Consider the following 57,671-nt stretch of genomic DNA (forward strand, 5'->3'; position numbering starts at 1 on the left):
GTATAAGCTGGATCAGAAGTACCCGCAGATTGTGGAAGACCTCAAGGCTATTGCTTCCGAGAGGGACCGGGAAGCGGGACGAAACTAACCTGTCGTAGTTGCAATATTTTACAATAATTGGAATTTGGTGATAGCATATGAGCAAAAAAGCGGTCATATTCGATCTCGACGGCGTCATCGTCTCGACGGACGAATACCATTATCGGGCATGGAAGCAGCTGTGCGAGGAGGAGGGGATTCCCTTCTCCCGGGAGATCAACGAGCGTCTGCGCGGAGTGAGCCGGATGGAGAGCCTGGACCTCATTCTGAAGGGGGAGGCCCAGGTCTACTCGCCGGAAGCGAAGGAGGAGCTGGCCGCCCGCAAGAACCGGTACTACGTCCAGCTGCTGCAGCTGCTTACCCCTGCGGATATTTTGCCGGGCGTCACCGCGCTGCTTCAGGAGCTGAAGGATCGGGGAGTGGGCTGCGCGATCGGCTCGTCAAGCAAGAATACGCCGTTCATTCTGGAGAAAATCGGGCTTGGCGGTTTCTTCGATGCCGTGGCGGACGGCAATCAGATCCGGCGAAGCAAGCCGGACCCCGAGGTGTTCCTGCTCGCAGCGGAGAAGCTGGGGCTCAGGGCGGAGCAGTGCGTGGTGGTGGAAGACGCGGAGGCTGGGATTGAGGCAGCCCTGGCGGCCGGCATGAAAGCGGCTGCGGTGAGCGCTGCTGCGCATTATCCGGGGGCACACGTCAGGGGGGCGGACCTTCGGGAGATCGGTGTGGGGCAGCTTCTGCAGGACTGACGGTTGAATGAGCCGCATTTCCCATTTTTGACAATGACAGAGAGGGTGCAAAGCGATGAAGGAGCTGCAGACACGGCTGCAGGCGAAGCCGTTTTACTTGAACGAGGAACAGATCCGCTGGGTGGAGGCCACGCTATCGGGCATGACGATGGAGGAGAAGATCGGGCAGCTGTTCTGCCTGATCGGCTATACGAGCAATGAGGGATACCTGAAGAATCTCGCACAGAACGTGAAGATCGGCGGCCTGATGTGCCGGCAGATGCCTGCAGCCGAGGTGATCGACACCGTGCGCATCCTGCAGGAGAACGCGCAGATCCCGCTCTTGATCTCGGCGAACCTGGAGAGCGGGGGCAGCGGCATTGCCAAGGAGGGCACCGTGTTCGGCTCCCCTCTGCAGGTAGCGGCCACGGACGATGACGGGATGGCTTACCGGCTCGGCGTCGTCTGCGGACGGGAAGGGGCGGCCGTCGGTGCGAATTGGGCGTTCTCCCCGATCGTCGACATTGACTACAACTTCCGCAATCCGATTACGAATACGCGCACGTTCGGCTCCGATCCGGAGCGCGTCCGCCGGATGGGCGTGCAGTTCGTGAAGGGACTGCAGGAGAACGGCGTGGCGGCGTCCATCAAGCACTTCCCGGGCGACGGGCTCGACGAACGCGACCAGCACCTTGTGACCACGGTGAACGATATGGACTGCGAAGCGTGGGATGCCACCTACGGCGCCGTCTTCCGCGACTGCATCGAAGCGGGGGCGATGTCGGTGATGATCGGCCACATCATGCAGCCGGCCTATTCCCGAAAGCTCAGCCCGGGTATCCGGGACGAGGATATTCTGCCGGCCTCGCTCTCCTACGAGATTACCACGAAGCTGCTGAAGGAGGAGCTCGGATTTAACGGTCTCGTGATCACAGACTCCACCACGATGGCCGGGATGGTCATTCCGATGCCGCGCTCCCAGTCCGTACCGCGGACCATTGCCGCCGGCTGCGATATGTTCCTGTTCACGCGCAACTTCGAGGAGGACTACGGTTATATGAAGCAGGGCGTTGCGGACGGGATCATCACCGAGGAGCGCCTGAACGACGCCGTGACCAAGATCCTGGCGATGAAGGCGGCGCTGCACCTCCCGCAGAAGAAGGCGGAAGGAACGATCGTGCCGAGTCCGGAGCGCGCCGGAGAAATTCTCGGAGCGGAGGAGCACCGGCAGTGGGCAGACGCATGCGCCGACCGGTCGGTTACGCTGGTGAAGGAAGAGGCGGGGGTTCTGCCGATCTCGCCGGCGAAGTACAGGAAGGTGCTGCTCTACGGCATCGAAACCACGGGAGGCTTCTTCGAAGCGAAGGAGTCAGCAGCCGGTATCATCAAGGCGAAGCTGGAGAAGGAAGGCTTCACGGTCGATCTCTTCAACCCGAACCGGGGCATGGAAGGGATGATGGTTCCTTACAGCGAGGTCAAGGACAACTATGACCTCATCCTGTATATCGTGAACCTGGCCACGAAGAGCAACCAGACCGTGGTCCGGATCGAGTGGGCTTTCCCGATGGGAGCCAACGTGCCGATCTACATGAGCTCCGTGCCGACGGTCTTCGTCTCGGTCGAGAATCCGTACCATCTGCTCGACGTCCCGCGTGTCCGTACTTACATCAATACGTACAACTCGGCGGAGCATACGCTGGATGCCCTGATCGACAAGCTGACCGGCCGTTCCGGCTTCCACGGCAAGAGCCCGGTGGACCCGTTCTGCGGCAAGTGGGATGCCCGGTTGTCGTAAGCCGGTGATAAGAGCCGGTTGTTGGATGTGAATAAGTCAGCCTGTGAAAGGAATGAGGATATGATCAGACAATCGTTTATCATTACCGATCAAGACGGCTTTCATGCACGGTCTGCCAATGATCTGGTATATACGGCGAACCGGTTCCTGGACTGCGCCCTGTTTGCGGAGCATGGCGGGAAGAGAGTCACGCTGCATTCCATCCTCGGCGTACTCTCGTTAAGCGTCCGGCCGGGAGATGAGCTCCTCCTGTCAGCCGATGGCGGTCATGAGGCCGAGGCGATGGAAGCCCTGCAGGGCGTGATGATCCGCGAGCGGATCGGTCGATCGAATGAAGAGTAAGGAGCTGAACCCTGTGCGCCAGTATGATAAGAAGCTGTTGACCCTGTTGAAGGAACGCGTAACCATCCGTACAACGGAGCATCTAACCTATATGGAGAAAAAGATCCCGGACAGCGAAGGCGCCGGGGAGCTGGATCCCCGCGTCCTGCAGCTGATGATGGAGGGAGCGGCGAAGAGCGGAGGGGGCGCTGCGGGATTCCCGGATCTCTCCGAGGTGAGGCCCGAGACGTTCCCGATCGGTGCGATTCGGGCAGGAATGGGATTTCCGAATAAGGACCTCACCGAAACGAAGGTGAGTGTGGAGCTTCTGAAGATCGAAGGAGAGGGGGGCGAGATTCCGATCCGCATCTACAGACCGGCGGTGACCGGCCTACTGCCTGCCGTCGTCTTCTTCCACGGCGGCGGCTTCATCGGCGGCTCGCCGGATGTCGTGGAGAATCCGTGCCGGAGTCTCGCGGAGAAAGCGGGCGCACTCGTCGTGAACGTCGATTACCGGCTGGCTCCCGAGCATCCGTTCCCGGCCGGAGTGCTGGACTGCTATGACGCCGTGCAGTGGGTCTACCGCCATGCGGACGAGCTTGGGGTCGACCCGAGTCGTATCGCTGTAGCCGGGGACAGCGCAGGCGGCAACCTGGCCGCCGGCTGCGCCCAGATGGACCGGGATTCAGGAAGCGGAATGATCCGGATGCAGGCGCTGATCTATCCGGTGCTCCTCATTGGAGAGTCGGCAGCATATCCCTGGAGGCTGGAGGAATACGAAATCCACAGGCATCAGGAGTATATACTCCCTGGCCTGGAAGCGCTGCGGGGCGCGGGGCAGCTGTTCCAGGCCCTGTATCTGCAGGGGCACGATCCGGCGAATCCGCTGGTCTCCCCACTGCTGCAGGAGTCGGTGGAGAAGCTGCCGGAGACCCTGATCGTCACGGCGGAGTACGATATGCTTCGCCTGGAGGGAGAAGCGTATGCCGGGCGTCTGGCAGAAGCCGGCGTGAGAACCAGGCTGATCCGCTACAAGGGAATGGATCATGCCTTCCTGGACAAGTACGGGATTTATCCGCAGGCCGAGGACTGCATCGACGAGATCGCATCGATGATGGGCCGGCTGTCCTCATCCTTATAAGAAAAACGGAGCCCTGAAGATCCCAAGGCTCCGTTTTTTTTGCTGCTTATACGAATGGAGGAATTATTCCACCGTCACGTTATCGACATAGATGGCGCTGGTGCCGCTGCTGCCGGAAGCCGCCGTGAACTGGACGCCGATCTCACGCACATCGGACAGATTGGCGAGTCCGGCCAGCGAGAGGCTGAGCGTTGTGCCCGTCGCGGGGACCGTCACGGCTCCGCCGTCATACCACTGGTAGGTGCTGCCGGTTTTGATGAACAGCTTGGCCGTAAGGGTGCCGGTTCCCCAGGAAGCTCTGCTGACGGATGCCTTCAGCGTCGACTTGGACGACAGGTTCTGTGCTGTGGCACGGCTGAGCGTGTAATTCTTGACCGCTGCGCCGAGATTCACATCCGCTTTGAGGGAAGAGCTGCCGCTCGCTTTCCACTCGGTCGTGGTCCAGGGTCCGCCGGTGACGTTGGTGCCCGTCCAGGACTCGGTCGAGCCTTCGAAGTTGTACAGCGTAGTGGCTGTTCCCGGGGTAGTCGTTCCGCCCTCGGTGATCGAGCTCAGCGTGATCTCTCCACGGTTCACGATCCAGGAGTCATTGAACAGGGCGGAAGCGTTCTGGTTGCGATGCGGCGCCCAATTATCGTTCCAGGCAAAGAAATACACCGTCTTGGGGAACTTGGTCTTGATGGCGTTCAGCCACTTGGTGTAATCGAATGTGCCGAACGTATCCGGCCCGATCTCGGTGAAGGCGAAAGGTTTGCCCAGGGCGACCAATTCATCGTAACCGGTTACAGCAGTTTCCGGATTATCGTCATACGCGTCCAGACCCACAATATCCACGTAGCTGCCGCCAGGATAATACGCGGTGCGGTTGTCTCTGCTGAAGTCCGGCGCATAGATCCAGATCAGATTGTGCAGGCCCTTGGTGTTCGTGAAGTAGTTGTACATATCGATCCACGCCGCCTTAAAGGCCGCCGCGTCCTGGTTGCCCCACCAGAACCAGTCGCCGTTCATCTCATGGAAGGGGCGCCACAGCACCGTTACCCCTGCATCCTGCAGGTCTTTCAGGCCGGCGGCCGTCTTATCCAGGTAGGATCTCCAGCGCTGGCCGGTCACGGTACTCGGGTTGGTGAGATCGCTGAAATTCGTCAGCTTCGTGTTCAGGTTGCCGCCCGTCGAATAGCCGGGACTCGGATAGTGAACGTTGACCGTGATCAGTCCGCCGCTCGTCGAATAGGATTTCAGCGTGGAATTGCAGGTATAGTCAATGAGCGCAGTCGGATCTGAAGCTGAAGCCCAGCCTGCGCCGTAGTCGCAGCCGAAGATGCCGGGATACTGTCCTGCAGCCGTTTTTAATTCTTCGAGCTGGGTAGTCGAGAAGCCGTTGTTGCTGTATCCGCCGAAGAAGCCGGACACCACCTTGTTATCCGTGCGGTTCGGCAGGTGGGTAAGCCAGTTGTAGGTGTCCTTGGTTTTCTGGGAGGCGGAAGTGTCCACCGGAGCAGCCGTGTGGGCATAGGCGGCAGGCATACCGCTGACGAGCAGGGATGCCAGAGTGAAGAGCATCAGTGTTTTTTTCATGAATCGGATCTCCTCTACAAGTGGTTTATAAAGCGCTTGCAAAATGGGTAAAGACGGGTTCGGCCGCACTCCTTTCTCTTGGGAATCGATCGCCAACAGGGACAGGGAGAAAGCATAGTGGTGGTTTAGTTTGGTTTGTTAGCGTGAATTTATCATATAGGGGTTTGAGAAGAAATGTCAACTCATTTTTTGAATGCGTTTTCTATGCCGTAATCCTTTGATATTAAGGGGATTATTGCATGTCGGGTACTTGTCTTCTATTGAAAAAGGGGGTTGCTCAGGACGATTTGTTATATATGTTATTGTTATATGTGCCGTTAGCTCTGTGCCTTGAACAAAACGAATATTGGATAATAGAAGACAAGAAATGCTTACTGAGTGCATTTTATCGGGGGACGAACCGGACTATAATCAATTCATGCAAGCGATATCAAACGGAAGCTGGGAGGTCAACGCAAACAAGTTTTACACACAGATCCCGGGGGAGGCCCTCGCAGAAGCAACAAAGCACCATGCTTTACCGCACCTAAAGTAAGCGCATTCCTGAAACAAGAGAAAGAGTGAAAACCATTCGGATCGGAGGGGGCTGCGGCCTATGAATGTGAGCTACAACACACAAAGAACCATCATCCTGGTCAGTTTTTTAACCGTACCGCTGCTGCTGCTTCTTACGTTTTCGTATTATCCGCTGCTCAGCTTGTTCTATTACAGTTTCCTGGAATGGGACGGGCTGACCGAGAAGGCGTTCGTGGGCTTCCAGAACTATCGCGAGATCTTCGGGAATGCGGAATACTTCGGCGTGCTGAAGAATAATGCCTATTACTTTATCGGCGGTCTGCTGCAGACGGGGCTGGCTCTTTATTTTGCCGTACTGCTCAACAGCAAGCTCAAGGGGCGCAACGGCTTCCGCGTCATCCTGTTCCTGCCTTACATCATGCACAGCGTGGCGATCGTGTTCATGTTCCAGGCGCTGTACAACAACCAGTACGGGACGCTCAATGCTTTCCTGGATCTCGTCGGACTCTCCGGCTGGAAGCAGAATTGGCTCGGTGACCCATCGATTGTCAACTTCTCGCTTGCGTTCGTATCCATGTGGAAGTACATGGGGCTGAGCATGGTCATCTTCCTCGGCACCCTGCAGTCGATACCGCAGGATATCTATGAGGCCGCCCGGATTGACGGCGCTTCCTCGACGCAGCAGTTCCTGCATGTTACGCTGCCGAGCATCCGCAAGGTCATGGAGCTCCTGCTGCTGCTTACGCTTACCGGTGCTTTGGAAGCGTTTGAAATTCCGTATATCATGATGCTCGGTGCCAACAATACCGAAACGTTCATCATCAAGACCGTCGACGTGGCGTTCAAATTCCAGCAGGTCGGCCTCGGCTCCGCACTTGCCGTCGTGATGCTCTTGATCGTTCTGGTGTTCGTCGGGCTGCAGCGCCTGCTGCTGAAAGGGGGAGACGAGTAAATGAGAGAGCAGTCGGTCTTTGTCCGGACGATTCAATATCTGTCTTTGTTCATCGGGGTGTTCGTCGTATTATTCCCGCCCTACACGGTGTTTATCACTTCGCTGAAGACGAAGCAGGAATACCTGCAGAACCGGTTTGCGCTTCCCGCCAACTGGCTGCACTGGGAGAACTATGAGTTCATTTTCACCAAAACCAAAATTCTGACGACGGCGTTCCCGAATACGCTGTACATCATCGGGCTGTCGGTCGCAGGCAATATCATCCTCGGAACCATGGTCGCTTATGCGCTGGGGCGCTTCGATTTCAAGCTCAAGAAAGTCATCATCGGCATGTATCTGCTGGCTTCCGTTACACCTCTGGTGACTACGCAGGTGGCAACCTACGGGCTGATGAACTCACTCGGGCTCATCAACAACATCCATGCGCCGATCCTGCTGTACCTGGGGGCGGACGTCATCTCGATCATCATCTACCTGCAGTTTATCCGCAATATCTCATACTCGCTGGATGAGAGCGCGATGCTCGAAGGGGCTTCCCTCTTCCGGATCTACTGGAACATTATCTTCCCGCTGCTGATGCCGGCGACGGTTACGGTCATGATCCTGCGGACGATCTATATCTATAACGATTTCTACATTCCGTTCCTGTATATGACGAAGACGAACCTGCAGGTGGTGTCCACTTCGATCTTCCAATTCGTCGGGCCCAATGCGGCCAGCTGGAACTACATTGCAGCCATGATTATCGTCATTTTCATTCCGGCGATCATCCTGTTCCTCTTCCTGCAGAAGTTTATTTATGCGGGGGTCACCAGCGGTTCGGTTAAGGAATAAAGGGGCTGGCGCATCTGAATTGTTATTATTGTTATAAATATATTTCTTGATTAGTGTGTATTTCAGGACAATTTTTGATAACAGAATACAATGAAATTTGCGCCTGACCTTTATACAATAAGGTTGTAAGCGATAACAAACATTTTTCATACGAAAAGGGGATACTACACATGAAAAAAATGTTCGGTACGATGCTGGCCGTTGCCCTTGCTTCCTCCGCTCTGGCAGGCTGCGGAGGCGATTCCGAGCCTTCGAAGGATGCGGCTCCTGCAGGAGAACAGGGAGGCAGCACGGAAGTCCAAGGGAAGATCACCTTCGTGACCCAGCGTACGGACCTCGTTAATGACGGCACCTTCGACAAGTATGAAGAAGCCTTCAAGAAGAAATATCCGAAGGTCGAGGACATCGAATTCGAAGGGATTACGAACTACGAATCGGATATGCGCGTCCGGCTGTCCGCTAACAATGTCGGGGACGTCATGCTCATCCCGACGAACATCGCCAACAAGGACCTCGGCAAATTCTTCGCTCCGGTGAACGGGCTGGCCGACAGCCTCGGCGATCTGTACTTCAAGGATTACAAGGCCGATAACGGCCAAATCTACGGGATCGTGTCGGGCGTCTCAACGGAAGGGATCATGTACAACAAGAAGGCGTTCGAGAAAGCGGGCATCACTTCCATCCCGAAGACGCTTGATGAATTCTACGCCGCCTGCGAGAAATTGAAAGCGTCCGGCATGGTGCCGATCTACATCAACAACGGGGCGCAGTGGCCGATGAAGGAGTGGGGCGAGGTGCTCGTCCAGTTCTCGAGCGGCGATGCCAAATACCTCGACAAGATGATCGAGACCGACGAGCCTTTCAAGGTGGACAACGCGTTCGGCAAGGGCTTCACGATCGTCAGAACGCTGAAGGAAAAAGGCTACGTGGAGAAGGATCTGTACTCGAATGTCTGGGAAGCATCCAAGGGCGAAGTCGCAGGCGGCAAGGCCGGCATGTACTTCCTCGGGAACTGGGTCATCAACCAGGTCATCGGCGCAGGCGCGGCCAAGGAAGATATCGGATTCTTCCCGTTCCCTTACGATAACAGCGGCAAGCTGAACGCTCCTCTCAGCGCCGACTACTTCTACGGCATCGACGTCAACACCAAGAACAAGCCGCTCGCCGAGGCTTGGGTGAAGTTCATGGTGGAAGAAGCGGGGTATGTGGAAGCCTCCGGTTTCATTCCGCCGCAGAAATCCAAAACGCCGGCCCTTGAGCAGCTTAAGGAATTCCAGTCCTACAAGCCGAACTTCATCGAGAACGTACCGACTTCCTCGAAGTGGAACGATATCGGCAACAGAGCGAAGATTGACTTCTTCGGCGGCAAGTACATCCAGGACATTCTGGAAGCCAAAGACCTGAAGGAGGAGCTCGACGAGCTGAATGCGAAGTGGAAGGAAGCCAGAGCTTCGGTAAAATAACGTCTGGAATCATTCGACATAACATCAAAGCTGATTCAGGTCCCCCGGATGGCGCTTGCTGCCATCCGGGCGGGCTTATAGAGAAGAGGAGAACTCCGATGAAGAAGCATCAAGCATGGCTTAAGGCGTGTATGGCGGCATCCCTTGTATTCTCGGCCGGATCACCGGCGGCGGGGTACGCTGCAGCGGCCGTCAATGGTATTCCGGCGGATGCCGCGGGTCACTGGGCCAAAGAAAGCGTTAGCAAATGGCTGGATCACGGCGTTATACAAGGTTATGAGGATGGGACGTTCGGACCGGACAAGCGCATTACCCGGGCTGAATTCGCGAAGATCGTCAATGAGCTGTTCGGTTACTATGCACCGGCGGAACGGCCGTTCACGGATATCGCTAAGGACGCGTGGTATGCCGCTGAGCTCTCAGCCGCGAAGCAGGCCGGCTACTACCAAGGCTTTCCCGGCGGATTATCGAAGGCGGAGACGGAGATCTCGAGGCAGGACGCCGTTGTTTTCCTGGCCAGAGTGTTCGAGCTGAAGGCTGCGGGCGTTGTTCAGGAAAGCGGATTCACGGATGCGGATGAGACGGATGCGTATGCCAAAGAAGCGGTACAGGCATTTGCCGGAATTGTAAACGGTTACGAGGATGGAGGCTTTCATCCCAAGGACAGCATCACGCGGGCCGAAGTCCTCGCTTTGCTCGACCGCCTGGTCGCGGGCTATAATCCCGGCGGGACAGGCACGGCGATGGACGGCCATGTCATCTTGAACAAGAAGAACTCGGTTCTCAAGGACGCGGAGGTGGCCGGGAATCTGTACATAGCGGCCGGGGTGGCAGACGGCGATGCAGTTCTGGAGAACGTCCAGGTCAAGGGAACGACGTTCATCTCCGGAGGCGGCGAACATTCCGTAAACCTTAAGGATTCCACGCTCGGCGAAGTGAGGGTGAACCGGCAGGAGGGCCGGGTCCGCACGGTGGTCTCCGGAACGGCGGTAGTCGGACACATCGAATTGGACAGCGATACCGTGCTGGAGCTCGAGAAGGGCGCCCGGGTGGAGAAAGCCGATGTGAACCGGAGCGCCTTGGTGAAGGTGGCGGAAGGTGCCGGGATCGGCGTGCTCCGGATCGCGCCGGATGCGGCGGGAACCAGTCTCAGCGTCAGCGGTAACGTCGCGGAGCTGAAAATCGAGGCGGACCGGGTGAGCATCAACGGGAAAGAGACGGCCAAAGGGAGCTATAAGCTGACCGGCGGCTCAATCACACCTGCCGGGGCACAAACTCCTGCCGGTGGCAGCACTGGCGGTAACAACGACAGCCGCGGCAGCGGCAGCGGTAACAGTGGCGGCGGCGACAACGGCAGCGGTGGCGACAACGGCAGCGGTGGCGACAACGGCGGTGACGACTCCGGCAGCCTTACGGCTGACCTGGTGGATGCCCAGGCAACGGAAGCGACCCGCTCCCTGTTCGCTTATCTGCAGGAGGTGCGGGGACAGGAGATCCTGTTCGGCCACCAGCATGCGACAGACGAAGGTTTCTCCATCCAGGATCCCATGGGCACCGGCTCGGATGTGCGGCAGGCGGTCGGCGACTATCCGGCGATCTTCGGCTGGGATACGCTGAGCCTGCAGGGCGATGAAAAGCCTGGGGTGCCGGGCGATACGGCTCAAAGCCGTGACCGGCTGCTGGTCAAGATGAAACAGGCCCACGAGCTGGGCGGACTGCTTGCGCTGAGCATGCACCCCTCGAACTTCGTGACCGGGGGCAAATACAACGATACGACGGGGAACGTGGCGGAGAACGTGCTGCCCGGCGGCAAGGCCAATGCGGCGTTCACGGCCTACCTTGATCTCATCGCCGACTTTGCGCTGAAGCTCAAGGACGATGAAGGCACGCCGATCCCGCTGATCTTCCGGGTGTTCCATGAACAGAACGGCGGCTGGTTCTGGTGGGGCGCCAAGACGACGCCGACGGAGCAGTACATCGAGCTCTACCGGTATACCGTCGAATATCTGCGGGATACCAAAGGGGTGCATAACCTGCTCTACGCCTGGTCGCCTAACGGCCCTTTCGGCGGCGACTCCGCCAAGTACCTGACAACCTACCCCGGGGATGCCTACGTGGACATCCTGGGGATGGACCAGTACGATAACCAGGCCGCTCCGGGCACGGAAGCGTTCCTGAACGCGCTGGTGGACGATCTTCGGATGATCTCGGAGGTGGCCGACAGCAAAGGCAAGATCGCGGCGCTGACGGAATACGGCTACAGTCCTCAAGGCATGAAGACGACCGGCAACGGAGATCTGGCCTGGTTCAGCAAGGTACTCGGAGCGATCCAGAGCGACCCGGCCGCGAAGCGGATGGCCTACATGCAGACGTGGGCCAACTTCGGACTGAACAGCAACCTGTTCGTCCCGTACAGCGGCCATCCGGAGCTTGGCGACCACGAACTGCTGCTGGATTTCAAGGCGTTCTACAATGACCCTTACTCCAGCTTCCTCGGGGAAGTGGGCGAGGTCACGGGCAGGAAGGTCACGCCGGCGGAAGAGGCGCCTGTTATGCACGCCGTTACGCCTGTCGAGCAGGGGACGGTCACTACTCCGGTGACGAAGGTGCGGGCGAAGGTGCTGCACACGAACCCGGACCGGGTAGTCTTTACCCCAGGCGGATCCCCGGACGAAATCCCCATGACGCTGGACGCGGAAGGGTATTATTCGGCGGATTGGAAGCTGGACCCCGGCTTCAACGGGAAGACCGCCGAGTACACCGTGAAGGTGTATAAGGATGGTGCCGTAACCCACGAAGAAACGAATCTGATTTTTGTCAAAGTGGAAGAGATGCTGATGCACGCCTATACCTTCAATGACGGCATTGAGGGCTTCCAATCGAACGGCGGGTATCAGGCTTCCGTGACATCGATCGGACATGCGGACTTCGCCGGCAGCGGCAGGCTGCAGCTGAACGTAACGGATACCGTATACACGGACACCTGGCAGGAGCTCAAGCTCGAGCTGACTTCGGCTGCCGGAGATGTGAATCTCGCGGATGTGAAGAGGGTGAAGCTGCAGTTCTTGATTCCTGTCGAGGCAGGACAGAAGAGCGCGGATGCTTCGCTGCAGGCCGTAGCCATGCTGCCGCCGGATTGGGACACGAAGTACGGCATGAACACGACGGCAAGGAAGCTGTCCGAGCTGGAGACCGTTACCGTTGGGGATGCCGTGTACGCGGTTTATCCGGCCTCCATCGATCTGACAAGTCCGGAGCTGTCCGCAGCGGCGTCGGGTCTGGCCCTCTCGATCGCAGGCAGCGGGCTCGAGTACAGCGGACCCATGTATCTGGATAATGTGGAATTGTACAGTGTCTATCACGAAGCTCCGCAGAATCCTTCCGTGGTCGACGATTTTGAAGGCTACCAGGGACTGGATGCGGGACTCCAGACCGCCTTTGTCTCCGCCAGCGGAGACGGAGCTTCCATATCTCTGGCACCCGGACAGGCCCGTCAAGGTCTGTATGCTATGAAATATCAGTACAAGTTAGGCAGCGCAGGCTATGCGGGAGTGAACAGGCTGCTGGGCAGCCGGGACTGGTCGGGAGCCAACCAGCTGCAGTTCTGGCTTACGCCGGACGGGCAGAACCAGAAGCTCGTCATTCAGCTGAAGGTGGATGGCACCTACTTTGAATACTATCCGGCAACGGATCAGTCCATACCTCACCTGGAGGAAATTCCGTTCGCAGCCTTTGTTCCGGTCCACGGGGGCACGGGGCAGCTGACGAAGACCAAGCTGAAGAATGTCCAGGAGTTCTCGATTTATACCAACGCTGTGAACGGTGCGAAGCTGGAGTCAGCGATGTACTTCGACGACATCCGTGCGGTGCTGAACCCGGATGCGCCGAGCGTTCCGAACGGAGGATCGGGCCCGGGCAGCTCGGCGGCACAGCCCGGCATTCTCTACGACTTCGAGACGGATACCGAAGGCTGGATTCTGGAGCAGAATCAGGCTTCCGCGACGGCCCCTGCCGTAACGGCGGATGCCGCAGCCTCCGGAAGCTCCGCGCTGAGCTCCTCCTTCTCCCTTGCGGGGGGTGCCGGCTTCGAGCTGGCTAAGGTGGAAGCCCTCGACCTGTCCGCCGTGGATTCCATCAGTGTGCGGGTGAAGCTGTCTGCCGGCCAGGCGAATGCGCGGCTGTATGTGAAGACGGGGTCCGACTGGGTCTGGCACGACAGCGGGGCGTCCCCCGTGGATTCGAGCGGGTTCGTGACGGTTTCGATTCCCGTCGCTTCCCTCTCGAATCCGGATCTCGTGCAGTCGATCGGGGTTAAGATCGAACCGGTCGGCGGCAGCGGACCGTCGGTCGTGTACGTGGACGAAGTCCGGTTGAACGCACCGGAGTAAACGCATCAGCAAAAGCGCTTCAGAGTAAACGTATCAGAGCAAACGCACCAGAGGTTAACGCTTCAGAGTAACCCGTGCGGACAGCCCGAGAGAAGGAGTTCATCTTTCGGGCTGTTTCTGCGTAACTGCAGGCTGCCATTTTAGAATCCATGACGTGACAGCAGCGCTCCTTACCTGACGGAGTAATCTAGGACAACTTTTGATAACAGAGTACAATGCATTTTTCAGCCCAGGCTTATACAATAGGGATGTAAGCGATAACAGACAGGGAAATCCCGGCTTTGGGGCGGCTTCGTCCCAACAGACAGACCATCAGCAGCCTGGAAGAGAGAGTCATTCTTCGGGCTGTTTTTCATTACCAACCTGCAGGAGAAGAACCCTGTGCTACAATAAGAACACGAGCTTGGCAGAAGTGCATCTTGGCAGAAGTTGAGGGTGAGGAGAGCGGGGATGCTGAAACGATTACATTTATGGCCTCTGCGGGGGCGCCTGGTTCAGCTGACACAGCTTCGCATGGAATGGAAGCTGATTATCATATTCGTATGCCTGCTGATTATTCCCATTTCGCTGCTCAGTTATTATTCGGATCAGAATTACGTGAGCTCGGTCCAGGACAATACGTCGGCTTATGTGCAGGAGGTGTCCAAGGAAACCGCCAACCGGCTTGACGAGTACATTCAGGACATGGAGAAGCTCTCGACCATCCCGGCTTATGTGGACGAGATCAAGGAGAATCTGGAGCTCTCCAACCGGTATTACGAGAGCCTGGAGAGCGGGCAGACCGGGGCGCCGTCGGCCTCACAGTCCCTGACCCTGTCTTCCGTGGAGATCCGCCAGCGGATCGAATCGAGCATCAACTTCCTGAACAATATCAAGGAGGATACGACCTCCGTCTATCTGTTCGACCAGTACGGGAATGCCTATTACCGGTACAAAAGCGGGGTCCGCCAGGACATCGACAAGCGGTATGCGGTGTGGAAGCAGGCGGTGGGGCGGGACAAAGGGCTTCCGGCCCTCATTCCTACCGAAGAGGTCGTGAACAATACGAACCGGCGCAACTATTTGTTCTCGGTGGTCCGCGAGGTGTTCAATAACGCCTATGAGCCTATCGGACTGATCGTCGTGGATGCCAATATGGATTCCTTCGAGCGCTTCGTCAAGGATATGGATGAGGTGACCCATGGGAAGACTTTTATTATCAATAAGGAAGACATCGTGATCTACGACAGCGACCGCACGTTCATGACACGGAAGGTGGAGGCGGGCCATTGGCTGCAGCGCGGCCGGGAGCCCCAGGGAAGCTTCATCGAAGACGTGGACGGCCGGGAGTCGCTGGTCGTCTATTCCGTATCGGAACGCTCCGGATGGCGCGTGGTCATTACCGTCCCGCTGGACGAGCTGACCCAGGGGGTGCAGCGGACCCGCGAGTTCACCCTGTTCGCTACCCTGCTGACGATCTCCCTGGCCTTGGTGCTGTCCATCTTCTTGTCCTTCGCCCTCACGAGGTCGCTGCGCAAGCTGCTCCTCCTCATGAAGAGCGTCCAGCAGGGCAACCTCGAGGTCAGCTTCCCGGTAACGACGCAGGATGAGGCCGGCCGGCTCGGCAACCAGTTCAACCGGATGATCGAGCGGATTCGTCAGCTCATCGAGGAGAATACCCGGATCGGGGAGCGCAAGAAGGAGGCTGAGCTGCACGCGCTGCAGTCGCAGATCAATCCGCATTTTATCTACAATACCCTGGAGTCCATCCGCATGACGGCCGAATTCAACGATGATGACGAGGTGGCCGACATGACGGAGATTCTCGGGAAGCTTCTGCGCTACAGCATTACGGACAAGAAGGAGTTCGTGCAGGTGGAAGACGAGCTGGAGCATCTGCGCAATTATATGAAGCTTCAGGAATTCCGGTATCCGGGGCGCTTCCGGCTGGAGATTGAGCCCTACGGGAGGTACGAATCCCTGCGGATGCTGAAGCTGACCGTTCAGCCGATTGTGGAGAACGCGATCCTGCACGGGATGAATCCGTCACAGACGATGGTGGTGTCCGTCTCCCTGGCCCTGAGCGGGGAGGATGCGGTGATGGTCATCAAGGACAACGGGGTGGGCATGAGCGGGGAGACGCTCGAGAAGCTGCGCCGGTCCCTGTCTCTGCCCCAGGCGGAAGGCGACCGGCGGGATAAACGGGGCATCGGGCTGCGCAATGTCAATGAAAGGCTGAAGCTGTATTACGGCGAAGCGTACGGGCTGGAGGTCTACAGTACGGAAGGCGAAGGGACTGAAGTGCATGTCAGACTGCACCGGACTTGGGAACAGGAGTGAGGAAGGCCATGCTGCGAATCATGATTGCGGATGATGAGGAACGCATCCGGCTCGGGCTGGAGAAGATCATTACGAAGGAAAGCGGGGCGTACAGGGTCGTCGGTTCCTATGCAAGCGCCGTGGAGCTTCTGGAGGACCTGCCCGGCAAAGAGGCCGATGTGATCATTACCGATATCCAGATGCCGGGGATGGACGGCCTCGAGCTGATCGAGAGGCTGCGGAGCCTGAGGCCGGAGGTTCAATGCGTCATCTTGAGCGGCTACAGCGAGTTCGAGTATGCGAGGCGGGCCCTGCAGTTCCGGGTGCTGGAGTACCTGCTGAAGCCGGTCAACAAGCAGGAACTCTTCGCCCTGCTCGGACGCCTGCTCGGGGAGACGGAGAAGCGGAGGAGCGAGGGGCAGGCGAGGCGGGAGTCCTGGCTCCGGGAGAAGCTCCAGGGCCGGGAGCCGGGACATACGGACGAAGCAGCGGATCTGGCCGGTAAGGGGGATATAGCCTGCCTCGTGATCCGCGGGGAAGAGCCGGTCGAGATGGAGGCCCTCTGCAGGTGGGCCGCGGGCGTGAGCGGGACGGCCTTCCTGGAGACGGTGCCGATGTCCGGACATATCGCCTGCCTCCTGTTCGGGGCCGATCCGCTCCTGCACCCGCAGGGTACGGCCGATCTCGGCCGGCTGCTGGCGATGTCCTGCGCGGCCGGACAGAAGGGCTGCTTGTCCATTGGACAGGGTCCGGCGGTCCGGGAGCCGCAGCGGTGGAGCGAGGCTTACAAGGAAGCGCTGCGGGCTAGCCACTATGCGATGTACGGGAGCGGACGCGTCTTGACCGCCTCCGTGGAGGAAATTCCTGACGTCTCGGTGCACGGGCTGTTCGCCAAGGCGGAGAAGGAACTGAAGCCGCACCTCGGGGTGCTGGACGTCCCGGCGATCCGGGAGGTGCTGCAGCGGTTCCTGCACCATCTGGCCGAGCTCAAGCCGGAGAAGAAGCAGCTGCACGAAGTGCTGGAGGGGACGGTCTTCCTGCTGAGGCAGGAGATTCCCGAGTTCATCGAGGGGACTGAGCAGCATTACGGCGGCTCGCTCCAGCTCGAGAAGCTCGTCTACGAGTCCATGCGCTTCGATCAGATCGGCTCGCAGTGGCTGCGGATGATGTCCGACCTGCTCGAATGGAGCGGGGAGCGGCGCAGCGGGCAGGGGAACCGGGTGATCGGGCAGGTCAAGAGGATTCTGATGGATGACTACCAGAGGGATATCGATCTGCCTTCCCTGGCGGCGCAGGTCTTCCTGACCCCGAATTACCTCAGCAAGCTGTTCAAGACCGAGACGGGACAGACGCTGACCGAGTTCCTCATCGGCATCCGGATTCAGAAGGCGAAGGAGCTGCTGAAGGAGCATGCCGAGCTCAAGACGTATGAGATCGGGGAGCGGGTCGGGTATCCGGATCCGGCTTATTTTAACAAAATCTTCAAGAAGACCGTGGGATTCACGCCAAAGGAGTACAGGGATACCGTGAGATGACAGGAAGGAGGCGGTTGAACCCCATGCGTAAAGCAATTCTGTTCGTGACGATACTGCTGCTGCTCTCCGCGTGTACGACAGCAGGCGGAGCACAGCATCCGCCGGACAAGCAGGAAGCTGAGGCCGGCAGCGGAGCGGAGGCCAAGGTGTCCGGCCGCCTGACGGTGTCGACCCACCGGGTAGACCTTGTGGAAGACGGGACCTTCGACCGGTATGCCGATGCGTTCCAGAAGCGGTATCCGGAGGTGCAAGAGGTGGTCTTCGAGCCCATTGTCAATTACGAGAGAGATATCCGGGTCCGTCTGACGACCGGGGATGCCGGTGACGTGCTGCTCATTCCGGGCAATATCGCGCAGGTGAACCTGGGTGACTTTTTTGAGAACCTGAATGATACGGCGGAGGGGCTCGGGGAGCTGTATTTCAAGTACTACAAGTCTTATCTCGGCAACGTGTACGGCATCGTCTCCGGCGTATCCACCGAAGGCATCATCTACAATAAAAAAGCGTTCGCCCGGGCCGGGATCACGGCGCCGCCGCGGACGCTCGAAGAATTGTATGCCGCCTGCGAGAAGCTCAAGCGGGCCGGCATTACGCCGTTCTACATCAATTACGGGGCGCAGTGGCCGATGAAGCAGTGGGGAGAGGTGCTCGTCACGATGATGAGCGGCCGGGGCAGCTACCTGGACTCGATGATCACAACCGACGAGCCGTTCCGCACGGACAATGAGTTCGGACGGTCGCTTACCATTCTGCGGACGCTGATGGGCAGGGGGTATGTGGAAGCGGACCTGCAGAGCAACCGGTGGGAGGCATCCAAAGGCGAATTCGCCCAAGGGAACGTGGGCATGTTCTTCATGGGAAACTGGATGATCCGGCAGCTGGAGCAGGCGGGTACCGCCCCGCAGGATATCGGGTACATTCCGTTTCCTTATGACAACAGCGGCACCTACCATGCGCTGATGAATACGGACTGGTTCTATGCCGTGAGCAAGAACAGCAGGAACAAGGAAGCGGCGAAGGCGTGGATCCGCTTCATGATCGAGGAATCGGGCTATGCCGAGCTCTCCGGCTTCATTCCGCCGCAGAAGAAGCGGAGGCCCGAGCTTCCGCAGCTCGAGGAGTTCTTCTCTTACGGGCCTGCCGTATTCGAGAATGCGCCGTCCTCGCCGCTGTGGTATGCGATCGGCAACAAGGCGAAGATCGACTTCTACCGGGGAGAATATCTGCAGCGGGCGGCTGTCGCAGAGAGTCTGCCGGAAGCCTTCGCGAAGCTGAACGCGAGCTGGAAGGCCAACCGGCTCCGGGTGCTGGAAGCCCGATCCGGCGGAAGGTAAGCAGGGCCTGTGTAAATGAGATCCTGAAGCAAGCTGACGTCGAGGGGCGTCGGCTTTTTTAATGTATAAGAATTTATATCCCGCCAAGATCCATTCGGTCCTGTCATCTTATATTTCTTATAACGCGCATCGTCCTTACAGGAAGGCGAAGCCGTTTATCTTGACCTTACAGCATTTATAAAATTATTCTGCCGGCGCGCAAGCCGTCTATGGAAATTAGCGGAAGTACAGTGCGCTATTCCCACTTTTCGAGGGTACCCACCAGGATTAAAGGAACTCCGATGCGCTATTGTAGGGATGGGCGCGGTTTCCGGACACGTTTTCACCCTATAATGCATCTGAGTTCCTCTATGTTCGGGGAAATGCCGGCAAAACCCTCAATAAGATACCTCACTTCCGCTATTTTTAAAATGAACGCTCCGGCGCCGTGCCGAAACGATCGGTCACCGGAGGCGGAGGCTGAACCGCATACCTTCCGGCACGAACTGCAGGTCTCGGATCGCGGCCGCCTGAGGCCAATGGCGGATCAGCTCCGCCTGCGGCGGCTTCAACCTGAGACCATCCGTCCGGCTGGTGTACTCCCCGGACCTCTGTCCCCGTATGGGCTGCGGCGAAAGTGAAATAGGGATCCCGCCAGATAAGGTTGAAAAACAGCCGGCCCGCCGCCACCCAGCGTTCCCGGCAAAGCAGCGGCACATCCTATATCTCTTATAAACGCGCATCGTCCTTACATCAAGGCGAAGCCGTTTATCTTGTTTGCATGGAAATGAAGCGTCTTCGGATGGGAAAGAGGAAAGAACATTTGCTGCATATAGGCATATGCTGGGGGTGTTGTTACTATCCTGCGAAGGGAATGACTCCTGATGTATTACGTTGTTCATCCTCCGGATTCATATTTCGCCTATGTCAGCAGATCCCGTTATCACTTCGAGTGGATGCTAAGACATCCGTTCTATTCCGCGTATCCGACTGTACCCCATGGCTGGCGGCAGGGAAATCACTTAAGCAATGAAAACGCTCCGGCTGCCGGCTCCTTCCGTCAAGAAGTCATCAAAGACTACGGGCCAGGGCCGTTTGTGGTGAATATCGAAATGGTTACGAAGATGAACGCCGCTTACCGAACCGCCTTGTGGACGGGAGAGCATCTGCAGGTGACCTTGATGATGATCCCTGTCGGAGAGGACATCGGGCTGGAAGTTCATCCCCATACGGATCAATTCCTGCGGATTGAAGAAGGGGAAGGTCTTGTTCAAATGGGGGACAGCAAAGAAAAGCTGGATTATGAGGCCCGTGTTTACGATAACTACGCCATCATGGTGCCTGCGGGAAAGTGGCACAATGTCACGAATAAGGGGGACAAACCGCTTCAGCTGTATGCGATCTATGCGCCGCCCCAGCATCCGACGGGTACGGTTCATGCAACCAAAGCGGCGGCCATGGCTTCCGAGGGAGGCCGCTGACGTTCTCACGGGGCCTGCACGGGAGAAACCGCCGCCGCTGCGGCTTGTCCCGTGCTGTTCGCTGAAGCCCCAAAAGCCCCGAGGGGATGCTCACTCTTCGGTGGAGGGAGCTTCCTGCGGGGCAAAAGGTTATTAGGTTAATTCGAAGCCTACACGCTCGTCAGCTGCAGATTCTTATCGATAAGTGCGATCCGCTGCTGCACGCAGGCGTAGGAGCGGAGCGGGTCCTCCGGCGTGTTCAGCACGTAATCGAGCAGCTGGTCCACCGTTGTGGTGGCCACATGGCAGCGGGTATCCGAGGAGGCGTAGTACAGGAACACGTCGCCGTTCTCGCGTGCGATGACCCCGTTGCAGAAGACCACGTTCGACACGTCGCCGACCCGCTCTTCGCCTTCCGGGGCGATCAGGTGGCCGCCCGGCGCGTGCGTGAGCTTCTGCGGCTCGTTCAGGTCGGTCAGGAAGGCGTACAGCACGTAGCGAAGGCCTGCCGCGGTGTTGCGCACGCCGTGGGCGATGTGCAGCCAGCCCTTCGCTGTCTTGATCGGAGCCGGTCCCTGGCCGTTCTTCACTTCCTTGATCGTGTGGTACTGGCGGTGGTCGATGATCACTTCGTTCTCGATGGAGGCATTCTCCATGGAGGCGGACAAGCCCCAGCCGATCCCGCCGCCGGAACCCGTATCGATGAAGCCGTCCTGCGGACGCGTGTAGAACGCGTACTGGCCGTCCACGAATTCGGGGTGAAGCACCACATTGCGCTGCTGGTTGGACTTCGTCTTGAGATCGGCGAGGCGCTCCCACGAACGCAGGTCCTTCGTGCGGACGATCCCGCACTGGGCGACGGCGCTGGAGAGATCTCCCGGAGGCGCAGCCGGGTCTTTGCGCTCCGTGCAGAAGAGGCCGTAGATCCAGCCGTCCTCATGCTTCACGAGACGCATATCGTAGACGTTGACGTCCGGTTCTTCCGTCTCCGGCAGCACGACCGGGTGATCCCAGAAGCGGAAGCCGTCCGTTCCGTTCGCACTCTCGGCAATCGCGAAGAACGACTTGCGGTCGTTGCCTTCTACGCGAGCCACGAGGTAGAAGCGGCCGTTCAGCTCGATCGCGCCCGGGTTGAACGCGGCGTTGATGCCGAGACGTTCCATGAAGAACGGGTTCGTCTCGGGATTGAAGTCGTACTTCCAGACCAGCGGTGCATGCTGGGCGGTCAGAACCGGATACCGGTAGCGGTCATAGATACCGTTGCCGAGCGGCAGCTTCTCGTTCCTGCGGCTGATCAGCGCCTCGTATTCGGCTTCCAGGGCTTGTTTGCGTTGTTCAAAAAGGGAACTCATGGATGGTCTCCTCCGTTATGGTATAAGAATGGGATGGATAGGGATGATGAAGCCGCCCTTAGTGGGCTTGATGAAGACGCTCGATGATCTCGAAGCAGGCTCTGCCATTATGATAAGGGCATTTCCAGGCGCTGACCTTGGACTGCGCCGTGAGCGGCTTGCGGTCCCGGGTGACGCCCCAGTACCATTCGCCGTGTTCACGGTCGACGATATGGTCCTCGATGAACTTCCAGGACGCAAGAGCGGCGTTCAGGTACTTCTCTTCACCTGTCAGCTGGTAGGCGTTGTAGAAGCCGACGACAGACTCGGCCTGCGGCCACCAGTCTTTATCGGGATCGAGCAGATTCCCCTTCGAATCGGCTTCGTTCCACAGGCCGCCGTCCTCGTCGATGCCTTCAAGGTATGTCGCTTCCGCCATGCGCAGCGCCGTGATCTTGACCTGCTCGAGCAGGTCGGAGTCGCCGAGCACCTCGGCGGCTTCGACGAGCAGCCAGCTGCCTTCGATGTCGTGGCCGTAGGACACGTGATCGCTCTTGGAATGCCACGCTTCGTCGAAGAAGAGCAGGAAGTGGGCGCTCTGCCCGTCAACGATATGGTTCAAAGTGACTTCGATGAGCCCCTTCAGCTGACCGTGGAGCTCCTTGGACGGATACACCCGGTAGAGGTTCGTATAAGCCTCCATGACATGGAGGTGGGTGTTCATTGATTTTTTCTCGTTGAGATCCTTGCCGCTGAGGCTGAAGTCATCGGTATCCTCCCAGGAACGCGAGAGGGCTTCCACATAGCCCTTGTGAACCGGATCGAAGCTGTACTTCTCGAGCAAATGGAACAGCTCTACCGCTTGGTCCAGCGCTTCGGGAACACCCGCCGCGCGGAAATATTCGGCGTAAGCGTAGATGGCGAAGGCCTGGCCGTACACCTGCTTCTTGGTCTGCGCCGGCTTGCCTTTCGCATCGACCGACCAGAACAGTCCGCCGTACTCGCGGTCGGTGAAGTAAGTCGTCAGGTAAGCGTACGCCCGTTGGGCCGCTTCCAGATAAGCCGGGTCCTTGAAGATCCGGTAGGCGGAGGAGAAGGTCCACAGGATGCGCGTGTTGAGCACGAGCGCTTTCTCCGCATCGTCCACCACCGTAAGGTCGCTGCGGATTTCCCCGAGGAACCCGCCGTTCTCGGCATCCGGCGTTTGCTTCAGCCAGAAAGCGAGGATGTTATCTTTGACTTCCTTCTCCACCTGGGGGAGCCAGGAAGTCCGAAGTTCGCTGAGCTGCATAAGAGTTCACCTTTCCTGATTAAAGTGCTTGACCCGCTTCCTGCGTCTGTTTCTGTGTGTAGTACCGCTTCACAACGGCTTCGGCTTTCTTGCCGTACATGCAGTAATCGTCATTCTGTGCCGCCGCGCTGCGCTCATAGAGGTGTGCAGGCCAATCCCACAGCATGAAGCCGCGGACCCAGTCGCGCTTGTCGCAGGCACCGAACATCGCTTCGTAGTACTGCTCCTGCACCTCTTCGCTCGGCGCCCCCTGCAGGCCCCAGTCGTTCGGCAGATGCTGCGAGCCTTCCCGGCTCGGCACCCCGGCTTCCATGAAGAAGAACGGCTTGCCGTGCTTCTTGACCACGGGTTCGATGCGGTCGAGCTGGTTCTCCCAATCGCCGATCGGGTAGTAGCCGCTCGAGGAGATGATATCCACGGCATCCCACCAGGAGACATGGGTTTCCTGGTATTTGTCACAGTTATAGGTGATCGGTCCGCTGTACACCTTCCGCACCTCGGCGATCAGCTGCCGCCATTCCTGCTCGCGGCGGTCGGTCTGCACCATCTCGCAGCCGATGCAGAACAGCTCGCAGCCGGTCTCCTCAGCGATCCGGGCATAGTGGAGGATGAAGCGGGTATACGAAGCGAACCATTCGGACCACTTCGGCTCGCACGGCACATCCATGTCGAAGAAATTGATGTGGGCCCGCCAGGTGCCGTCCGCACAGTTGACGACAGGCTTCAGGCAGACCTTCAGCCCGAGCTCCTTGGACCGGCGGATCGCCCAGCGGACTTCCTCGTCGGTCACCGTCGGCTCGTCCTCGAAAGGAATGACGGTGGACTGCGGATGGGCCTGCAGGGCCGCGAAGGCTACGGTAGCCCAGTTGACCCCCAGCCGCTCTTTCATTTGGGTCAGCGAGTGCTCGGCCTTCTCCGCGGCCCATTCGCCGCGGATGCCGGTCCACCCCCAGGTCATTCCCGCCACATAGGGCTGCAGTACATTTGTATTCATAAGCTCACCTCGGATGAATGATGAATTGGGTATGGGTTTACTATAACAAGGATTAGATAACAATACAATAACTAAAATAACAAAAACGAGAGAGATAGAGTGATTAGGTTTCTGGTTTCAAGAGAGTAACGGGGTTTTGGGTAGGTTTGGGGTTTCATGGAACTGCTGTTTAGGTTCGCATTGACGAATATATAGGCCTTGTATTACGATGGTCTCAGTTGTGATCATAATAACAAAACAAACAAATACCGTGGTATGGAATCCGTCCGATCGAATGCCTTTGAAGAAAACGATCCGGCTCACGGTCCGCAGGCGGTCTGCAGGTGGTCAGCAGCAAGACAGGTGTTCAGCAGGACAGATCGATCCGGGGAAAGGGAAGTTCACAGCCGGGAAGCTCCGGCAGGAATGGAATGCCGCCTCCCACCTATGGTAGGCAGGGGAGGTCCGGTGGTTGTCGGTGTAACCGCTTCAGCGCCGACCGCCAAGTTCCGGTGCTGCGGCAGCAGTACATATGAAGGATGCCAAAAAAGGAGAGAGTGCGATGCCGGCCGATATGCCGCTGACGGAGCTGCTGCAGTATGGGGGAAGCAGCCCGAAGCCTGATGATTTTGATGCTTACTGGGAGCGGGGATTGAAGGAGCTGGAGGAGCAGTCTCTGGATTACGAGCTGGTGCCCGCGGACTTCAAGTCGCCGCTGGCCGACTGCTTCCATCTCTACTTCACCGGCGTCGGCGGGGCCAGGGTGCACTGCAAGCTGGCGAGGCCGAAGCGGGCGGAAGGGAAAGGGCCGGGGCTGGCTTACTTCCACGGCTATTCCTGTGACAGCGGGGACTGGTTCGAGAAGATCGGCTATGCCGCGCACGGCTTCACCGTGCTTGCGATGGACTGCCGGGGGCAGGGCGGGCCGTCTCAGGATAACCTGAGCGTACAGGGGACGACGATCCGCGGGCATCTGATCCGGGGGATCGACGATCCGGATCCGGACAAGCTCTACTTCCGCAGCGTGTTCCTGGATACGGTGCAGACGGTGCGAATTCTGATGGCGATGGATGGGGTAGACCCGCAGCGCGTCGGGGTGTATGGGCTGTCCCAGGGCGGGGCGCTCACGACGGCGTGTGCGGCTCTCGAGCCGCGTGTGCGCATCGCCGTACCGGTGTATCCGTTCCTGTCGGATTACAAGCGGGCGTGGCAGTCGGATGTGTCGGTGACCGCTTACGAAGAGCTGCTCTATTACTTCCGCTTCTTCGACCCCCATCATGCGAGAGAAGAGGAGGTGTTCCGCCGGCTAGGGTATATCGATATCCAGAACCTTGCGGACCGGATACAGGCGAGGGTGCTGTGGGTCACGGCGCTGACTGACAAGATCTGTCCGCCCTCCACCCAGTTCGCCGCGTACAACAAGATCCGGTCGGAGAAGGAGCTGCTCGTGTATCATGAGTTCGGGCACGAGAATCTGCCGTATCTGGCGGACCGCGCGTTCCAGGAGTTTATGAAGCTGTAACCGTGCCGTATGCCAAAGAGGGCGTTTCCCGTTTTGGCGGGAGGCGGCCTTTGTCAGCGGGTCAGGATGGCAGAGATTCACATGGGGGCTTGACCGAGCCGGTAACGCAGATGTACTGCCATGGCAGCACGTCTGCATGGTGAAGATGCCGGCTGATCTTCCAGCCAGAAGGCTGCGTGCCGCGTGCACGGAAGCGGCTTATAACCTATAGCGCGTGGGTTCAGAGCATCCTGCCGCGTGCTTATCATTCGATAAAATAAGCGTTTACAAACGAAGCGGAAGCTGATCTTCGGATTTCATCTCCTGCCGGACTCCAACCATTCGAACTTGTAACCGGCTCCCCTTACCGTATGGATGTACCTTGGCTTTCGAGGGTCCTTCTCAATCTTTTGCCTCAGATTGTAGATATGGACCATGACCGTGCGGAGTTCGCTCATACGGCTTTCTCCCCACAGCATCTCATGCAGGGCTTCGATGGCGTAGACCTGATTCGGGTGCTTGGCCAGCAGGGCAAGGAGATTGAATTCCTTGGAGGAGAGCCGGACCTCGCTGCCGCCCGCCGTCACACGGCGTTCCAGCAGATCCACCTCGAGATCGGGGTAGAGCAGAAGGTGCTTCCGGTTCGCAGGGAAGGCGCGCCGGTGCCGCCGGATATGGGCCTGGATGCGGGCGAGCAGAATCTCCAGGGAGAACGGCCGGGTAAGGTAATCGTCTCCGCCGGTTCTCAGCGCTTCGATTTTGAGGGAATCTTCGTTCAGCGAGCTGATGAAGAGCAGCGGCGTATCGAGCGACCTTCGGATCTCGGCGCACAGCTGAAGTCCGGCCAGCCTGGGCTCCGCCAGATTGAGCAGGATCAGGGCCGGCTGATGCCGTCGGAACAGATCCGGCAGGGCAGGGCTGTGGTAGCCGTCACAAATCACTTCAAACCCGTGAAGGGTCAAATAGCGGGCAAGGCGGCTGCCTTCTTCCAGGTGATCATCGATCAGAATGATGGTCTCCCGCACGGGGTGCACCTCCTCATGCAAGCGTTTGCGTGAAGTGATAAAAACCGGTTTCTTTTTCTATATTCCATTATATGGGCCCCCTTGGGGGAGCGCACCTCCTCCGCTTGATCGGAAAGGTGGAAAATATTGACCTTTCTCGTGTGATTTGGCCGGGCTTGAACGGGACTTGAACTGGGGCCGTTAAGATAATCTCTGTCGATGAAATTCCTTAGGCCCATGAGCTCCAGATATAGAAGGGAGGCGAATTCAACCCCGGAAAACCGCCAGAGCGATAAGATGGATCAGCCAAGCGAGAATCATGAAGGAGGCAAGTGCTGTATGGCAAGAAGATGGGTATCGGCTTTGCTCAGCTTGACGGTATGCGGCTCGCTGCTGCCGGGAGGACCCCTGGGCCTGGAGAAGGCCGGGGCGGCAGCCACAGCAACAGTGTATTATTACACCCCTTATACGAATTGGAGTAAGGTCAACATTCACCACAATGCAAGCGGCAGCTGGACGACCGTACCGGGCACGCCGATGGATGCGGCCTGCACGAATTGGACCGGCAAAACCGTCGAGATCGCCGGGACCTCGTTCCAGGCCGTATTCACGAACGGATCCGGGGCCTGGGACAACAATGGAGGCAGCAATTATACGATGGGAGCCGGAGTCCATCAGGTGAAGGACGGCAAGCTGCTGGCCGGTGCCGGCAGTCCGTGCAATACGGTGGGCGATACAACCCCTCCGAGCGTGCCGGCCGGGCTGACGCTGGGAACGGTGACGTCTTCCTCGATCGCCATCTCGTGGACCGCCTCAACCGATAATCCGGGCGGGAGCGGAGTGGCCGGTTACGATGTGTACCGGAACGGTACGCTGATCAAGGCCGGTGTGACCGCCGCTACCTTCACGGACACCGGCCTCACCGCTGCAACGACTTACACCTATACGATCACCGCCAAGGATGCCCTCGGGAATGTCTCTGCTCCGTCGGCTGCTCTGCAGGCCGCAACATCTACTGCGGGCGGAGGCAATCGGGCCGAGGTCTATTACTACACGAAGACGCGCGGCTGGACCAGCGTCAATCTTCACTATATGCCGGCGGGCGGCAGCTGGACGACCGCGCCGGGCGTGCCGATGAACGAGACGGCCTGCGCCGATTGGACGAAGAAAACGGTGGAGCTCGGGACGGCGGCCAGCCTCAAAGCGGCATTCAACAATGGCTCCGTATGGGATAACAGCAGCGGGAGCGACTACAGCCTGGGTACCGGACTGACCACCGTGAAGGACGGTACCGTTACCGCGAATGCGGCCAATCCCTGCGTGCAGCTGCCCCCGGATGTGACGGCACCGTCGGTTCCGCAGAATGTGAAGGCGGCGGCGGACGGCCTGCGGATCACCCTCACCTGGGACGCCTCTGCCGATAATGCGGGCGGCAGCGGCCTGGCCGGCTACGAAATCACCAGAACCGGCGGCACGCAGGGCACCCAAGTGTTCACGGCAACCTCGAATGCTTACACCGATAGCGGACTGGAAGCCAAGACGCCGTACACCTACACGGTCAAGGCGTTCGACAAGGCGAGTCCGGCGAACAAGTCGGCCGCCGGCACGGCTGTAACGGCGACCACAGGCGACGCGCCGCCGCCTGCGCCGGGCGGCACACCGATCGGTACGGATATGCGGGAGGACTCCATCTATTTCGTGATGACCGCCCGTTTCTATGATGGGGACGCCTCCAATAACCGGGGAGGCTCGGCGCATGTCACGAGCGGCAACGCTGCGAACAACGACCCGATGTTCCGCGGCGACTTCAAGGGGCTGATCCAGAAGCTCGATTACATCAAGGCGCTCGGCTTTTCCGCCATCTGGATTACGCCGGTGGTGCTGAACCGCTCGGATTATGACTACCACGGCTACCACGGCTGGGATTTTTACCGTATCGATCCCCGTCTGGAGTCTCCGGGAGCCTCTTATCAGGATCTGATCAATGCGGCCCACAACAAGGGCATCAAGATCATTCAGGATGTCGTGTACAACCACTCCAGCCGCTGGGGGGAGAAGAACCTCTTCGCTCCGAAGGTGTACGGCATCCGCGACAGCCAGTGGAGCTGGTACTACGATGAGCCGCAGGCCGGCGCCGAGTACAACGGCCTGAACGTCAATGCCGGCGGCAAGCCGTATAACGGGGACCTGTGGTCCACGGCCGAGCCGGCAGGCAACACCTGCCGGAACTGGGGAGTGCCGACAGGGGCGACGAGCAAGGAAGGCTACCGCCTCTACAACTGCCAGTGGCCGAACCCGACCTCCGGCATGTTCCCCGCGAACCTGTACCATCAGTGCTGGATCGGCAACTGGGAGGGCGAGGATTCCCGCAGCTGCTGGATTCACGAGGACCTCGCCGACTTTAATACGGAATCGAAGCCGGTGCAGGACTTCCTGAAGGATGTCTACCGCAGGTACATCGATATGGGCGTGGACGGCTTCCGGATCGATACGGCCGTGCATATCCCGCGGACCACATGGAACCGCCACTTCCTGCCGGACGCGCAGAACCATGCCGTCTCGAAGTTCGGCGAGAAGGGCAAGAACTTCTTCATGTTCGGTGAGGTGGGAGCCTTCGTCAACGACAAGTGGAACCGGGGCTCGGTCAATCATTCGGCCCAGTTCTTCACCTGGAAGGAGCGCAAGGAATACAGTGCGGACGATGCCTCGGCCGCCCTCGAGATGTACAGCTATGAGAACAATCTCGGCACCGCCAACCAGCCGACATCGGACAATGCGTTCCTCCGGGGCAACGCATATCACACGCCGGACCACAGCAAGGCATCGGGCATGAATGTCATCGATATGCGGATGCACATGAATTTTGCCGATGCGGGCAATGCCTTCTGGAACGGCAAGGACTCCGATGACAGCTACAACGATGCGACCTACAACGTCGTCTATGTCGACAGCCACGACTATGGTCCGAACAAGTCCTCCTCCCGCTACACCGGGGGCACCGCAGCCTGGGCCGAGAACATGAGCCTGATGTGGACCTTCCGCGGAATTCCGACGCTCTACTACGGCTCGGAGATCGAATTCCAGGCGGGCAAGCCGATCGACTGCGGGCCGACGTGCCCGCTGGCGACGACCGGCCGCGCCTACTTCGGCGACAAGATCGAAGGCTCCGTCACCGCCGCCGACTTCGGTAAAGTCGCGTCGGCTTCAGGCACGGTAGCCGAGACGCTGAATTCGCCGCTTGTGAAGCACCTGCAGCGGCTGAACCAGATCCGCCGCGCGATCCCGGCCCTGCAGAAGGGCCAGTATTCAACCGAAGGCGTCGAGGGGCACATCGCTTACAAGCGCCGCTATACGGACACGGCGAAGGGCATCGACAGCTTCGCGCTGATTACGGTCAGCGCGTCGGCCGCCTTCAGCGGGATTCCGAACGGCACGTACAAGGATGCGGTTACCGGCGATGTCAAGACCGTCACCGACGGCAAGCTCACCGCTTCCGTCTCGGGTCAGGGCAACCTGCGCGTATATGTGCTCGATCTGCCGGGCAATCCGGCACCGGGCAAGATCGGCGAAGCGGGGCCTTACCTGAAGTAGGAGGAATCCGGCCGCAGACCGTTCTACTTGATATAAGGAAGCCGCTTAGCTTAAGCGTGCTGTACCAACCGTCTCTCCCCGGCGAATCCTGGCCTGGCGGGGAGCCGGTTTTTCTCATGTGCAGGCAGGTGTGCTTTTTGGTACAGACTAAAATGAAATATTGGGAAATAATAAAGGAAATGCCTGCTAACCGCATGGATCTCCGGGGGACTGCACCATGGTTTTCACACTCCGCAAGAAATTGTATGTCAGCTTTTTGGCCATCATCGTGCTGTTCGTGATAACGGTTATTCTGTCTACCGTCCTTACCCAGCGGATCGTCCATCTCACGAATGAAACGCTGGCGACGGAGAAACGGCTGGAGGTCCTGCAGCGGCTGAATCTGTTCGCCAGAACAGCCAATGACAACGGGGCTCATTACCTGCTCGCTCCCCTGTATGTCGAGGAGGATTTCAAGTCCCAGTTCGATGCGAGCGTCCAGTATGTCGAAGAAGAGATGAGCCTGCTGGAGTCCATGACCGCTGATCCGGATGGGAAGGCCCAGATTGCGCGCTTCAAGGAACGCTGGACCGCCTTCGCCCGCAGCAAGCAAAAAATTATGGCGCTCAAAAAGCAGGGGGAAGTCCGGGGAGCACAGGAGAGCTATACCAAAGACAGCTTTGATCCGGTGGCGTTCTCCCTGCACTCGTTCTTCAAGGCGGAGCAGTCGAGGATCGAACAGTACAACAGCGACATTCAGCGCAGCGGCCGGACCATCCAATGGGTGAACTATACCATGGGCTCTTCAGCCATCGTCCTGTCGATCCTGATTGCGTTCCTTCTCTCCAACTACCTCATCCGCCGCATCCGTCTGCTGAGACGCTCCGCGCAGACCGTGGCCGAAGGCAATCTGCAGGTTGCGGATCTTCACTTCAAAGGGCAGGATGAACTCCAGGAATTGGCGGAGGCCTTCAACCGGATGACGCACTCCCTGCGTACGGTGATTCATTCGAACCAGTTTCTCCAGCACCTCTCCACCCGGGACGGATTGACGGGAATTGCGAACCGGCGGTGCTATGACGAAACGATGGAGCGGGAGTGGAAGCGCCTCTCTGAGTTCTCCAGGCCGATCTCACTGATTCTGTTCGATATCGATTATTTCAAACGGTATAACGACCGGTACGGACATCAGGCGGGAGACGAATGCCTAAGGGAGGTGGCGGGGATTCTGCAGAGGTCCGTCGGTCCGGGGGACCTGGCTGCACGCTACGGAGGGGAGGAGTTCGTTGTGCTGCTGCCGGATCAGGAGGAGGAGGAAGCGGTCCGGACGGCCGAGCGGTTCCGGCAGGCGCTTGCCCGGCGCGGTATTCCGCATGAGCTCTCGGAAGTAAGCGGGAGTGTCACGGTGAGCATAGGGATCGCTTCCGCGACGGCTTCGGATACGGGGAATCCGGGGAGCTTGCTGCAGGAAGCGGATCAGGCGCTGTACGAAGCCAAGCGCAGCGGAAGAAACGGGATCTGCAGCCATCGCGGGATGCACTCCCGCAGCGAGGGGGAGGTTCCGTTATGACCCGAAAATCAGCCTTATGTGCGGTACTCTCCGGGCTGCTGCTAACGGCTTCTTGTTCAGGCGGGGAAAAAGAGGGGGAGCGGGTATCGCTGACCTTCTGGACGACCACGTCCCCTGCAGAGACAAAGTTCTTCCAGAAGCGGATCGATGCGTATGTCCGGGAGCACCCGCAGATTCAAGTGACCATGAAGCAGCGCGCTTTTCCTTTTGCCACTAACGAATTCAAGACCGCGGTACTGGGCGACCAGCCGGTAGACATCTTCCGTGCCGACCATACGTGGATCGCCGAGTACGCCGAACTGGATATCGTCTATCCGTTGGACGACCTTGCTCCCTCTTCCCGTTGGGTCGGCTATATTCCATCCGCCTTGGAGTCCTCGAGGTACAGAGGGCAGCTCTATGGACTTCCTTCCGTCACGGAAGTTCCCGCACTCCTGTACAACAAGCGGCTGCTGGCCGAAGCCGGGTTCACGGGCCCTCCCGCGACCATGGATGAGCTGCTTGCGATGGCGAAAGCGATGACGGTGAGCGGCCGGTACGGTTTGTACGTGTCGGAGGATTCTTACTTTGCCCTGCCCTATCTGTGGGCCTTCGGGGGCGGCATGGTGTCGGAAGACCGCCGAATCGAGATTGCCTCCGTGGATTCGCAGCGGGCGCTCGAATTCATGGTGAGGCTACGGCGCGAGGGAGTGACCCAGCCCTACCCGGACTTCGCGGATTGGTACGGCCGGATGATGAAGGACTTCGCGGAAGAGGGCAAAGCGGCGATGATCATCAACGGGCCTTGGGCGATGGGGGATATTCTCAAGGGCAAAGTCTTTCAGCGGGGAGATCAGCTGGGGATTGCCGCGGTTCCGAAGGGACCCAAAGGGCAGGGCTCTCCGGTAGGGGGGCACAGTCTGGTTATCAACAAATACACCAAGCACCCCAAAGAAAGCCTGGAGCTGATCGCCTACCTGACCGGCACCGAAACGCAGGTGCTTCAGAGCATGGAATTCAAGACCCTGCCTACAAAGTCCGCCGCTTATGAGGATGAAAGACTGGCTCAGGACGCGATGGTCCAGGGCTTCAAGGCGCAGCTGGATACGGCGAGGCCCCGGCCGATGATTCCGGAAGGCGCCAGGCTGTTCATGGACTTCACCCCGAATCTGAATGCGATGCTGCTCGGGAAGCAGTCGGTGCAGGAGGGCGTGCGGAACATCGAGACTTCGTGGAAGAATCTGCTGGGGAACCGGTAGGGATTGGCAAAGAGCCGAAGAGGGGACTGACCCCTGGTTTTGAGACAGGGATCAAATGGCATTATCAGCGGGCGTACCTTTACGGGACATGCTCATGGTAATGCCATTTCCTTTTACCGCCTCCTGATACGAAAACGTAGCGTGTCCAGCACAAACGCTGTGTCCTGTGTATCTCCGATCGTTGAAGCAATAGCCTCACACATAGACATGGAATGCTCTGAGTGACTTCGACGGTTCGAAAATGGCCTTACACAGGATTCACCGCGAAAATGGAATGAATATTTCCCTCGGGATCGCCGAAGAAGCCAGTCGTATGACCCCAAGACTTGATTTGTGGCGCGGTGACGTCAATGGCACCCTTCGAAACGAATTCATCGTACAATGCGTAGACTTGATCTGGCGAATCACATTGAAAATTAAGTTCGATGGCTTGTCCTCTGCGGCTTTCCCTGAAAGAAGGATAACCGTTGGTATTCTCCGCCATCAGCGATTTAGAGCAAATGGCCAATCTTACTCCTGAATTACTGAATTCTACGTAATGCTCCTCTTCTATAAGAATAGTAAATCCCAGCACATCCTGGTAAAACCGGGCCAATCGAGCCACATCGTCAGCAAGCAGTGTAAGCCCTTCCAATTTCACGTTCTTCATTGGTACCCCACCTCCATCTTGAGTGTAGCATATTACAAATCGATTTTATATTTTATCATCGGGGGAAAAATGAAACTGCTTGATAGAGAGCTGCAATGGCAAAAAGCCGTGAGGGAGAAACCCGTCACGGCTTATCTGTATCTCGCAATCACCGGTCAAGCTTAAGCATATCCCGCCAAGCGGTCTCGATATTCTTCGCGCCTTCTTCGGCGGTCAGCTTGCCCATAAGAATCTGGCCGAGATTCGGCGTGAAATCGGAGAACATCTGCGAGCCTTCCGGAATGAGCGGACGCGCTTTGGCCGCGTCGAGCTGCTTTTTGAAGCCCTGCACAATGGCATCGCCCGAGAGGGCGGCATCTTGGTACGGGCTCCTCGTGCCGGCAGCGTTTTAAGCTCTTTGGCCTGCAGCAGCTGGGTCTCGGCGCTCGTCAGGTAGCGGCTCAGCTCGTACGCTTCCTTCGGATGCTTGCTATACTTGGAGACGACCATGCTGTGGCCGCCGGCCGGAGAGCCTTGGCCCTTGGGTCCCTTCGGAATCGCAGTGATTCCGAGATTGCCCGCATCCTTGAATTCCGCCCCGGTCAAGAGGTCGGCCACGGCCCACGGGCCGTTGAGGATCATGGCCGAGCGGCCTTCCTTGAAGTCGCCCATCATGGTGTTGTAGGCTTCCTTGAAGTCCGGGTTCGGCTGGGCGACCTTGTCCGCTTTCAGCTTCTGCATGAACGCCAGCCCTTGTACCGAATCACCCGAGGCGATCCCGACCTTTCGGTCGTCCGTAATCGTCTCTCCGCCGAAGGCCCAGAGATAAGGGAGGGCAAAGTAGGAATCATCGGAGACGAAGATGCCGTATCTGCCGCCGGCCGTCATCGCTTTGGCCATGCTGTAGAGCTCGTCCATGCTCTCAGGAGGGGCAGAGAAGCCGGCCTCCTGCAGGATCCGCTTGTTATACAGCAGCGCCGGCGCTTCCATCACGGACGGGAGTCCGTACAGATGCTCCTTGTACTGCACGGAGCGCAGGGCGGTGGGGTTGAAGTCCGCTTTGTCCTCTTCGGTTAGGAAGGAGTCCAATGGATACAATAAGTTCAAATCGGCAAATTCAGGCACCCAGGAATTGTCCGCACGCATAAGATCCAGCGGCTGGTCACCAAGCAGCGCCGTCTTGAAGCTGTTCGATGCGGCGCCGAAGCTCACGTCGAGCGTCGTTACCTTGATGTTCGGGTGCTCCTGCTCGAATGCGGCGATCCGCGATTTGATGAACTCGGCCTCTTTGCCTTCAAACGTACTTAGGAAGGTCAGAGATACAGAGTCTTCCTTCGATGCTCCCGAGCAGGCGCTGAAAAGAAGGACACTGGCAAGACCAAGAATGGATAATGGAAGTTTATTCACGTTGTATTCACCTTCGATCCTTTGGGATTATAACCGGAACTTGCCGATCAGGGATTTGAGTTCATCGGCCAGGGAGGCCAAAGCACTGGACGAAGCGCTGATCTCTTCCATGGAAGCGAGCTGCTCTTCGGTGGAAGCAGCCACGCTCTGGGTGCCGGATGAATTTTCTTCGGCGATCCGTGAGATCACGGAGATGCCTGACACGACCTCTTCCGTGTCCGTCATGATATTGGCTGTAGACGTCGTCACGCCATGGATGTCGTGCTCGACTTGGCGGATCAGCTCCAGAATACCTTCAAAGGAATCTCCCGCCACCTCGATCAGCTGAATTCCCTTCTGAACCTCAAGCGTACCATGTTCCATTTCTGCCGCGGCGGTGCTCGCTTCCTGTTGGATGCCTGCGATCAGACCGTGGATCTGGTCTGCGGATACCCGGGACTGCTCAGCCAGCTTGCGTACTTCCTGGGCGACCACGGAGAAGCCGCGGCCCTGTTCGCCGGCCCGTGCCGCTTCAATCGCCGCATTCAGGGCGAGCAGATCGGTCTGCGACGAAATTTCAAGAATCAGCTTGGTGGCATTCCCGATCTGGACCGCCTGCTTCTGCAGGCCTTGGATAACCTCGGCCAGCTTGCCGTTGCTGTTCTCAATGACTCTCACCTGCCGGATGGCGTTGGTGAGGTCATTCTTGCCCTGCACGGCGGTATTCGATGTGTTCGTCACAGTCTGCAGGACAGCCTGACCGTTAGCCGTAATCTCCTGCACTTTATCTGCGAGCCGGTTAATCGTCGACAGGTTCTGTCCGACCTGGGAGGCTTGGCGCTCGGTGCCGTCCGTGATCTCCTGCATGATCGAAGCAATGTGCTCCGTCGCCTGGCTCGTCTGCTCCGCGCTGGCCTGCAGCTGGGCGGAGGAGGCGGCAACCTGCAGCGAGACTTGATCGGCACTGCCGATGACCGAGCGCAGCGAGGCCGTCATCGTATTGAAGGCGGAGGCCAGTTCGGTCAGCTCGTCGCGCCCTTTGAACCGCAGCTCCTGCACCTTCAGATTCCCTTCCGCTACAGCGCCAGCGGATTCGATCAGAAGACGGGTGCGGGTGATCAAGTATCTGGAAAGCAGGAAGGCGATGGCGGCGGACAGCACAATGGCTGTGCCCACCAGCAGGTAATTCACCAGCTGGACACGCTGGTTCGTGCTTTGAATGTCCGTCTCGTACTGCTCAATATGGGCTTGCTCGCCCTTGAGGAAAGCGAGCAGGGAGAAGGCGATGGGATCGAACGAATCCTTGGAATAGCGCTCTTGAGCCGCGGACCAGGTGATTTCCTTTTTGTCCGCCTGCTCCATCAGCTTCTTCTTGTCGGCAATGGCGGCGGACCACTTGGCGGCAAACTGGTCGATCTGCTCCAGGCTCTCCGGATCCGTTGTGATCTCCCGGAGGCGGACAAGCTCCTTGTCCAGGAACTGTACGGTTTCGTCGAATCGGGATTTGAAGCCCCCCTTGAGGTGATCGGGAGCCAGCAGGTAATGTGCACCGTTATCGTTCGCGGTTCTGGCGAACAGGTTCAGCCGCTGCACGACCTCCATCCGCTTCTGGGAAGCGAGAATTTCGCCGGTCAGCCCGGAGACACGCTTGTTCATCACCGTGGTGACGCTGACGGTAATGAGGAACAGGGCGATGATCGCGAAGAAGCTGAGCAGCAGTCTGGTTCGAAGTCGAAAAGCCAATTGGATAACCCCCGGTCTTGAAGTATGTAAAGAACCCGACCGTCATGCGGTAAAATCCATGAGCATGGGAGACGCCTGGACGATGAGGGCCGGATTTGCTTTAGTCTTTGTTATCGACAGGCGGACCGGATTAATGTAGGAGTTGGTGAAAGAAAAATGCTGGGTGCGGATCGGAGCTAGCTTTATATATCTGGATTAAAGGATAATTGAAACCGGTTTCCACTCCTGTGACTCTCTGTCACCCGTACTCTGAATCCCTTGAAAGCGAAACGTCATCCTACATGTCAAGCCATTGTCACAAGAAAGGGCGGTGCGTTATGCTCTAGGAAACGAGGGGAGAGGACGACACTTGAAACTGCAGATGCATCATCTCATGCCGAAGACCCTGAAGATGCGGCTCATCCTCAACCTGATCTTAAGCACGTCGGTTCCGCTGGTCCTGATCGCTGTCATGACTTATTCCTCGTTTTATTCCATTCTGGAGAACAAGATTTCCAGCGGGGTTCAGGCGAACTTGAAGCAGGAAGCGCTCGGACTTGAGAATACGCTGACCAACCTCAGCTATGCGTCCAAGCAGCTGGCCGGCGACGAGCGGATCCGCGAGCAGCTCCGGATCTATCTATCTGATGCCCCTGCGGCGCAGCGGGCCGAAGCGCTCAAGGAGGTCCGGTACAGTCTCAGTATGGTGAACTTTACGAATCCGGATATCGGGCTGAACTTTTATTATTTCCCGGAGCAAGCGCAGCCGATTCTGTTCGAGAACCTGACCGTGGCTCCGGGCTTCTCCCTGGAGGGCCGGCAGCCGCTCATGTTCTATAACGGGGCGAACTTCTACGGACCGCATCCGTCGGCTCATGCGAAGGGAAGCACGGTCTTCTCCATCGTCCGGCACGTGGAGGTAGAGAAGAACAAGTACGGCTATGTCTACGTCGAGTCGAATTTCAATCTCCTCAAGAAGCTCATGAGTCCGGAGCAGTACGGAATGCCGGTAGCTCACGTGCTGCGTAACGAGAAGGGCGAGGTGCTGTTCGCGGAGAGCGGGACGGAGGGAACCGCAGGAGAAAGGGAGGCTCCGGCTGAAGCTGCGGCTGTTGCGGAGGCCCCCGAGAAGCTGACCGTATTCACCCACCGCAGTGAGCAGGGCTGGGAGCTGCAGGTCGCCATCCGCCAATCCGAATACAACAAGGAGATCAACGACTGGATGCGGCGGCTGCTGCTCATCGTCTGCGGGTCTCTGTTCCTGAGCATTCTGACGGCGTTCTCGATCTGGAGGCTGGTGTACCGGCCGCTCACCCGGATGAACCAGGAGATCTCCCATATCGTGCAGTCGAAGGACCGGAGAATCCGGTTCACGGATATCAAGGAATTCGACGATTCCCTTCACAACATTGCCGAGATGCGGCAGCAGATCTTCGACCTCATCGACCGGATAGAGGCGGACGAGAAGCGCAAGCGGCAGCTCGAGATCGAGAAGCTGCTCGTGCAGATCAATCCGCACTTCCTGCACAACACGCTGAACAGCGTCCAGTGGATGGCCCGGGCGAACAAGCAGCCGGACATCGACCGGATTGTGACGCTGCTGATCAAGGTGCTGCACTACAATATGGGGAAACAGAGCATGATCGTTACGGTGGAGAAGGAGCTGGAGGCGCTGCGGCATTACATTGACCTGCAGAGCATGCGTTATGACTATGAATTCCAGGTCGTGACGAACGTGGACCCGCAGCTGCTGCTGGTTCCTCTGCCCCGGTTCGTGCTTCAGCCGCTTGTGGAGAATGCCATCTATTATGGCAGCGGAAGCGGGGACACGGCGATCGAGATCGAGATCCTGTCCCCGAACGGGAGGGACATGCTGGTGAGGGTAACGGACCATGGAGAAGGTATGGACCCGCACAGGCTGGAGGAGATCATGGAAGGCTCCGCGAACCGGAAGCAGGGGCTTGGCATCGGGCTGCCGTATGTCAAAGGGCTGCTGGACGAGGTGTACGGGGACGAGTCCGAATTCCGGATCACCAGCACACCGGGCGAAGGAACAAGCATCATGATGAAAATACCGATCTGGCGAGAGGAGGCCGTCCATGCTGAACGCAATCATCGCGGATGACGAGAAGCTGGTCCGCAAAGGGTTCATTTCGGTTATCGATTGGGAGAAATTCGGCATCTCCTTGGTCGGGGAAGCTGCCAATGCCAAGGAAGCGTTAATTCTCCTGCAGCAGCACCACGTCGACCTGCTCATTACGGATATCACCATGCCGGGCATGTCCGGCTTCGATCTCATTCGGGAAGCGCGGATGCTCTATCCGAGATTATGGTCGGTAGTACTGACCTGCCACCACGAGTTCGACTATGTCCAGGAGGCCCTTCGTCTCGGGGCCGTGGATTATATCGTGAAGACGCTGCTCGATGTAGAAGAGATCGATGTCGTTATGAAGCGCATAACGGACCGGATCGCCCTGGAGCGGCAGCGGTTCGGTGTGGAGGTTGAGCATCCGGGAGCGTCGGAGACTCCATCATACACGCTCGCTCTCCAGGCAGGGACAAATGGGCCGACGCCTGCAGACCTTCGCTTATCCATGTTCGAACCGGCAAAGGAGGCGGGCCCGGGCCTATGGATTGTACCGCTGCCCGGCGTGAAGTCCTGGAGCGATGTGGAGGAGCTGCTTCTCCCCCTGCGTCATTATCCGTGGTGCATGGCGGCGATGCGGGATGACGAGCCCATGGGTACAAAAAAGACCGGAGAGCAGCGGGAGTCAGCCTGCGTGTCCTCGTATTTATTTTTCGAATCCCGGGCGGGGGCGGCTCCGCTCCGGCTGACGCCCGGGGATCTGTCCCACTGGGAAGCGTCCCGTGTGATCGGGCGGGAGGGGCTGACCGAGTGGAAGGAGCGCTGGCTGGACAGCCGCTGGATCTTCCATGAAGGTGAGTACGGCAAGCTCCTTCAAGCTCTGGAGAGCTCGCTGTTCACGGCCGGTTTGTTCCGTGAGTGGGCTGCAGCTCATTTTGCCCAGTGGGAGGGGATCTTTCATGCGGCGGAGGATCACCCGGAGTATATCCGCCGGTTCGGGGATGCGGTGCGGTGGAGTGAGGTGAAGGAGTGGGTGTCGATCTACCGGAACGAAGTGAGGCAGAGAATCCAGGGGAAGTTCGCCTTCTCGGAGGGTGTGGTGCTGTCCCTGCTTGCGGCCGTCAAGTATGTCCAAGCCAACATGGGCAGCGATGTCAACCAGAATGAGGTGGCGAAGCATGTCAATATGAGCCGCAGTTATTTCAGCCAGTGCTTCAAGAGCTTCATGCCCTTATCCTTTGGCGGTTTCTTGAGACATACCCGGCTCGAGAAAGCCAAAGAACTGCTGCGAGCAGGGGAGCTTCCCGTGTACCGGATCGCGGAGACGGTAGGGTTTCAGGATGAGAAATACTTCTCGAGGGTGTTCCGGGAGCATACGGGCAGCCTGCCCAGCGAGTACAGGGAACGGGAGGGGTGAAAATGGTTCGGCGGCGTAGGAAAATGGTTCACTCACGGGGGACGGAATTCGCGCAGGAGGAGATGGATTTCCATCCCGGTTATGGCGGCTCCAGTGCTATCATCAAGGCAAGGGACAGATCAGAGAAGAAAAGGGGACGGGCGGATGTGAGAAAAAAGACCGGGGTGCTCCTGCTGGCTGCCGTGCTGCTTACTGCAGGCTGCAGAGGCTCAGCGGGGGAGGAGAATCCGGAATCGGCTGCTCCGCCGCAGCAGGCGGGCTCCTCCGGGGAGGAAACGGCCTACGGCAGACTGCCTCAGCAGGTGACACTGAAGATCCCTTACAAGATCGTCAAAGAGAGCACGAAGCTGGCGGACGGGGATTCCTACGAGGATAATCCCATCTACCGCTACCTGGAGGAATCGCTGAACATGAAGATCTCCCATGTCTGGGAGAGCCGCGATACCGAAGGTGCCGTGACACAGAAGATTAACCTGGCGATAGCAAGCAACGATATCCCGGATGCGATGATGGTCAATCCGAACCAGCTTCGGGTCCTTGTCGAGAAGGGGATGATCGAGGATTTGACGGATGTGTATGACCGGTATGCATCGGATCTGATTAAGAACATCCATGACTCGACCCAAGGGGCGTCGCTCGAGTCCGCCCGCTTCGGAGGCCGTCTGATGGCCCTCCCAAACGTGAGCATCGAGGCGGATTCGCCCTATCTTCTCTGGGTCCGTCAGGACTGGCTGGCGAAGCTGGGCCTTGCGCCGCCGAAGACGGCCGATGACATTGCGCGCATTGCCAGGGCGTTCATCGAGCGGGATCCCGACGGGAACGGCAGGGCGGATACGCTGGGGCTCAGCGGGGACAAGTATATCGTACTCGGCCAGAAGGCCGGACTTCACGCGTTCGATTCGGTGTTCAGCGCAAACGGGGCGTTCCCTAAGGCATGGGTGAGGGACAAGGACGGAAACGTAGTGTACGGTTCCCTCACTCCGCAGACCAAGGAAGTGCTGGCCAAGCTGGCCGGCTGGTACAAGGAAGGGATCATCGAGAAGGACTTTCCTCTGCGGGGCGACGGCGGTGAAGTGGTTGCTGCGAATCGGGTGGGCATTCACTTCGGGGCCTGGTGGTCCCCTTGGTACCCGCACCCGGATTCTATCAAGAACGACCCCAAAGCGGAATGGATTGCCGTAAGGGCGCCTCTGGATGCGGATGGTCGCTTTACGGTGCGGATGGCTCCCGTGGCCGATCAGTTCATCGTGGTGAGGAAAGGCTACAAGCACCCGGAAGCGGTCATGAAGCTGCTCAATACGTTCACCCGGCTGGAGCGCGGAGAAGACCCGAATACGGAGCAGGCCGCCGCCATCAAGGAATACGAGTCTCGCTACCAGATTGACAAGCATGATTTCTATCCGTTCAACATGATTCTGGATTATGCGGACGCGGTGGGACGCAAGACGGAGCTGCTGGAGCGTGTGGCAGCCGGTGAACTGAAGAAGGAGGATATGAAGACCGACGAGATGAGACAGAACTACGACGCGGTCTTGTCGGATCTGACGCATCCGAAGAAGGATTTGACCGCCTATTCAGTCAGCCGCGCTTACCTCCAGGGAGGAAGGGTGCTGAACGAAGGGGTTAACGGGGAATACAGTCTGTTCACCGGACAGACGCCTACGATGGAGAGCCGATGGGCGGCACTCGACAAGCTCGAGAACGATACGTTCCTGCGCATCGTCACGGGTGAAGCGCCGGTCGACTCGTTCGACAGCTTCGTGAAGAAATGGAAAGAGCTCGGCGGAGAGCAGATTACCAGGGAAGTTACAGAGGCTGTCAAGCTGAAGTGAAGTTGCAGTGAAACGAAGTGAAGTGAGCCGGTGAGCGATCGGCTGCCGGTTCAGGGATGAGAAACCCGCTTCAGCGGATATCCGGAGAACGGGTATTCGGCAGCAAACAGAACGGGGCCATCCTTCCGGGCGGCCGCAGGAGCGGGCCGGCCGACAGGACCCAGGGGTTCCCGATGGCAAGGGGCAGCCGTTCGTTCAGACCCACCAAGTAACCTGGTGCGGCTCTGCATGGATGCGGGGCCTGTCCTGCATAGTAAACCAACTATTCGCATTTGGAAAATCAGCTTTGGCATGACCACATTGACAGTGAATCCGGAGGCTAACCACATGGAGAGAACATTTTGGAAAGAAGGCGTCGTGTACCAGATCTATCCGCGCAGCTTCATGGACAGTGGCGGCGATGGAATAGGCGATCTGAAGGGCATCCTCTCGAAGCTCGATTACCTGAAATATCTGGGCGTGGACATTGTGTGGCTGAGCCCGGTCTACAAGTCCCCGAACGACGACAATGGCTACGACATCAGCGATTACTGTGCGATCATGGACGAATTCGGTACGATGGCCGACTGGGAGGCGCTGCTTGAGGGCCTTCATATAAGAGGCATGCGCCTGATCATGGATCTGGTGGTGAACCACTCCTCCGACGAGCATGAGTGGTTCGTGGAGTCCCGGTCGTCGAAGGAGAACAATCCGTACCGGGATTATTATATCTGGCGGCCGGGCAAGCCGGACGGGACCGAGCCGAACAACTGGCTGTCGTTCTTCGGGGGTTCGGCCTGGGCGTATGACGAGGGTACGGGGGAGTATTATCTTCACCTCTTCACGAAGAAGCAGCCGGACCTCAACTGGGAGAATCCGAAGCTGAGGAAAGAAGTCTACGGCATGATGAGCTTCTGGCTGGAGAAGGGCATCGACGGCTTCCGGATGGATGTCATCAACTGCATCTCGAAGACCGAAGGGCTTCCTGATGCAGGTACGGCACGGTATGCCTGGGGCGGGGAACACTTCCTGAACGGTCCCCGGATCCACGAGTACCTGCAGGAGATGAACCGCAGTGTCCTGGCCGGCCGGGACATCATGACCGTAGGGGAGATGCCGGGGGTAACGCCGGAGGAAGCCGTGCTCTATACGGATCCGGAGCGGCGCGAGGTTCATATGGTCTTCCAGTTCGAGACGATGGACATCGATACGGCACCGGGGGGCAGCGGCAAGTGGAGCCTGAAGCCCTGGGAGCTGCGCGACCTGAAGGCCGTCACGACCAAATGGCAGACGGAGCTGCACGGGAAAGGCTGGAACAGCCTCTACCTGAACAACCACGACCAGCCCCGGATGGTCTCCCGCTTCGGCAGCGACGGGGCGCTGAGGAAAGTATCCGCCAAGCTGCTGGCCACCTTCCTTCATACGCTGCAGGGCACCCCGTACATCTATCAGGGCGAGGAGCTCGGGATGACGAACGTGCGGTTCCCCTCCATCCAGGAGTACAAGGACGTGGAGACGCTGAACTTCTACCGGGAAGCTGTGAACGAATGGGGATGGACACCTGAACAGGCGATGGCCTCAATCTACGCCAAGAGCCGGGATAATGCGCGTACGCCGATGCAGTGGGATGACAGCGCCAATGCGGGCTTCACGACAGGAACACCATGGATCGGCATTCATCCCAATTACACAGAGATTAACGCGAAGGAAGCGATGGCTGATCCGGATTCGGTCTTCCACTATTACCGGCGGCTGATCGGGCTGCGCAGGGAGCACCCGATCATGGCTTACGGGGAGTATCGCCTGCTTCTGGAGGATCACCCGCAGATCTATGCCTATACGAGGCAGCTGGAGAGCGAGCAGTGGCTTGTGATATTGAACTTCTCCGAAGGGGAAGCACGGTTCGAGTCGCCGGAAGAGCTCAAGGGTGCCGAAGGGCAGCTGATCATTGCGAACTATCCGGCCGATCCAGGGATGCCGGCATCCGGCATCACACTGCGGCCTTACGAAGCGCGGGTGTACCGGCTGAAGGGATAAGGACGAAGGGGGACGTGCAGGGATTAGGGTAACCGGCTGCAGCGGACCGGTCGGAGAGGATTTCAAAGGCGAGTTCCTCCATACGGTCCGCCTGTCCGGCCCCCCTGTATCCTGAGGAAAGGAGAGACGGCGGAACCGCGGAAGAGATCAGGCAGCGGCGATAAGCGATCAGACTGCCATAACGCGGGTTTGAAATGAGTGACAGGGATAGCGAACCAAATGAAAGCGCTAACCGAGACGCAGGACAAGCAGGATCTGCACAACGACATTAGGGGGACGACACAGATGAAACGGACCATACCGACGAAACAACTGAAGAAAAAGGCAGCGGTATTCGCAGCAGCCGGCCTATTGGCGGCGGGATCCATCCTGTCCGGCTGCGGAGCCGGGACCCAGGCGCCGGCTGCATCTCCGGCCGACAAGCAGGGCGCCGCCGACGGAGGCAAGGTCAAGCTCCAGTTCTTCCAGAACAAGCCCGAGGCCAAAGTCTCCTTCGACGCCCTGATCCGGAAGTTCAACGCTGCGAATCCGGGTATTGAGGTGACACAGGTGAACGTGCCGGATGCCGAAACCGTGCTGAAGGTGAATGTGGCGAAGAATGAGGTGCCGGATATTGTCGGCATGGGAGCCACCGACACGTTCGCGTCGCTATCCAAGAGCGGTACGTTCCAGGACCTCTCGGGCCACGAAGGGGTGAAGACGGTCCAGCCGGCCTACATCGACATGGTCAAGAAGACGACCGGAACGGCCGAGCTGTACGGCATTCCGCTGACATCGAACGCCAACGGCATCATCTACAACAAAGCGCTGTTCGCCGAGCTTGGCCTGACGGTCCCGAAGACGTGGGACGAGCTGATGGCCGCCGCAGAGAAGATCAAGACGGCGGGCAAGGTGCCGTTCTACCACACCTTCAAGGACTCGTGGACGACGATGATCTCCTTCAACTCTCTGGCGTCGAACCTCCAGCCGGAGAACTTCATCGAGGACCGCAAGGCCGGCAAAGGAACGTTCGCTGAAGGCTACAAGGAAATCGCCGAGAAGCAGCTGAAGCTCGTCGAGCTTGGTCATAAGGACCAGAACGGCAAGGGCTACGGGGACGGCAATACGGCCTTCGCCAAGGGGGCTGCCGTCATGTACCTGCAGGGCGTCTGGGCGATCCCCGAGATCCTGAAGGCCAATCCGGCGATCGAGCTGGGCTCGGTCCCGTTCCCGGCTTCGAATGATCCGGCCAAGAACAAGCTTGTCTCGGGGGTGGACACGCTGCTCGCGGTCTCCAAGACGACGAAGCACAGCAAGGAAGCGGCCGCCTTCGTCTCCTTCCTGCTTCAGCCGGATAACGTGAAGCAGCTCATCACCGAGCAGAAGTCCTTCTCCGCGGTACAAGGTGTTGCCCAGGACGACAAGAATGTTACCGGCCTGAACGCCGCCTTCGAGGACGGGCAGCTCGTGGACTTCGCCGACCATGCCATCCCGGGTACGATGAAGATCGATACGATCATCCAGGAGTACTACTTCAAGAAAGACATGGCGGCGTACCTGAAGAAGCTCGACAGCGAATGGGAGAAAGTGCAGTCCCGCAAGTAACACACGACATGCATGCTTGCTAATAAAAAAAGGGGCAAGCAGGGGGAGCGGCAGGCTGCCGCCCCTCCCGCAGCCTTATCGGAGGATGGAGCCATGGCCCGGCAGCGATCGGTATTTTATCTCATGACGGTTCCTGCACTACTGTTGTTCTTTACGTTTCATACGATTCCGGTCATCCAGGGAATCTTCTACTCGTTTACGAACTGGGATGGCTTCAGTCCCTCGTACGATTTCATCGGGATCAAGAATTACCTCAGCGTCTTTCAGGACGGCGATGTGCTGAATTCGTATCTGTTCACCTTCAAATTCGCGGTGCTGACGACCCTGCTGGTCAACGCGCTCAGTCTCCTCATCGCCCTCGGACTTAACGCGAAGATCAAGCTCCGCCAGTTTTTCCGCGGAGTCTACTTCCTGCCTAACGTGCTCAGCGTGCTCATCGTCGGGTATATCTTCAACTACTTGTTCTCGAACGTGTTCCCCGTATGGGGGGCGAAGACGGGCATCGAGGCGCTCTCAGGCAATCTGCTCGGCAGTATGGAGTACGCCTGGATCGGTATCGTGATTGTGGTTGTGTGGCAGTCGCTCGCTTTTAACTCCATCTTGTATCTCGCCGGATTGCAGACGATCTCCGAGGATCTCTATGAGGCTTCGAGTCTCGACGGGGCCGGCCGGTGGAGGGAATTCTGGAGCATCACGTTCCCGCTCATCGCGTCCTTCTTCACGATCAACATGGTCCTGTCCCTGCGCAGCTTCCTCCAGGTCTTCGACCAGATTATCGCACTGACCGGAGGCGGGCCGGGCAGGGCCACCCAGTCGATCGCCCACCTGATCTATACGGGCGGCTTCCAGGGCCAGGAGTTCGCCTACCAATCCGCGAATTCGGTGATCTACCTCATCGTGATTGTCGGCATCTCCTTCGTGCAGATCGCATTCTTACAGAAACGGGAGATGGATATGTGATGCAAAAGAAGACGAATTGGACGGCGACTTTCCTGATCGCCTTCGGGACCTTGTTCATTCTGTTCCCGCTGTATATGACGGTCTCCATCGCGCTCAAAACACCCGAGGAGATGGCCGAGTCGCTGTTCGCGCTGCCGACGGGCTTTCACCTCAGCAACTTTACGAAGGCCATCGAGCTCACGAATTTCTTCCAGGCGTTCAAGAACAGCACGGTCATTACGATCGCCACGGTCTTGTTCACCCTGCTGACGAACTCCATGGTGGCTTACGCCGTAGCCCGGAATAGGAGGGAGAAGTTCTTCAAAGGGGTCTACTATTACTTCATCAGTGCCCTGTTCATCCCGTTCCCGATCATCATGCTGCCGATCATGCAGCTCACGACGGCACTCCGGATGAATAATCCGTCAGGACTGATCGTCCTCTACATCGTGTATGGGCTTGCCTTTAATATTTTCGTCTATGTGGGCTATATCAAATCGATTCCGAAGGAGCTTGAGGAGGCGGCGATCGTGGACGGCGCGTCGATCTGGGGCACGTTCTGGCGGATCATCTTCCCCCTGCTCGGTCCGATCAATGCCACGGTGGGGATCCTGACCTGCCTCTGGGCGTGGAACGACTTCATGCTTCCGCTCATCATCCTGGGCAAGCCGGAGATGGCCACCCTGCCGCTCGTGCAGTTCGTCTTCCAGGGGCAGTTCAGCACGGATTTCAATCTCGCGTTTGCGTCCTACCTCATGGCGCTTTCACCGATGGTGATCCTGTATCTCATCGCTCAGAAGTGGGTGATTAACGGAGTAACGCAGGGTGCAGTCAAATAAGGCTCTGCCGCAGGGCGGGGAGGGGGCGTACAGACGCCCCTGCCTTTCTCTATCAAGGACAGTTCAACTACATTAAGGAGGCTGACGTTATGCAAAAGAGGTTCCAAAGCAGGAAGCCGGACCGGAAGGACCGGCAGCTGAAGAAAAAGATCGGACTCAGCGCCGCAGCGGTGCTGGTGGCGGTTCAGGGCTTTGCCCCGCTGGTATGGGGCAGCAGCGCCGTCACCGTACAGGCGGAGGCCCAAGCCGCAGGTCGGAAGGCACAGAACCTGCCGGCAAAGCCGCTTACTGCGATAACCATCGGCAAGGCGCGCTATGCTCCGGGGGAGAAGGCGGCGTTCACGCTGAGCTTCGAGCAGGGAAGCGGATGGAGCGGGAAGATCCGGATGGAGATCTACCAGGCGAATACGCTTGTTGCCGCAGGAAAGAAAGCGGTTGCAGTCATGCCGGGTACCAACAGCGATCTGACGGTGGAGTGGCAGCCGCCCGCGGATGATTTCCGGGGCTATCTCGCCAAAGCATGGATCGAAGGCCGTGAAGACCAATTTGTAACCGCTGCCCTGGACGTATCGAGCGACTGGACGCATTTTCCTCGCTACGGGTTCGTTGGGGAATTTTCGCAGGAAACGCCGGAGCAGAGCGATGCGAAGATGAAGCAGCTGTCGCAGGAGTACTATCTGAACGGCTACCAGTTCTATGACTGGATGTGGCGGCACGATGTCTCGGTGTATTCGAAGACGAATGCGGACGGAACGCCGGTACGGGATGCGCAGGGGAATTTTGTTACCGCTCCCATAGAGGCTTCGACCTCCTATCCCGACCTGCTGGGAAGGACGCTGTATCCGCTGTCGGTGAAGCAGCAGGTGGCCTCCGCCCAGAAATACGGCTCGGCCGCCATGGCCTACGAGATGAACTATGCGGCGCGGGAGAATTACCAGGCGTTCGGCGTGAAGCCGGAGTGGGGGCTGTATAAGAAGACGGCACCGACGCCTCCGGACCCGGGGAAGGATCAGGTGGGCTTCTTCTTCGACGGCGTGAAGCCGAAGCCGACCGGGCTGTATCTGCAGGACCCGGGGCACCCGGATTGGCAGTCCTACATTACGAAGGAATACAACCGCGCGGTCAATGAGTTTGGCTTCGACGGCATCCATCTGGATCAGTGGGGCGCGAACGACAACGACTACCTGCTCGATTATTACGGCCGGAAGCGGTATTACTCGCTGGACTACAGCAAGCTGATCGGCGCGACCAAGGCATCGCTTGAGGGGAACCATGCGGACAAGGCTCATGTGGCGTTCAACATGGTCGGAGGCAATGCCGGGTACAGCACCGTGACCGATCCGCAGACGAAGACGGACTTTGATTACAGCGAGCTCTGGCAGGACATGAACCTGTACAAGGACGTGCAGAAGGTCGTTTACGATACTCGCAGCAAGAACGGCGGCAAGGCGATGGTCATTGCCGGCTACATGAACTACAAGGAAGCGGCCGGCATTCCTTACAGCGCTTCGGAGGCCCAGGATGTGCCGAAGACGCTGGCATTCCAGTCGCGGATCGGCAAGTCGCCGAGCTGGGTAGGGGACTTCGGCAAGAAAGACGAAGATGCGATCGTCTTCAACGTCCATGTGCCGGCGGCCGGCGAGTACGACCTCACGCTCCGCTACGGACACGGCAACAGCGGAGGGAATCCGGAGGGACGTTTATCCGTGAACGGCAGCGTGGCGGTTCCGAGCATCCCGTTCGACGAGTTCACGGATTGGGGCAACCCGGTGGCGGAGAAGACGGTAACGGCGCAGCTGCAGCAGGGGAAGAACGAGATCAGGCTCCAGCTGAATTCGAATGACCTGTGGCTGAACGTGAGGGAACTCGAGGTGAGCGTGAAGTCCGCCGACGCTGCGGCATTCGGGCAGACGGTTCAGGCCGTGTTCGCCGAACTCGTCTCCTGCAAGGTGGATAACTACGGAAGGGTGTACTATTTCGAAACCCAAGGCGATTATGTCGAGTTCGAGGTCGATGCCGCAGCAGCCGGTGAACAGGAGCTGATCTTCAGCTACGGCGCCGCTTCGCAGGCGGTAGAGCGGGCATTGGATGTCAACGGGGAGAAGCTGGCGCCGGTTTCCTTCGCTCCGACCGGGAGCGTCACCGAGTTCAAAGAGGGAGCAGCGGTTAAGGTGCCGCTGAAGCAGGGGACGAACACCATCCGGCTGATGGCCGAAGGAAGCGATCCCGGCTTGAACCTGCAGTATCTGCGGATGGGGGACAGCTACTACATGGCCGAAGCGGCCAAGACCGGCTGGGCTCCTACGCAGGAAGCGCTGATCCGCCGGGTGCCGGCATCGCCGGAAACGGGCGGTACGGGCTACATCGACGGCTTCCGCCAGCAGGGCGACTTCGTCCGGTTCAAGACGGCTCCTGTGGAGACTGGGGATGGTGAGCAGGAGCTGATCTTCACGTACAGGAACCCGGGAGCGGCGGCGGAGCGGGTCGTCTACGTTGACGGCCGCAAGGCCGGCACCTTGACGTTGGCACCGACCGGCGAAGCGTGGCGGACCGCCATCCTGCCGGTGCGGTTCGCGGCCGGTCAGGCCTCCCGCGAGGTGACGGTGAAGATGGAAGCGGAGACGGCCGCCGGGGCGATCGCGCTGGATCGGCTCGAGGTGCAGGGACAGCCGCTGCAGGCAGAGGAAGCCCTGACGGGCTGGGAGCCGGTGGTGCCCCGCAGGAGCAGCGTGGAGGCCGTGCCGGCGAAGACGGACAACTTCGGCCGCAAGGGCCAGGCCTTGATCTTCGAGGTGGACGTGACGGAACCGGCGGAGACGCTGGATTTCACCTACCGGACCGGGAACAACCCGGTGCTGTCCGTGGAGATCGACGGGCAGACGGTCGACGGTGCGGCCGCCTTCCCGGCGACCTCCGGCGGATGGGACGGGGCGATGGCCGTGAAGACGGTCCGGACGCCCGTAGCCCCCGGCAAGCATACGGTGAAGGTGACGATGGAGTCCGACGGGCAGTACATCAACCTGAGCTCGCTGGCCATCGGGCGGGACGAGTACGGCATCGAGCAGGCGGCCCTGATTCCGGCGCCTCCAGCGGACGCGGTACAGCCGGTTACCGGCTATGCGGGCGGCTTCGACCAGGACGGGGATGTGGTCACCTTCGAGACGTGGGTGCCTGAAGCGGGAGAGTACCGGCTCGCCTTCCGCTATGGTTCGGATGCGGCCTACACCGTAACGAGGGACGTGTATGCGGGGGACGGCGAGGGGCGCACGATTTCCTTTGCGCCGACGGGTCACAACAGCTGGGGCAGCGCAGAGGTGAACGGCGTGGTGCTGCAGGCCGGCTCGAATGCCATCGCAATCCGTGTGAACGGAGCGGATGACGAAGGAATCCGTCTGGATCATCTCAAGCTGAGCTCCGCGGAGAATACCCGGATTTATGAGGCGGAGAAGGCGAACGTGACGCCGGCCATGGAGCTCTACAAGGATACGGTGCTGAACTTCGGTCATATCGGCGACGAGGTCTCCTTCGATGTGGAGGTGCCGCAGGACGGCGAGACGTCCATCATCTACACCTATTCGAACGCCGGACCGACGACCTACCGTTCCGTCTATGTGGACGGGCAGCGTTCTCCGGATCCCGGCGGCCAACCGGGCCGGGTTACATTCGAAGGCACCGGAGGGAGCGAGAAGTACAGCGAGGACGGCTACTTCGTCATCCCGCACCTGACCGCAGGCAAACACCGGATTACACTGAAGATGGAGGAAGGCGACGGCAAAGGCAGCATCAACCTCCGTGCCGCGACGCTCGGCTATTTCAACGAACCGTCCCTGCGCCTGATGGATGCCGGTCTTGCGGCGATGGGCGCCACCCATATCGAAGTCGGTACGGCTGAGAAGATCGGGAACGGCCCGAACCTGATCGCCCACGAATATTTCCCGAACCGGAGCAAGAAGGTGCTGAATGGTACGAAGGAGACGCTGAAGGAGTACTACAAGTTCTTTGCGGCTTACGAGAACCTGCTGTTCGACAGCAGGGAGGACCTGCAGGCTTCCATCGCAGTAAGCAAGGATGGGGCAGCGGTGCCCCTTAGCCGAGACGGCGCCAAACATACATTATGGTACACCGTCCGGAAGAATGCGGATAACAAGGGCTTCGAGCGGTATGATGTCCTGCATCTGGTCAATCTGCTGAACAATGACGACAACTGGCGGAACGCTGCAAGCGAACCCGCCGTGCAGCAGAACCTGCAGATCACGTATCCGATCGGAATCCGGGAGAAAGAGGCGAAGAAGCTCAAAGTGTACGCAGCCACCCCGGATGCGCAGCACGGCCTGTTCAAGGAGCTGAAATACAAGTGGAGCGGAACGAATCTGGTGATCGATCTGCCGGACCTCTCCTACTGGTCGATGATCTATATTGACCGTGAACCGCAGCAGAACAAGGTAGACCGGATCTTCAGGAATGAGGCGGGAGCCAGCGGACATGAAGGCGGCGAAGGCCAAGAAGCGGGCGAAAGCGGCAGGCTGCAGGGTACCGTGCCCGGCAGACGGGCCGGGCTCCAGGAGTAGACGCGGGCCAAGCGATGTGCACCTGCCGGGACGGATGGATTCCGTCCCGGCAGAGCACTCCTTGGATGCTGCGCAGTAGAAGGCTTTGACCGGCGGTCACAGTCCGTTCCGCTGCCCGGCAATCATGGAAAGGAGGTGAGGGTGTTGAACTGATGGTAACAAGGGCAGGCAGATAAACAACCGTCCTGTCCGTACTTCATCTATCGAAAGGTGTGAAACTCATGAAAAGCAAGTGTATGAAATCGACGGCCGCCGCTTTCATCACCGCGGCCGTGCTTATGACCACGATTGTAAGCGCTTTACCCACAAAGGTGTCTGCCTCAAGTACAGGAACCATACTCTATGACGTTACGACGGACAAATCGATGTACAGTCCGGGGGCCAAAGTACAGCTCCGCATCGACATCAAGAACCGGACGGGCCGGGATATTGCGGGGGGCCGGGTCGAGATCAAGGCCAAGCATCTCGGTCAGCAGGTCGGCCAGGCGATCACCAAAGCATACGATCTCAAGAACAGCGCGGACCTGATGATGGTGGCCGACTGGACGGCACCCGGTACCGACTTCAAAGGCTATCTCCTCGAAGTGTATATCCATGATGCGGCAGGCGCTCTCCTAGACTCCGATACGGTGGGAGTAGATATCTCTTCCAGCTGGCTCAAGTTCCCGAGATACGGCTACGTGTGGGATTATACGGAGAACGTGGACACTGCAGGACGAATCGACAAGCTGAAGAACTATCATATCAATGCGATCCAGTATTACGACTGGAAATACCGCCACCACAAGCCGGTCGCGGATCATCCCGACGTCTGGGACGACTGGTCCGGCCGCAAGATCTACGGCAGTTCAGTCCGGGGATACATTGCGAACGCCAAGGCGGCGAATATGGCCAGCATGTCCTACAACATGACCTACGCCGCGACCAACGGCTATGACAAGGACGGCGTGAATTCCCAGTGGGGCCTCTATTATGCGGATGACAATCCGAACGGAACGGGCCAGTTCAACTTCAAGATGGCGGATTCCACGCCAACGGGCATTACGCATCTGTATTTCTTCAACATGAGAAACAAGGCCTGGCAGGACTATATTTTTGCCCAGCAGAACAAGGTGTTCGCAAACTTTGACTTCGACGGCTGGCACGGGGATACGGTCGGCGAGTGGGGCAGGATGAAGACCTGGGACGGCCAGACGCTCTACGTCAAGGATACGTACACGGAATTCCTCAATGCCGCGAAGGCGGCGATCGGCAGCAAGTATCTCGTCTTCAACCCGGTAGGGGCGCAGGGCATCGAGCATGTGAACAAGAGTAACGTGGATGCGATCTACGCCGAAATCTGGCCGTGGGACCGCGACAGCGAGGGACAGCTCTACGACACGTACGCCTCTCTGCGGAAGGAAATCGAGCAGTCGCGCAGGGAAAGCGGCGGCAAGTCCCTGATCGTGCCGGCGTATATGAGCTACGACTACGGCGAACAGAACCCCGGCAGGCCGTTCAATACGGCGGCGGTGCTCCTCACCGATGCCGCAGTCTATGCGGCCGGCGGCTCGCGGCTGGAGCTCGGGGACAACGGGAACATGCTCAGCAACGAATACTTCCCGGCACAGAATCTGTACATGACCGAGGATCTGCAGAAACGCGTGTCGAAGCTGTACGATTTTATCGTGGCCTATGAGAACCTGCTTCGCGACGGGCAGACCGAGACGGCGAACCGCATTGAAATTCCGGGCTATGCCAGCAGCGCGGCCGGCGATCCGAACAAGATCTGGGCGTACGGCAAAAAGGACGGCAAGTACGAGATCATCCAGATGATCAATCTACTAGGTGTGAGCCGCAATGACTGGAGAGCCAATGACGGACAGAAGGAGACGCCTGCCAAGATTACGGACTATGAGGTTAAATACTATTACACGAATGACGTGAACTCGGTATGGGTCGCCTCTCCGGACGCCCGCGACGGCCGTTCGCAGAAGCTGGCGATCACCGCGAAGGGCAGCGACGCCGGCGGGAACTTCGTGAAGTTCCGGGTCCCCTCGCTCGAGTACTGGAATATGATCTACATGAGCGGGGAGGTGACACCGGACGAGACGGAAGGCGGCTCCACAGGCGGCGGAGGGACAACCGCCAATCTGCTCTCGAACGGCGGCTTCGAATCCGGGACGCTCACTCCTTGGACCGAGTGGCATCCGGACGGCCAACCGGCGAGCTATGGGATAGACGGCAGCGACGTGAAGGAAGGAGCGAAGAAGCTCTATTTCTGGAACGCCAATGCGTACCAGCAGAGCGTCCACCAGGTGAAGACGGGACTGGCCGGCGGAACGTATACGGTGAAGGCCTGGGTGAAGGCCACCGCTTACGGCGGAGCACCATCGGCAGCTCGGCTAGAAGTGAACGGCGCGTATACGAGCTTGACGGCGGACGGCACGTGGAAGCAGTACAGCAGCACGGTGAACGTGACGAACGGCTCGGTGGACGTCGGGTTCTATGTGAACTCGCCGGGAGCCACATCGGTTCAGATCGATGAGGTGACGCTCACGAAGAATCCTTAGCGCGAGGAACGGCCCCATGCTGCTGCATGGGGCCGTTTGACATAAGCGGGCTGGCCTATATGGAGGATTCGGGAGGATCATTGGCAGCTGAGAGGCTGTGAATAGATGATTCTAAATTATTCCTAAAGGGGAAGGAAATTGAATCGTATACTCGAATGGTATCAGGGATACGGATAGACCACTCAGGCCCCTTATTACACCCCGTATCAAAATATACGATGGGTGGTTGAGAACGAAATGAATGGTTGGACAAGAACTGTCAACAAGCGTAACACATGGCTGGCGGCCCTGCTGTTCGGGGTCCTGCTGCTGATCGTACCCGGGTACTCCCATGCAGCGGAGAATATCAGTGTTGCCATCACGAAGCCGCGGGTCAACGAGAAAGCGGATACCAAGCTGATCATCGAAGCCAGAATCTCCTCCGTGTACCAGCTCCAAGAAGTCAAGGCAGCAGCCGGCGGGCTTGAAGTCGCACTGACCCAGTCCTGCCCGGGCTGCGATTGGACGGGAGAACTCAACATCTCCACGCTCCCCAAAGGTGCTCAGTCCCTGACGGTCACGGCCAAGGATGTCTACAGCGGCACCGGTTCCGCCTCTGTCGGTTTCAAGCATGACTCTCCTCCCGTCATAACCCGCCTGGAACCCTCAGATCATGCCGTCATCCGTGACAACAGCCTCCACGTCATAGCGGAAGTGAAAGACGACCTCACCGCCATACCGGAATACTACGTTGGAATCAGCCGGTTAGGCGACAGGGAGCCTTTTATCTACGACAGTGCGCAGGGGGCGCCTCTACTGGACAAAACATACGACGTCTCCGCCAATAACGGCCAGACCTTGAGGATCACGCATCAGATCAACGATGGGGCGGACCAGTATGGGGAGCCCACGAACAGCCTTTACATCAACCGGACCGTACATATCGAGAACAGTCAGACCATCACCGAGGCCGAGCGGGTTCCGGGTGTGGAGATTATCGACGCAGATGCAGAGCGGCTGCTTATTCATAAGCAGGGGAAGGTGTACATAAAGAACCGGGCCGGCGGGGAAGAGACCCTCATCTATGAATTGGATTACCCGAGCGGAATCCAGCTGACGAAGAGCGGTGCCGTATTCATGACGCGCTATACCGACTACGGCTACCGTCTGAACATCTGGAACGGGGAGTCCAATCTTCCCCTGGATATCAACATCGATGAGCCTTATTATTGGCAGGTCCGCGGCTCGTACCTGCTCTTCGTGAACGGACCGGAAGTGCGCTTGGTGAATACCGCCACACTGGAAGCACGCCGGCTTCCGGTGATCGGCCGAGCCCACTACGAGCTGGAGGAGAACGGTGACGTGCTCATCGACGGCGGCGAAGCCGGTGTAGCCATTCAGCGCTACCGTGCCGTGACCGGTCAGCTTGAAGCCTTCCTCGAAGATCCCGATCAGCCGCGCGGCCCTGTTTCCGACGGTACTGCCGTACTTTATCTGACGTTGGACGGCGCTCTTCATAAATACGAGGGAGGGAGCGTCACGACCGAAGTCTACGGGCTCAGCGGAGAGAAGCGTCTTCAGCCGCACAGCGGATATGAGTTGAATAACGGATGGATCGCCTATGAAGGGGCGGAGGAGAACGGTGTCCGGCCGATCTACTTGAAGTCCCCCGAAGGAACCGTAACCCGTGCGACTTATTTCAATGCGGATGCCGATATCCATTACCTTGGCGGGAACGGCACGCTGATGGTCAAATACCAATCCAGCCTGTATCAATACCAGCCGGGGCAGAAGGAGCTTCTCCTCATCGGCGGGGCTGTCGGCAGACCGAAGCTGCTGGATGGGGAGCTCCGCTACCTGCTGGGCGATACGATCTTCAGCATCAACACCGGCACTCCTTCCGATACGTCGCCCCCACAGTGGCCGGCAGGCGACGTGCTTAGCGTGACGGCCGTGACGTACAACAGCGCACAAGTCACTTGGCAGCCTGCCGCCGACGATACGGGGGTGACCCAATACTGGATGTATGTGAACGGCACGCTGGCGGAGTCTCTGGATGCTTCCGAGCTAACGTACACCGCGGTCAATTTGTTTCCGGAGTCGACCACCACGTTCTATGTGGTTGCCGTGGACGGCACCGGCAAACGGAGCCCGGCGAGCAATACGGTCACCGTCACAACACCGCCTTACAATCCTGAGCCGGGCGCAGCGCCGCTGTCCCTGCAGGCCAAACCGGGACCGCTGGCCGTAGGCTCCGTTCTGGAGCTGCAGGTTCGTGCGGAGCAGGCGGCGGATCTCTACGCTTTCCTGGCGAAGCTCTCTTACGATCCGGCGAAGGTGAAGCTGCAGCAGGTTCTTCTAAGCCCTTCGTTCGGTACGGAAGGCACGGATGCCGTGCTCTCGAAGAACGTGAAGACGCCGGGCACCGTGACGGCTGCCGGCTCGCTGCTGGGAGAGCTCCCCGGGCGTACAGGGGATGCGGGGCTGCTCACCTTGAAGTTCACCGTGCTGCAGAAAGGCAGTGCCGTGTTCACTCTTGGCACCGAATCGTCCCAGTCCGACAGTCAGGGCCGGATCTCCAAGCTGCAGGCGCCGGTGAGCCTGACGGTCCGAATCGATGACACCGACTTCGATCAGGATGGGGTTACCGGGCTCAGCGATCTGGTCCTCATCTCCCGGCACAGCGGCCTCTCCGCCGGACAGACCAGTTTTGACGCCAAGTATGATCTGAACAATGACGGCCGCATTGATGTGTTGGATGTCCAGGTCGTGGCCAATAAAGCAGTATCCGCTTAAATCAGTCGGAAGAAGATGGCTTTCCGTTTATTCGGGAAGCCGTCTTTTTTTATGCTATAGTGAGGAATAAAAGCGGGCTCGGGGTCCACTGTCCCCATAACCGTTACACCATACGAACCCTGTGTAAAAAAGAGGTGAACGTCCACATCCATGTTCTATTCGCTCAAAAACGGGCTGATCGCCTTCTTCGTCCTGCTGCTCGTTCTCTCGTTCGGGACGGTATCGTATCTCCTGTTCCACGAATCCCGCTCGATCATCCGCTCCTACATCGAATCCTCCGCGCTCGAGAAGATGGACGAGTACGGCTCGTTCATCTCGATGGCGACGACGCACATGTACGACCTGTCCTCGCTCGTGTTCAACAGCGACATTACCCGCAGCTGGGACAACGCCTTATCCGACCCGGCGCTGCCGCAGGGGGAGAAGATGCTGGCGAACATCGCGTTCAGCCAGTTCCTGACGCGCACGACGAACAGCTACTCCGGCATCTCGTC

General features: G+C 58.5%; 36 protein-coding genes and 1 pseudogene (2 of these 37 only partly in view). 28 read left to right on the plus strand and 9 right to left on the minus strand.

Going from position 1 to position 57,671, the window contains the following annotated elements; all coding sequences use genetic code 11:
* The 5 genes in view from PM3016_RS11995 to PM3016_RS12015 are tightly spaced (at most 60 nt apart) and all read left to right on the plus strand, a layout consistent with a single transcriptional unit that may run on beyond the window.
* Positions 1–88, plus strand: partial view of an MFS transporter gene (locus tag PM3016_RS11995; RefSeq protein ID WP_014369655.1) — the final stretch only. The gene continues 1,322 nt to the left of window position 1, outside the view; only the last 88 of its 1,410 coding nucleotides appear in the window; the start codon falls outside the window, past its left edge; its stop codon occupies positions 86–88.
* Between the two features lie 49 nt (positions 89–137).
* Positions 138–785: a beta-phosphoglucomutase gene (gene pgmB / locus PM3016_RS12000; RefSeq protein WP_014369656.1), complete on the plus strand. Its 648-nt coding sequence runs from the start codon at positions 138–140 to the stop codon at positions 783–785.
* Positions 786–840: 55 nt separating this feature from the next.
* Complete coding sequence (locus PM3016_RS12005) at positions 841–2,559, plus strand: glycoside hydrolase family 3 protein (protein ID WP_013915833.1); 1,719 nt, start codon at positions 841–843, stop codon at positions 2,557–2,559.
* Between the two features lie 60 nt (positions 2,560–2,619).
* Complete coding sequence (locus PM3016_RS12010) at positions 2,620–2,901, plus strand: HPr family phosphocarrier protein (protein ID WP_013915834.1); 282 nt, start codon at positions 2,620–2,622, stop codon at positions 2,899–2,901.
* Between the two features lie 13 nt (positions 2,902–2,914).
* Positions 2,915–4,021 carry an alpha/beta hydrolase gene (locus PM3016_RS12015; RefSeq protein WP_014369657.1) on the plus strand — a complete coding sequence of 369 codons (1,107 nt, stop codon included), beginning with the start codon at positions 2,915–2,917 and terminating at the stop codon, positions 4,019–4,021.
* Positions 4,022–4,084: 63 nt separating this feature from the next.
* Here the strand turns inward: PM3016_RS12015 and PM3016_RS12020 are convergent, their stop codons facing one another.
* Positions 4,085–5,596 (minus strand): glycosyl hydrolase, encoded by a 1,512-nt coding sequence (locus tag PM3016_RS12020; protein WP_014369658.1) that lies wholly within the window; start codon positions 5,594–5,596, stop codon positions 4,085–4,087.
* 595 nt (positions 5,597–6,191) lie between these two features.
* Here PM3016_RS12020 and PM3016_RS12025 point away from each other — a divergent pair.
* From PM3016_RS12025 to PM3016_RS12065, 8 genes are all read left to right on the plus strand, one after another.
* On the plus strand, positions 6,192–7,064 hold the full coding sequence (locus tag PM3016_RS12025) for a carbohydrate ABC transporter permease (RefSeq protein WP_013915837.1): 873 nt from the start codon (positions 6,192–6,194) through the stop codon (positions 7,062–7,064).
* The gene (locus PM3016_RS12030; protein ID WP_013915838.1) at positions 7,065–7,898 is read left to right on the plus strand and encodes a carbohydrate ABC transporter permease; all 834 of its coding nucleotides are present in this window, start codon (positions 7,065–7,067) and stop codon (positions 7,896–7,898) included.
* A gap of 170 nt (positions 7,899–8,068) precedes the next feature.
* Complete coding sequence (locus PM3016_RS12035; RefSeq protein ID WP_014369659.1) at positions 8,069–9,361, plus strand: ABC transporter substrate-binding protein; 1,293 nt, start codon at positions 8,069–8,071, stop codon at positions 9,359–9,361.
* A gap of 98 nt (positions 9,362–9,459) precedes the next feature.
* Complete coding sequence (locus tag PM3016_RS12040; protein ID WP_014369660.1) at positions 9,460–13,749, plus strand: glycosyl hydrolase; 4,290 nt, start codon at positions 9,460–9,462, stop codon at positions 13,747–13,749.
* 450 nt (positions 13,750–14,199) lie between these two features.
* Positions 14,200–16,068, plus strand: coding sequence for a cache domain-containing sensor histidine kinase (locus PM3016_RS12045; protein WP_014369661.1), 1,869 nt, complete (start codon positions 14,200–14,202; stop codon positions 16,066–16,068).
* Between the two features lie 8 nt (positions 16,069–16,076).
* Positions 16,077–17,582 carry a response regulator gene (locus PM3016_RS12050; RefSeq protein WP_014369662.1) on the plus strand — a complete coding sequence of 502 codons (1,506 nt, stop codon included), beginning with the start codon at positions 16,077–16,079 and terminating at the stop codon, positions 17,580–17,582.
* 23 nt (positions 17,583–17,605) lie between these two features.
* Entirely contained in the window at positions 17,606–18,916 is a 1,311-nt protein-coding gene (locus tag PM3016_RS12055) for an ABC transporter substrate-binding protein (protein WP_014369663.1), read from the plus strand.
* A gap of 863 nt (positions 18,917–19,779) precedes the next feature.
* Positions 19,780–20,376, plus strand: a complete 597-nt coding sequence (locus PM3016_RS12065) for a cupin domain-containing protein (protein ID WP_014369664.1) — start codon at positions 19,780–19,782, stop codon at positions 20,374–20,376.
* Positions 20,377–20,525: 149 nt separating this feature from the next.
* Here the strand turns inward: PM3016_RS12065 and PM3016_RS12070 are convergent, their stop codons facing one another.
* Genes PM3016_RS12070 through PM3016_RS12080 form a run of 3 tightly spaced genes read right to left on the minus strand, consistent with a single transcriptional unit; the run spans position 20,526 to position 23,971 of the window.
* The gene (locus tag PM3016_RS12070; RefSeq protein ID WP_014369665.1) at positions 20,526–21,707 is read right to left on the minus strand and encodes a glycoside hydrolase family 130 protein; all 1,182 of its coding nucleotides are present in this window, start codon (positions 21,705–21,707) and stop codon (positions 20,526–20,528) included.
* Positions 21,708–21,765: 58 nt separating this feature from the next.
* Positions 21,766–22,977, minus strand: a complete 1,212-nt coding sequence (locus PM3016_RS12075) for an AGE family epimerase/isomerase (RefSeq protein WP_013915846.1) — start codon at positions 22,975–22,977, stop codon at positions 21,766–21,768.
* A gap of 19 nt (positions 22,978–22,996) precedes the next feature.
* A complete protein-coding gene (locus PM3016_RS12080) occupies positions 22,997–23,971 on the minus strand; it encodes a glycoside hydrolase family 113 (protein WP_013915847.1) in 975 nt (324 codons plus the stop codon).
* Positions 23,972–24,512: 541 nt separating this feature from the next.
* On the opposite strand from PM3016_RS12080, the gene PM3016_RS12085 reads away from it, so the two are divergent.
* A complete protein-coding gene (locus PM3016_RS12085; RefSeq protein ID WP_014369666.1) occupies positions 24,513–25,472 on the plus strand; it encodes an acetylxylan esterase in 960 nt (319 codons plus the stop codon).
* A 296-nt stretch (positions 25,473–25,768) separates the two neighbouring features.
* Here PM3016_RS12085 and PM3016_RS12090 read toward each other — a convergent pair whose 3' ends face one another.
* The gene (locus PM3016_RS12090) at positions 25,769–26,476 is read right to left on the minus strand and encodes a response regulator transcription factor (protein WP_014369667.1); all 708 of its coding nucleotides are present in this window, start codon (positions 26,474–26,476) and stop codon (positions 25,769–25,771) included.
* A gap of 318 nt (positions 26,477–26,794) precedes the next feature.
* On the opposite strand from PM3016_RS12090, the gene PM3016_RS12095 reads away from it, so the two are divergent.
* From PM3016_RS12095 to PM3016_RS12105, 3 genes are all read left to right on the plus strand, one after another.
* A complete protein-coding gene (locus PM3016_RS12095) occupies positions 26,795–30,046 on the plus strand; it encodes a carbohydrate binding domain-containing protein (protein ID WP_014369668.1) in 3,252 nt (1,083 codons plus the stop codon).
* Between the two features lie 217 nt (positions 30,047–30,263).
* Positions 30,264–31,595 (plus strand): diguanylate cyclase, encoded by a 1,332-nt coding sequence (locus PM3016_RS12100; RefSeq protein ID WP_013915852.1) that lies wholly within the window; start codon positions 30,264–30,266, stop codon positions 31,593–31,595.
* Positions 31,592–32,833 carry an extracellular solute-binding protein gene (locus PM3016_RS12105; protein WP_013915853.1) on the plus strand — a complete coding sequence of 414 codons (1,242 nt, stop codon included), beginning with the start codon at positions 31,592–31,594 and terminating at the stop codon, positions 32,831–32,833. Before PM3016_RS12100 ends, PM3016_RS12105 begins: the two co-directional genes overlap by 4 nt.
* Before the next feature lie 57 nt (positions 32,834–32,890).
* Here PM3016_RS12105 and PM3016_RS38120 read toward each other — a convergent pair.
* From PM3016_RS38120 to PM3016_RS12120, 4 genes and pseudogenes are all read right to left on the minus strand, one after another.
* Positions 32,891–33,030: pseudogene (locus PM3016_RS38120) on the minus strand (IS3 family transposase); the annotation flags it as partial.
* 50 nt (positions 33,031–33,080) lie between these two features.
* Positions 33,081–33,482, minus strand: coding sequence for a VOC family protein (locus PM3016_RS12110; RefSeq protein WP_013915854.1), 402 nt, complete (start codon positions 33,480–33,482; stop codon positions 33,081–33,083).
* A gap of 213 nt (positions 33,483–33,695) precedes the next feature.
* The gene (locus PM3016_RS12115) at positions 33,696–34,868 is read right to left on the minus strand and encodes an extracellular solute-binding protein (RefSeq protein ID WP_014369669.1); all 1,173 of its coding nucleotides are present in this window, start codon (positions 34,866–34,868) and stop codon (positions 33,696–33,698) included.
* Between the two features lie 27 nt (positions 34,869–34,895).
* Positions 34,896–36,590, minus strand: coding sequence for a methyl-accepting chemotaxis protein (locus PM3016_RS12120; RefSeq protein ID WP_013915857.1), 1,695 nt, complete (start codon positions 36,588–36,590; stop codon positions 34,896–34,898).
* Between the two features lie 349 nt (positions 36,591–36,939).
* On the opposite strand from PM3016_RS12120, the gene PM3016_RS12125 reads away from it, so the two are divergent.
* The 11 genes from PM3016_RS12125 to PM3016_RS12175 form a co-directional block, all read left to right on the plus strand.
* A complete protein-coding gene (locus tag PM3016_RS12125) occupies positions 36,940–38,694 on the plus strand; it encodes a sensor histidine kinase (RefSeq protein WP_013915858.1) in 1,755 nt (584 codons plus the stop codon).
* Positions 38,669–40,072, plus strand: coding sequence for a helix-turn-helix domain-containing protein (locus PM3016_RS12130; RefSeq protein WP_013915859.1), 1,404 nt, complete (start codon positions 38,669–38,671; stop codon positions 40,070–40,072). Before PM3016_RS12125 ends, PM3016_RS12130 begins: the two co-directional genes overlap by 26 nt.
* 146 nt (positions 40,073–40,218) lie before the next feature.
* Positions 40,219–41,904, plus strand: a complete 1,686-nt coding sequence (locus PM3016_RS12135) for an extracellular solute-binding protein (RefSeq protein ID WP_238540499.1) — start codon at positions 40,219–40,221, stop codon at positions 41,902–41,904.
* A 327-nt stretch (positions 41,905–42,231) separates the two neighbouring features.
* On the plus strand, positions 42,232–43,920 hold the full coding sequence (locus PM3016_RS12140; protein ID WP_014369671.1) for a glycoside hydrolase family 13 protein: 1,689 nt from the start codon (positions 42,232–42,234) through the stop codon (positions 43,918–43,920).
* A 219-nt stretch (positions 43,921–44,139) separates the two neighbouring features.
* Positions 44,140–45,504 (plus strand): ABC transporter substrate-binding protein, encoded by a 1,365-nt coding sequence (locus PM3016_RS12145; protein ID WP_014369672.1) that lies wholly within the window; start codon positions 44,140–44,142, stop codon positions 45,502–45,504.
* A 93-nt stretch (positions 45,505–45,597) separates the two neighbouring features.
* A complete protein-coding gene (locus tag PM3016_RS12150) occupies positions 45,598–46,464 on the plus strand; it encodes a carbohydrate ABC transporter permease (protein ID WP_014369673.1) in 867 nt (288 codons plus the stop codon).
* The gene (locus tag PM3016_RS12155) at positions 46,464–47,282 is read left to right on the plus strand and encodes a carbohydrate ABC transporter permease (RefSeq protein ID WP_014369674.1); all 819 of its coding nucleotides are present in this window, start codon (positions 46,464–46,466) and stop codon (positions 47,280–47,282) included. The genes PM3016_RS12150 and PM3016_RS12155 overlap by 1 nt, the downstream gene beginning before the upstream one ends.
* Before the next feature lie 89 nt (positions 47,283–47,371).
* On the plus strand, positions 47,372–51,850 hold the full coding sequence (locus PM3016_RS12160; protein ID WP_014369675.1) for a glycoside hydrolase family 66 protein: 4,479 nt from the start codon (positions 47,372–47,374) through the stop codon (positions 51,848–51,850).
* Positions 51,851–52,071: 221 nt separating this feature from the next.
* Positions 52,072–54,402 carry a glycoside hydrolase family 66 protein gene (locus PM3016_RS12165; RefSeq protein ID WP_014369676.1) on the plus strand — a complete coding sequence of 777 codons (2,331 nt, stop codon included), beginning with the start codon at positions 52,072–52,074 and terminating at the stop codon, positions 54,400–54,402.
* A gap of 237 nt (positions 54,403–54,639) precedes the next feature.
* On the plus strand, positions 54,640–57,177 hold the full coding sequence (locus PM3016_RS12170; protein ID WP_014369677.1) for a cohesin domain-containing protein: 2,538 nt from the start codon (positions 54,640–54,642) through the stop codon (positions 57,175–57,177).
* A 150-nt stretch (positions 57,178–57,327) separates the two neighbouring features.
* Positions 57,328–57,671, plus strand: the start of a protein-coding gene (locus tag PM3016_RS12175) for a cache domain-containing sensor histidine kinase (protein ID WP_013915870.1). It continues 1,465 nt past the right edge of the window; only the first 344 of its 1,809 coding nucleotides appear in the window; the start codon lies at positions 57,328–57,330; its stop codon lies off the right edge, out of view.

Origin of the sequence: Paenibacillus mucilaginosus 3016, assembly GCF_000250655.1 — a bacterium.
Taxonomy (GTDB): Bacteria; Bacillota; Bacilli; order Paenibacillales; family NBRC-103111; genus Paenibacillus_G; species Paenibacillus_G mucilaginosus.

Coding starts and splice junctions, on each gene's coding strand:
- pgmB (WP_014369656.1), top strand. CDS start 138: ATGAGCAAAAAAGCGGTCATATTCGATCTCGACGGCGTCATCGTCTCG.
- PM3016_RS12005 (WP_013915833.1), top strand. CDS start 841: ATGAAGGAGCTGCAGACACGGCTGCAGGCGAAGCCGTTTTACTTGAAC.
- PM3016_RS12010 (WP_013915834.1), top strand. CDS start 2,620: ATGATCAGACAATCGTTTATCATTACCGATCAAGACGGCTTTCATGCA.
- PM3016_RS12020 (WP_014369658.1), bottom strand. CDS start 5,596: ATGAAAAAAACACTGATGCTCTTCACTCTGGCATCCCTGCTCGTCAGC.
- PM3016_RS12025 (WP_013915837.1), top strand. CDS start 6,192: ATGAATGTGAGCTACAACACACAAAGAACCATCATCCTGGTCAGTTTT.
- PM3016_RS12030 (WP_013915838.1), top strand. CDS start 7,065: ATGAGAGAGCAGTCGGTCTTTGTCCGGACGATTCAATATCTGTCTTTG.
- PM3016_RS12035 (WP_014369659.1), top strand. CDS start 8,069: ATGAAAAAAATGTTCGGTACGATGCTGGCCGTTGCCCTTGCTTCCTCC.
- PM3016_RS12040 (WP_014369660.1), top strand. CDS start 9,460: ATGAAGAAGCATCAAGCATGGCTTAAGGCGTGTATGGCGGCATCCCTT.
- PM3016_RS12045 (WP_014369661.1), top strand. CDS start 14,200: ATGCTGAAACGATTACATTTATGGCCTCTGCGGGGGCGCCTGGTTCAG.
- PM3016_RS12050 (WP_014369662.1), top strand. CDS start 16,077: ATGCTGCGAATCATGATTGCGGATGATGAGGAACGCATCCGGCTCGGG.
- PM3016_RS12055 (WP_014369663.1), top strand. CDS start 17,606: ATGCGTAAAGCAATTCTGTTCGTGACGATACTGCTGCTGCTCTCCGCG.
- PM3016_RS12065 (WP_014369664.1), top strand. CDS start 19,780: ATGTATTACGTTGTTCATCCTCCGGATTCATATTTCGCCTATGTCAGC.
- PM3016_RS12070 (WP_014369665.1), bottom strand. CDS start 21,707: ATGAGTTCCCTTTTTGAACAACGCAAACAAGCCCTGGAAGCCGAATAC.
- PM3016_RS12075 (WP_013915846.1), bottom strand. CDS start 22,977: ATGCAGCTCAGCGAACTTCGGACTTCCTGGCTCCCCCAGGTGGAGAAG.
- PM3016_RS12080 (WP_013915847.1), bottom strand. CDS start 23,971: ATGAATACAAATGTACTGCAGCCCTATGTGGCGGGAATGACCTGGGGG.
- PM3016_RS12085 (WP_014369666.1), top strand. CDS start 24,513: ATGCCGGCCGATATGCCGCTGACGGAGCTGCTGCAGTATGGGGGAAGC.
- PM3016_RS12095 (WP_014369668.1), top strand. CDS start 26,795: ATGGCAAGAAGATGGGTATCGGCTTTGCTCAGCTTGACGGTATGCGGC.
- PM3016_RS12100 (WP_013915852.1), top strand. CDS start 30,264: ATGGTTTTCACACTCCGCAAGAAATTGTATGTCAGCTTTTTGGCCATC.
- PM3016_RS12105 (WP_013915853.1), top strand. CDS start 31,592: ATGACCCGAAAATCAGCCTTATGTGCGGTACTCTCCGGGCTGCTGCTA.
- PM3016_RS12110 (WP_013915854.1), bottom strand. CDS start 33,482: ATGAAGAACGTGAAATTGGAAGGGCTTACACTGCTTGCTGACGATGTG.
- PM3016_RS12130 (WP_013915859.1), top strand. CDS start 38,669: ATGCTGAACGCAATCATCGCGGATGACGAGAAGCTGGTCCGCAAAGGG.
- PM3016_RS12140 (WP_014369671.1), top strand. CDS start 42,232: ATGGAGAGAACATTTTGGAAAGAAGGCGTCGTGTACCAGATCTATCCG.
- PM3016_RS12145 (WP_014369672.1), top strand. CDS start 44,140: ATGAAAGCGCTAACCGAGACGCAGGACAAGCAGGATCTGCACAACGAC.
- PM3016_RS12150 (WP_014369673.1), top strand. CDS start 45,598: ATGGCCCGGCAGCGATCGGTATTTTATCTCATGACGGTTCCTGCACTA.
- PM3016_RS12155 (WP_014369674.1), top strand. CDS start 46,464: ATGCAAAAGAAGACGAATTGGACGGCGACTTTCCTGATCGCCTTCGGG.
- PM3016_RS12160 (WP_014369675.1), top strand. CDS start 47,372: ATGCAAAAGAGGTTCCAAAGCAGGAAGCCGGACCGGAAGGACCGGCAG.
- PM3016_RS12165 (WP_014369676.1), top strand. CDS start 52,072: ATGAAAAGCAAGTGTATGAAATCGACGGCCGCCGCTTTCATCACCGCG.
- PM3016_RS12170 (WP_014369677.1), top strand. CDS start 54,640: ATGAATGGTTGGACAAGAACTGTCAACAAGCGTAACACATGGCTGGCG.